General features: G+C 72.7%; 49 protein-coding genes, 3 tRNA genes and 2 pseudogenes (2 of these 54 cut by a window edge). 20 read left to right on the forward strand and 34 right to left on the reverse strand.

Annotated features, from left to right (window positions below; all coding sequences use genetic code 11):
- Positions 1–304, forward strand: partial view of an MFS transporter gene (locus tag O3T09_RS04075; RefSeq protein WP_060973915.1) — the final stretch only. It extends 1007 nt beyond the left edge of the window; the window shows 304 of its 1311 coding nt (coding positions 1008–1311); its start codon lies off the left edge, out of view; its stop codon occupies positions 302–304.
- 121 nt (positions 305–425) lie between these two features.
- Here O3T09_RS04075 and hutH read toward each other — a convergent pair whose 3' ends face one another.
- The 4 genes from hutH to hutU all read right to left on the reverse strand — a co-directional run bounded on the left by hutH (position 426) and on the right by hutU (position 6516).
- On the reverse strand, positions 426–2039 hold the full coding sequence (gene hutH / locus O3T09_RS04080; protein WP_020624959.1) for a histidine ammonia-lyase: 1614 nt from the start codon (positions 2037–2039) through the stop codon (positions 426–428).
- Between the two features lie 29 nt (positions 2040–2068).
- Positions 2069–3274 (reverse strand): imidazolonepropionase, encoded by a 1206-nt coding sequence (gene hutI, locus O3T09_RS04085; RefSeq protein WP_020624960.1) that lies wholly within the window; start codon positions 3272–3274, stop codon positions 2069–2071.
- A gap of 50 nt (positions 3275–3324) precedes the next feature.
- Positions 3325–4701, reverse strand: coding sequence for a YjiH family protein (locus O3T09_RS04090; RefSeq protein ID WP_020624961.1), 1377 nt, complete (start codon positions 4699–4701; stop codon positions 3325–3327).
- Between the two features lie 117 nt (positions 4702–4818).
- Positions 4819–6516, reverse strand: coding sequence for a urocanate hydratase (gene hutU / locus O3T09_RS04095; RefSeq protein ID WP_020624962.1), 1698 nt, complete (start codon positions 6514–6516; stop codon positions 4819–4821).
- Between the two features lie 150 nt (positions 6517–6666).
- On the opposite strand from hutU, the gene O3T09_RS04100 reads away from it, so the two are divergent.
- Positions 6667–7380, forward strand: a complete 714-nt coding sequence (locus O3T09_RS04100; RefSeq protein WP_020624963.1) for an IclR family transcriptional regulator — start codon at positions 6667–6669, stop codon at positions 7378–7380.
- 113 nt (positions 7381–7493) lie between these two features.
- On the opposite strand, the gene O3T09_RS04105 is transcribed toward O3T09_RS04100, so the two are convergent.
- Together O3T09_RS04105 and O3T09_RS04110 are read right to left on the reverse strand one after the other, a co-directional pair.
- A complete protein-coding gene (locus O3T09_RS04105; RefSeq protein ID WP_020624964.1) occupies positions 7494–8033 on the reverse strand; it encodes a hypothetical protein in 540 nt (179 codons plus the stop codon).
- Positions 8034–8169: 136 nt separating this feature from the next.
- Entirely contained in the window at positions 8170–8955 is a 786-nt protein-coding gene (locus O3T09_RS04110) for a carbon-nitrogen hydrolase family protein (protein ID WP_043279483.1), read from the reverse strand.
- A 170-nt stretch (positions 8956–9125) separates the two neighbouring features.
- On the opposite strand from O3T09_RS04110, the gene O3T09_RS04115 reads away from it, so the two are divergent.
- Positions 9126–11345, forward strand: coding sequence for a catalase (locus O3T09_RS04115; RefSeq protein WP_070708845.1), 2220 nt, complete (start codon positions 9126–9128; stop codon positions 11343–11345).
- A 128-nt stretch (positions 11346–11473) separates the two neighbouring features.
- Here O3T09_RS04115 and O3T09_RS04120 read toward each other — a convergent pair whose 3' ends face one another.
- Positions 11474–12763, reverse strand: a complete 1290-nt coding sequence (locus O3T09_RS04120; RefSeq protein WP_069941931.1) for an adenylosuccinate synthase — start codon at positions 12761–12763, stop codon at positions 11474–11476.
- A gap of 136 nt (positions 12764–12899) precedes the next feature.
- Between O3T09_RS04120 and O3T09_RS04125 the strand changes: the two genes are divergently transcribed.
- On the forward strand, positions 12900–13451 hold the full coding sequence (locus tag O3T09_RS04125) for a hypothetical protein (protein ID WP_073116225.1): 552 nt from the start codon (positions 12900–12902) through the stop codon (positions 13449–13451).
- 66 nt (positions 13452–13517) lie between these two features.
- On the opposite strand, the gene bioB is transcribed toward O3T09_RS04125, so the two are convergent.
- The 4 genes and pseudogenes from bioB to O3T09_RS04145 all read right to left on the reverse strand — a co-directional run.
- Positions 13518–14753 (reverse strand): biotin synthase BioB, encoded by a 1236-nt coding sequence (gene bioB, locus O3T09_RS04130; protein ID WP_144818608.1) that lies wholly within the window; start codon positions 14751–14753, stop codon positions 13518–13520.
- A gap of 107 nt (positions 14754–14860) precedes the next feature.
- Positions 14861–15253 (reverse strand): hypothetical protein, encoded by a 393-nt coding sequence (locus O3T09_RS04135; protein ID WP_102708213.1) that lies wholly within the window; start codon positions 15251–15253, stop codon positions 14861–14863.
- Between the two features lie 110 nt (positions 15254–15363).
- Positions 15364–15957 (reverse strand): GNAT family N-acetyltransferase, encoded by a 594-nt coding sequence (locus tag O3T09_RS04140; protein WP_257997764.1) that lies wholly within the window; start codon positions 15955–15957, stop codon positions 15364–15366.
- A 63-nt stretch (positions 15958–16020) separates the two neighbouring features.
- Positions 16021–16226: pseudogene (locus tag O3T09_RS04145) on the reverse strand (transposase); the annotation flags it as partial.
- Between the two features lie 93 nt (positions 16227–16319).
- Here O3T09_RS04145 and O3T09_RS04150 point away from each other — a divergent pair.
- Positions 16320–17552: pseudogene (locus O3T09_RS04150) on the forward strand (short-chain fatty acid transporter); the annotation flags it as partial.
- Between the two features lie 178 nt (positions 17553–17730).
- On the opposite strand, the gene O3T09_RS04155 reads toward O3T09_RS04150, so the two are convergent.
- Together O3T09_RS04155 and O3T09_RS04160 are read right to left on the reverse strand one after the other, a co-directional pair.
- On the reverse strand, positions 17731–18372 hold the full coding sequence (locus O3T09_RS04155) for a thymidine kinase (protein WP_010079593.1): 642 nt from the start codon (positions 18370–18372) through the stop codon (positions 17731–17733).
- Between the two features lie 8 nt (positions 18373–18380).
- On the reverse strand, positions 18381–18824 hold the full coding sequence (locus O3T09_RS04160; protein ID WP_060774573.1) for a DUF3151 domain-containing protein: 444 nt from the start codon (positions 18822–18824) through the stop codon (positions 18381–18383).
- 174 nt (positions 18825–18998) lie between these two features.
- Between O3T09_RS04160 and O3T09_RS04165 the strand changes: the two genes are divergently transcribed.
- Positions 18999–20213: a hypothetical protein gene (locus O3T09_RS04165; RefSeq protein ID WP_036341081.1), complete on the forward strand. Its 1215-nt coding sequence runs from the start codon at positions 18999–19001 to the stop codon at positions 20211–20213.
- A gap of 65 nt (positions 20214–20278) precedes the next feature.
- Here O3T09_RS04165 and aceB read toward each other — a convergent pair whose 3' ends face one another.
- Positions 20279–22042 carry a malate synthase A gene (gene aceB, locus O3T09_RS04170; RefSeq protein ID WP_081339209.1) on the reverse strand — a complete coding sequence of 588 codons (1764 nt, stop codon included), beginning with the start codon at positions 22040–22042 and terminating at the stop codon, positions 20279–20281.
- A 33-nt stretch (positions 22043–22075) separates the two neighbouring features.
- Entirely contained in the window at positions 22076–23383 is a 1308-nt protein-coding gene (aceA, locus tag O3T09_RS04175) for an isocitrate lyase (RefSeq protein ID WP_020626748.1), read from the reverse strand.
- A 269-nt stretch (positions 23384–23652) separates the two neighbouring features.
- Between aceA and O3T09_RS04180 the strand changes: the two genes are divergently transcribed.
- A complete protein-coding gene (locus O3T09_RS04180) occupies positions 23653–25119 on the forward strand; it encodes a helix-turn-helix domain-containing protein (protein WP_144818610.1) in 1467 nt (488 codons plus the stop codon).
- A 58-nt stretch (positions 25120–25177) separates the two neighbouring features.
- Here the strand turns inward: O3T09_RS04180 and fbaA are convergent, their stop codons facing one another.
- Entirely contained in the window at positions 25178–26200 is a 1023-nt protein-coding gene (fbaA, locus tag O3T09_RS04185) for a class II fructose-bisphosphate aldolase (protein ID WP_095695227.1), read from the reverse strand.
- Between the two features lie 197 nt (positions 26201–26397).
- Here fbaA and O3T09_RS04190 point away from each other — a divergent pair, with 197 nt between their 5' ends.
- Together O3T09_RS04190 and O3T09_RS04195 are read left to right on the forward strand one after the other, a co-directional pair.
- Positions 26398–27753, forward strand: a complete 1356-nt coding sequence (locus tag O3T09_RS04190) for a lipase family protein (RefSeq protein WP_119217600.1) — start codon at positions 26398–26400, stop codon at positions 27751–27753.
- Positions 27754–27804: 51 nt separating this feature from the next.
- Positions 27805–28701, forward strand: a complete 897-nt coding sequence (locus tag O3T09_RS04195) for an SMP-30/gluconolactonase/LRE family protein (protein WP_020626752.1) — start codon at positions 27805–27807, stop codon at positions 28699–28701.
- A gap of 134 nt (positions 28702–28835) precedes the next feature.
- Here the strand turns inward: O3T09_RS04195 and O3T09_RS04200 are convergent, their stop codons facing one another.
- Positions 28836–29477: a TrmH family RNA methyltransferase gene (locus O3T09_RS04200; RefSeq protein WP_197458576.1), complete on the reverse strand. Its 642-nt coding sequence runs from the start codon at positions 29475–29477 to the stop codon at positions 28836–28838.
- Positions 29474–29842: a hypothetical protein gene (locus tag O3T09_RS04205; RefSeq protein ID WP_020626754.1), complete on the reverse strand. Its 369-nt coding sequence runs from the start codon at positions 29840–29842 to the stop codon at positions 29474–29476. The genes O3T09_RS04200 and O3T09_RS04205 overlap by 4 nt, the downstream gene beginning before the upstream one ends.
- A 69-nt stretch (positions 29843–29911) precedes the next feature.
- On the opposite strand from O3T09_RS04205, the gene O3T09_RS04210 reads away from it, so the two are divergent.
- On the forward strand, positions 29912–30997 hold the full coding sequence (locus tag O3T09_RS04210) for a magnesium and cobalt transport protein CorA (protein WP_036316798.1): 1086 nt from the start codon (positions 29912–29914) through the stop codon (positions 30995–30997).
- Between the two features lie 26 nt (positions 30998–31023).
- Here O3T09_RS04210 and pyrE read toward each other — a convergent pair whose 3' ends face one another.
- The gene (gene pyrE / locus O3T09_RS04215; RefSeq protein ID WP_123244201.1) at positions 31024–31620 is read right to left on the reverse strand and encodes an orotate phosphoribosyltransferase; all 597 of its coding nucleotides are present in this window, start codon (positions 31618–31620) and stop codon (positions 31024–31026) included.
- Positions 31621–31678: 58 nt separating this feature from the next.
- Between pyrE and O3T09_RS04220 the strand changes: the two genes are divergently transcribed.
- The 6 genes from O3T09_RS04220 to O3T09_RS04245 all read left to right on the forward strand — a co-directional run bounded on the left by O3T09_RS04220 (position 31679) and on the right by O3T09_RS04245 (position 38497).
- The gene (locus O3T09_RS04220) at positions 31679–32125 is read left to right on the forward strand and encodes a MarR family winged helix-turn-helix transcriptional regulator (RefSeq protein ID WP_123244200.1); all 447 of its coding nucleotides are present in this window, start codon (positions 31679–31681) and stop codon (positions 32123–32125) included.
- A 58-nt stretch (positions 32126–32183) separates the two neighbouring features.
- Positions 32184–33092: an ammonia-dependent NAD(+) synthetase gene (gene nadE / locus O3T09_RS04225; RefSeq protein ID WP_144786333.1), complete on the forward strand. Its 909-nt coding sequence runs from the start codon at positions 32184–32186 to the stop codon at positions 33090–33092.
- Between the two features lie 44 nt (positions 33093–33136).
- On the forward strand, positions 33137–33964 hold the full coding sequence (locus O3T09_RS04230; protein WP_036340253.1) for an exodeoxyribonuclease III: 828 nt from the start codon (positions 33137–33139) through the stop codon (positions 33962–33964).
- Positions 33965–33982: 18 nt separating this feature from the next.
- Positions 33983–34885, forward strand: a complete 903-nt coding sequence (locus tag O3T09_RS04235; RefSeq protein WP_060973769.1) for a hypothetical protein — start codon at positions 33983–33985, stop codon at positions 34883–34885.
- A gap of 114 nt (positions 34886–34999) precedes the next feature.
- Positions 35000–36823, forward strand: a complete 1824-nt coding sequence (locus tag O3T09_RS04240) for a glycoside hydrolase family 13 protein (RefSeq protein WP_063189678.1) — start codon at positions 35000–35002, stop codon at positions 36821–36823.
- Between the two features lie 207 nt (positions 36824–37030).
- The gene (locus O3T09_RS04245) at positions 37031–38497 is read left to right on the forward strand and encodes an amino acid permease (protein ID WP_049147815.1); all 1467 of its coding nucleotides are present in this window, start codon (positions 37031–37033) and stop codon (positions 38495–38497) included.
- A gap of 82 nt (positions 38498–38579) precedes the next feature.
- Here the strand turns inward: O3T09_RS04245 and O3T09_RS04250 are convergent, their stop codons facing one another.
- Positions 38580–40439, reverse strand: coding sequence for a BCCT family transporter (locus tag O3T09_RS04250; protein ID WP_069941068.1), 1860 nt, complete (start codon positions 40437–40439; stop codon positions 38580–38582).
- 202 nt (positions 40440–40641) lie between these two features.
- On the opposite strand from O3T09_RS04250, the gene O3T09_RS04255 reads away from it, so the two are divergent.
- On the forward strand, positions 40642–40908 hold the full coding sequence (locus O3T09_RS04255) for a hypothetical protein (protein ID WP_041103606.1): 267 nt from the start codon (positions 40642–40644) through the stop codon (positions 40906–40908).
- 7 nt (positions 40909–40915) lie between these two features.
- Here O3T09_RS04255 and O3T09_RS04260 read toward each other — a convergent pair whose 3' ends face one another.
- The 4 genes from O3T09_RS04260 to O3T09_RS04275 all read right to left on the reverse strand — a co-directional run bounded on the left by O3T09_RS04260 (position 40916) and on the right by O3T09_RS04275 (position 42033).
- Positions 40916–41530, reverse strand: a complete 615-nt coding sequence (locus O3T09_RS04260) for a cysteine hydrolase family protein (RefSeq protein ID WP_069941069.1) — start codon at positions 41528–41530, stop codon at positions 40916–40918.
- A 92-nt stretch (positions 41531–41622) separates the two neighbouring features.
- Positions 41623–41698: transfer RNA gene (locus O3T09_RS04265), tRNA-Phe, on the reverse strand.
- Between the two features lie 72 nt (positions 41699–41770).
- Positions 41771–41844, reverse strand: a tRNA-Asp gene (locus O3T09_RS04270).
- A gap of 116 nt (positions 41845–41960) precedes the next feature.
- Positions 41961–42033, reverse strand: a tRNA-Glu gene (locus tag O3T09_RS04275).
- Positions 42034–42158: 125 nt separating this feature from the next.
- Here O3T09_RS04275 and O3T09_RS04280 point away from each other — a divergent pair.
- Entirely contained in the window at positions 42159–42554 is a 396-nt protein-coding gene (locus tag O3T09_RS04280) for a metallopeptidase family protein (RefSeq protein ID WP_010079615.1), read from the forward strand.
- A 7-nt stretch (positions 42555–42561) separates the two neighbouring features.
- Here the strand turns inward: O3T09_RS04280 and O3T09_RS04285 are convergent, their stop codons facing one another.
- From O3T09_RS04285 to O3T09_RS04305, 5 genes are all read right to left on the reverse strand, one after another.
- Positions 42562–43536 (reverse strand): universal stress protein, encoded by a 975-nt coding sequence (locus O3T09_RS04285; RefSeq protein ID WP_070708964.1) that lies wholly within the window; start codon positions 43534–43536, stop codon positions 42562–42564.
- 60 nt (positions 43537–43596) lie between these two features.
- The gene (locus O3T09_RS04290; RefSeq protein WP_020625367.1) at positions 43597–44565 is read right to left on the reverse strand and encodes a spermidine synthase; all 969 of its coding nucleotides are present in this window, start codon (positions 44563–44565) and stop codon (positions 43597–43599) included.
- Between the two features lie 126 nt (positions 44566–44691).
- The gene (locus O3T09_RS04295; RefSeq protein ID WP_020625366.1) at positions 44692–45186 is read right to left on the reverse strand and encodes a GNAT family N-acetyltransferase; all 495 of its coding nucleotides are present in this window, start codon (positions 45184–45186) and stop codon (positions 44692–44694) included.
- 151 nt (positions 45187–45337) lie between these two features.
- A complete protein-coding gene (locus tag O3T09_RS04300) occupies positions 45338–45697 on the reverse strand; it encodes a thiamine-binding protein (RefSeq protein WP_020625365.1) in 360 nt (119 codons plus the stop codon).
- An 80-nt stretch (positions 45698–45777) separates the two neighbouring features.
- The gene (locus tag O3T09_RS04305; protein WP_041103600.1) at positions 45778–47118 is read right to left on the reverse strand and encodes an Nramp family divalent metal transporter; all 1341 of its coding nucleotides are present in this window, start codon (positions 47116–47118) and stop codon (positions 45778–45780) included.
- A 161-nt stretch (positions 47119–47279) separates the two neighbouring features.
- On the opposite strand from O3T09_RS04305, the gene pta reads away from it, so the two are divergent.
- Entirely contained in the window at positions 47280–49355 is a 2076-nt protein-coding gene (pta, locus tag O3T09_RS04310; protein WP_020625363.1) for a phosphate acetyltransferase, read from the forward strand.
- A gap of 20 nt (positions 49356–49375) precedes the next feature.
- Positions 49376–50524: an acetate/propionate family kinase gene (locus O3T09_RS04315; RefSeq protein WP_020625362.1), complete on the forward strand. Its 1149-nt coding sequence runs from the start codon at positions 49376–49378 to the stop codon at positions 50522–50524.
- Positions 50525–50652: 128 nt separating this feature from the next.
- Here O3T09_RS04315 and O3T09_RS04320 read toward each other — a convergent pair whose 3' ends face one another.
- From O3T09_RS04320 to O3T09_RS04340, 5 genes are all read right to left on the reverse strand, one after another.
- The gene (locus tag O3T09_RS04320; protein ID WP_144868685.1) at positions 50653–52407 is read right to left on the reverse strand and encodes a dipeptide ABC transporter ATP-binding protein; all 1755 of its coding nucleotides are present in this window, start codon (positions 52405–52407) and stop codon (positions 50653–50655) included.
- 2 nt (positions 52408–52409) lie between these two features.
- Positions 52410–53402 carry an ABC transporter permease gene (locus O3T09_RS04325; RefSeq protein WP_069941073.1) on the reverse strand — a complete coding sequence of 331 codons (993 nt, stop codon included), beginning with the start codon at positions 53400–53402 and terminating at the stop codon, positions 52410–52412.
- On the reverse strand, positions 53399–54403 hold the full coding sequence (locus O3T09_RS04330) for an ABC transporter permease (protein WP_069941074.1): 1005 nt from the start codon (positions 54401–54403) through the stop codon (positions 53399–53401). The genes O3T09_RS04325 and O3T09_RS04330 overlap by 4 nt, the downstream gene beginning before the upstream one ends.
- Positions 54404–54539: 136 nt before the next feature.
- Positions 54540–56222: an ABC transporter substrate-binding protein gene (locus O3T09_RS04335; RefSeq protein WP_041103597.1), complete on the reverse strand. Its 1683-nt coding sequence runs from the start codon at positions 56220–56222 to the stop codon at positions 54540–54542.
- Positions 56223–56376: 154 nt separating this feature from the next.
- Positions 56377–56555 carry the 3' end of a glycerophosphodiester phosphodiesterase gene (locus tag O3T09_RS04340; protein WP_269295400.1) on the reverse strand. Its footprint extends 745 nt past the window's final position, so 179 of the gene's 924 nt are visible here — the last part of the coding sequence; the start codon falls outside the window, past its right edge; its stop codon occupies positions 56377–56379.

Here is a 56555-nt window from a genome sequence, read left to right on the forward strand (position 1 = left end):
CGGCACCTTCGCCTCGTTCCTGCTCGTGCAGACCATCGCCCTGCTGGCCGTGGCGCTGCTGTTCGGCGTCAACGGCGCCGTCTGGTCCGAGGTGCTGCCCACGGCGGTGCGCGCCAAGGGCGTGGCCACCATGCTCTCGCTGGCCACCGCGATCTTCGGCGGCACGGCGCCGTACCTGATCACGTGGCTGACGGCGCAGGGGTGGGCCAGCGCGTTCCCGATCTACCTCATGGTGGTCGGCGGCCTCACCGGCCTGACCGGCCTGTTCATGAAGGAGACGAAGGACGTGGACCTGGCGGCCTGAGCCGGGGCGACCGGGCCCGCAGGCCGCCCCCTCCGCACACAGAGTGGTCACGACACGCCGTCTCGTGCAGACGCACGCGGCGTGTCGTGACCACTCTGTGGCCTCTGACCGCTCTGCGGCGTCAGTGCCCCTCGGCCTCGGCGCCCTCGGACTCCTTGGCCAGGTCCTGCGGCTCGGCATCGGCGGACACGCCCGCGAGCGCCTCCGCCACGGCGGCCAGCACGGACCCGTCGCGCAGGGCCTGCTCGGCGGCGGCCAGCTGCGGGGCCATGTACTGGTCCGGGCCGGGGCCGGGGACGCCGGCCTCGCGGATCACGCGGACGGCGGCACCGGTCGCGGCGGAGGGCTGCAGCGGGGCGCGCAGCTCGATCGCGCGGGCGGCGGCCACGAGCTCGACGGCGAGCACGCGGCGGAAGTTCTCCACGGCCGAGCGCAGCTTGCGGGCGGCGTGCCAGCCCATGGAGACGTGGTCCTCCTGCATCGCGGAGGACGGGATCGAGTCCACGGACGCGGGCACGGCCAGACGCTTCATGTCCGAGACGAGCCCGGCCTGCGTGTACTGGGCGATCATCATGCCGGAGTCCACGCCCGGGTCGTCCACGAGGAACGCGGGCAGCCCGTGTGAGCGGGCCGGGTCCAGCATGCGGTCGGTGCGGCGCTCGGACATGCTGGCGACGTCGGCCACCGGGATGGCCAGGAAGTCCAGCACGTACGCCACGGGCGCCCCGTGGAAGTTGCCGTTCGAGCTCACCCGGCCGTCGTCGAGCACCACCGGGTTGTCCACGGTGGCGGCGAGCTCGCGCTCGGCCACGGTGCGCACGTACGCGAGGGTGTCGCGCAGGCCGCCGGCCACCTGCGGGGCGCAGCGCAGCGAGTAGGCGTCCTGCACGCGGGAGTCGCCCTCCTTGTGGCTGGCCACGATCGGCGAGCCCGCCAGGATCTTCAGCATCCGGTCGGCGGAGGTCGCCTGGCCCGGGTGGGGGCGCAGCGGCAGGTGCAGCTCCGGCACGAACACGCGGTCGGTGCCGAGCAGCGCCTCCACGGACATCGCGGCGGTGAGGTCCACGGTGTCGGCGAGCTCCTCGAGGTCGGCCAGCGCCATGATCAGCATGCCGAGCATGCCCTCGGTGCCGTTGACGAGGGCCAGGCCCTCCTTCTCCCGCAGCTCGACCGGCTCGATCCCGGCCTCGGCGAGCGCCTCGCGGGCCGGACGCAGCGCACCGTCCGCCCCGACGACGTCGCCCTCGCCCATCAGCGCCAGGGCCACGTGGGAGAGCGGGGCGAGGTCGCCCGAGCAGCCCAGCGAGCCGAACTCGCGCACGGCGGGGGTGATGCCCGCGTTGAGCATGGCCACGAAGGTCTCGACCACCACGGGGCGCACGCCCGTGCGGCCGGAGGCCAGCGTGGTGGCGCGCAGGAACATCAGCGCGCGGACGACCTCGCGCTCCACCACGGGGCCCATGCCGGCGGCGTGGGAGCGGATCAGGGACTTCTGCAGCTGCGCGCGGGACTCGAGCGGGATGTGCTTGTCCGCGAGCGCGCCGAAGCCGGTGGAGACGCCGTAGGTGGGGGTCTCGGCCTCGGCCAGCGCCTCGACGTGGCGGCGGACCGCGCCGACGGTCTCGAGCACGTCGTCGGCGAGCACCACGCGGGCGTCGTGGCGGGCCACGGCGACGACGTCGTCCAGGGTGGCCCCGGACGTGCCGAGCGTGACGGTGGCGGGAGGGGTGGTCATGGTGATGCGTTCTCCTTGCTGTCGGTCGATCAGACGGCCCGGCGGCCCGCGCGCCAGACCGCATGGGTCAGCGGCATGCCGGGGCGGTAGGCCAGGTGGATGGCGGCGGGGGCGTCGAGCACGTGCAGGTCGGCGCGCTTGCCGACCTCGAGGCTGCCGACGCGGTCCTGCGCCCGCAGGCCGATGGCCCCGCCGAGGGTGGCGGCGCGCACGGCCTCGGCGAGGGTCAGGTGCATCTGCAGCACGGCGGTGCCCACGTTGAAGTTCATGGACGTGGTGTAGCTGGTGCCCGGGTTGCAGTTCGAGGCCAGGGAGACCTCGATGCCGGCGTCGAGCAGGCGACGCGCGGGCGCCAGCGGGGCGCGGGTGGACAGGTCGCACGCCGGCAGGCAGCCGGCCACGGTGCCGGGCGTGCCGGTGGCCGAGGCGCGGTCCCAGCCGGTCCAGGTGCCGGCCAGGGCCTCGACGTCCGCGTCGGAGAGGTGGTTGACGTGGTCCACGGAGGCGGCGCCGAACTCCACGGCCACGCCCACGCCCGGGCCCTGCTCGATCTGGTTGCCGTGCAGGCGCACGCCCAGTCCCGCCGCCACGCCCGCGGCGAGCACGCGGCGGGTCTGCTCGGCGTCGAAGGCGCCGGTGTCGCAGAACACGTCCACCCAACCCGCGTGCTCCCGCACGGCCTCGAGCATCGGCCCGACGACGTCGTCGAGGTAGTCCTCCGCGTCCCGGCCCGGGGGCACGAGGTGGGCGCCGAGGAAGGTCACCTCGTCCACGAGGCCCTCCTCGCGCAGCCCGGCCAGCAGGCGCGCGTGGCGGGCCTCCTCCTCCACGGTGAGCCCGTAGCCGGTCTTGGTCTCGAGGTAGGTGGTGCCGCCGGCCACCGCGTCGGCCACCCGGCCGCGGACCAGCTCGGCCAGGCGGTCGTCCGAGGCGGCACGGGTGGCGGAGGTGGTCACACCGATGCCGCCGGCCGCGTAGGACTCCCCGGCCATGCGGGCCTCGAACTCGGCGGAGCGGTCCCCGTCGAACACGAGATGCGTGTGGGAGTCCACCCAGCCGGGCAGCACGGCGCGGCCCCCCACGGACACCCGGTCGTCCGCGTCCGGGGCGTCCGCGGCGGCGCCGATCCAGGCGATGCGCTCGTCCTCGACGACGACGGCCGCGTCCGTGAGCACCCGCCTTTCGGGGTCGACGGTGGTCAGCTCGGCGATGTCGGTGATGAGCGTGGAGCGCATGGGGGCCTCTCTCTGCGGGACGGACGGGGGGTGGGGCGGTGGGGTGGGCCTCAGGTGAGCGCCGCGACCAGATGGGCGACCGGCGTGGCGAGCAGGATGGTGAGGGCCACACGCTCGGCCCAGATCACCACGAGCTTCCACAGCGGGATGGGGATGTCCGTGGCCAGGATGGCAGGCACCACCGCGGAGAAGAAGATGATCGCGGAGACGCAGACGACGCCGATCACGAAGCGGGCGACGAGGTCCTCGTGACCGGCCGCCATCGTGGCCGGGATGAACATCTCGGCGATCGAGGTGGCGGAGGCCGAGGCCAGCAGGCCGGGATCGGAGTAGCCCAGCGCCCAGAACAGCGGGTAGAAGATCACGCCGATCCACTCGAACACGGGCGTGTAGGTGGCCAGGACCAGGGCGATCAGGCCCACGGACATGATGGAGGGCAGGATCTGGAGCACCATCACGAGGCCGTCCCGGAAGTTGACCCAGATGTTCTTCGGCAGGGACGGGGCCTCGGCGAGGGTCTGTTCGGCGGCGCGACGGGCCACCCGGAAGCGGTCCCGGGTGACGGCCAGCTCGGGCGAGTGCACCGCGCCGGGGTACACCTCGTCCGGGATGCGGCTCAGCGGCGGGATGCGCACGGTGATGGCCGTGACCGCGAACGTCACCAGGAGGGTGCCGAAGAAGTACCAGAGCCAGATGTCCATCAGGCCCAGCGTCTTGGCGACGATCACCATGAAGGTCGCGGACACCGTGGAGAAGCCGGCGGCGATGATCGCCGCCTCGCGGGCCGTATAACGGCCGCTGGTGTACATGCGGTTGGTGAGCAGCAGGCCCAGGGCGTAGGAGCCCACGAAGGAGGCCACGGCGTCGACGGCGGCGCGGCCGGGCACCCGCCAGATCGGCCGCATGGCCGGGCGCAGGTAGACGCCCACGAACTCCATGAGGCCGTAGCCGATCACGAGGGCCAGGAAGACGCCGCCGATGGGCACGATCAGGCCCACGGGCACCACGAGCTTGTCCATCAGGAACGGACCGATGCTCTTGTCCAGGATCCAGCTCGGGCCCACGCCGAACACGACCATCGCCGAGGCGACCAGGCCGAGCACGGCGAGGAACGCGAACACCGCCCGCGTGGTGCTGGTCCGCCAGCGACCCGAGGCGAACGGGTACACGGCGCCGGCGGCGATGATGGCCAGGCCCACCCAGCGGTCGGCCGGGCCGAGCAGCCCGCGCACCCAGGTCACCAGGTGGTCCAGCGGGATGGAGCTCGCCCCGTTGATCGTGACGGGCACGAAGAACATGACGATGCCGATCGCCGAGTAGACGATCATGCGCCAGCGCGCCGGCGGGCGGGGCGCGTCGGCCTCGATCGCGGCCATCGCGGTGGTGTCGGTGTGCAGCTCGTGGTCTGCGGGGCGGGACGAGTCCATCGTGGTGTCCTTTCGATCGCGAGCCGGACGGGCGGACGCCCGTCCGGCTCGCGGCGGTGAAGTCGTCGGACGGCGACGGCGCGGCGGCACCGTCGTCGTCCGACGACGTGACCGGGGTCAGTCCCGGATCGTGGCCTCCATGGGCACACGGACGCCGCGCTCCTTCGCCACCTCGGCGGCGCGGGAGTAGCCGGCGTCGACGTGGCGGATGACGCCCATGCCCGGGTCGTTGGTGAGCAGCGCCTCGAGCTTGGCCGCGGCCAGCTCGGTGCCGTCGGCCACGCCCACCTGGCCGGCGTGGATGGACCGGCCGATGCCGACGCCGCCGCCGTGGTGGATCGACACCCAGGTGGCACCCGAGGAGGTGGCGGTCAGCGCGTTGAGCAGCGGCCAGTCGGCGATCGCGTCGGAGCCGTCCAGCATGGACTCGGTCTCGCGGTACGGGGAGGCCACGGAGCCGGAGTCGAGGTGGTCGCGGCCGATCACGATCGGCGCCTTGACCTTGCCTTCGGCCACGAGCTGGTTGAAGAGCAGGCCGGCCTTGTGGCGCTCGCCGTAGCCCAGCCAGCAGATGCGGGCCGGCAGGCCCTCGAACTCCACGAACTCGGCGGCGCCGTCGAGCCAGCGGTGCAGGTGCTCGTTCTCGGGGAACAGCTCCTTCAGGGCCTCGTCGGTCACGCGGATGTCCTCCGGGTCGCCGGAGAGCGCGGCCCAGCGGAACGGGCCGAGGCCCTCGCAGAACAGCGGGCGGATGTAGGCCGGGACGAAGCCCGGGAACTCGAACGCGCGGGAGTAGCCGGCCTTGCGGGCCTCGTCGCGGATGGAGTTGCCGTAGTCGAACACCTCGGCGCCGATGTCCTGGAAGCCGACCATGGCCTCGACCTGGCGGGCCATGGACTCCTGGGCCTTCTTGGTGAAGGTGTCCGGGTCGGCCTCGGCCTCGGCGTGCCAGTCCTTCTCGTCGATCTCGATCGGCAGGTAGGACAGCGGGTCGTGCGCGGAGGTCTGGTCGGTGACGATGTCGATCTCGACGGTGCCGGCCTTCTGGCGCTCGAGCAGCTCGGGGAACACCTCGGCGGCGTTGCCCACGAGGCCCACGGAGACGGCCTCGCCGTCGCGCTTGGCCTGCATGACGCGCTCGACGGCCTTGTCGATGTCCGTCTCCACCTCGTCCAGGTAGCGCTTGCCCATGCGGCGGCGCAGGCGGTCCTCCGAGACGTCCACGATCAGGCAGACGCCGCCGTTGAGGGTGACGGCCAGGGGCTGGGCGCCGCCCATGCCGCCGCAGCCGCCGGTGAGGGTCAGGGTGCCCTTGAGGGAGCCGTCGTAGCGCTTGCGGCCGATCGCGGCGAAGGTCTCGTAGGTGCCCTGCAGGATGCCCTGGGTGGCGATGTAGATCCACGAGCCGGCGGTCATCTGGCCGTACATCGTCAGGCCCTCGGCCTCGAGCTCGCGGAAGGTCTTCCAGTCGGCCCAGTCGCCCACCAGGTTGGAGTTGGCGATCAGCACGCGCGGGGCCCACTTGTTGGTGCGGAACACGCCCACCGGCTTGCCGGACTGCACCAGGAGGGTCTCGTCCTCCTCGAGGTCCTTGAGGGTGGCGACGATGGCGTCGTAGGCCTCCCAGGAGCGGGCCGCACGGCCGGTGCCGCCGTAGACGACGAGGTCCTCGGGACGCTCGGCGACCTCGGGGTCCAGGTTGTTCATGAGCATCCGCAGCGGGGCCTCGGTCTGCCAGGACTTGGCGGAGAGCTCGGTGCCGCGCGGGGCGCGGATGGTGCGGGACGGGTCGTGCTGGGTGAAGCCCACGGCCATGGCAGTTCCTCTCGACGGGGTGCGTGCGCCGCCGGGACGGGTGGCCCCGGTGATTTCACGGCTCGGCATGCACTTTCCGAACATTGAAACAGTGACTCGGCTCACGCGCAAGCCCGATCCGCGCGTCCCGCACCCGTTACGCTCCCTCTCATGACCACCACCCCCACCGCCTCGACGCGCACCGTGGACCGGGCCCTGGACCTGCTCGCCGCCGTCACCGAGCAGCCCCGGCTGAGCCTGACCGAGGCCGCCCGCGCCACGGAGCTGCCGGCGTCCACGGCGCTGCGCCTGCTGCGCAGCCTCGAGGGATCCGGCTTCGTTGCCCGCGACGACGACGGCGCCTACCGCCCCGGCGTGCGCCTCATCCAGCTCGGGGCGCGGGCCTTCTCCCGGGACTCGCTCGTGCAGCTGGCCCGCGGGCCGATGGACCACGTCGTGGCCGCCACGGGCGAATCCGTCTACCTCTCGGTGACGACCCCTCCGGACTCCGCCGTCTACCTGGCGATCGTGGAGGGCACGCACTCGGTCCGCCACACGAACTGGGTCGGACGCACCGTCCCCCTGGCGGGCACGGCCGTGGGCGACGCCCTGCGCGGCAGCGTGGCCGCGGGGGACTACACGCTGCGCACCCGTTCCGTGGAGAAGGACGTCACCTCGCTGTCCGCCCCCATCAGCGTGGCGGGCACGGTGGTCGGTGCGCTCAGCACACTCGTGCCGGCCTACCGCTGCACGGACGAGCTGGCGGACCGGTGCGGGGCGGCCCTCGTCGCCGCCACCGACGAGCTGGCGCACCTGCTCGGGGCGGCGGACACTCCCAGGGAAAGCCCAGCCGACTCCCCTGGAAAGCCCAAGGCGAGTTCGTAGGCTGAAGCCACCTCATCGAAGGTGCGAGTGATGACGGAGAAGGCCCCGGGCCCGGCGAGAGCCGGAACCGGGGCCTTTCTCTGTGCCCGGCGCCCGAGGCGCCGGGTCCGGGATCAGCGGCGGGAGGAGACGACGCCCGCCCAGAGGCCGCCGAGCAGGCCGGCCACCGGCAGCATCCAGAACAGGTGCACGCCCGACCCGTAGAGGACGGTGTTGGAGAACACCGCGAACAGGCCCACGGCACCGAGGAAGCCGCCGACCACGCCGCCGACCACGTAGCGCACGACGGAGCGGGCGGCCCCGCCCATCAGCAGCACGACCAGGTAGCCGGCCGCGCCCGCCAGGGCGCCGCCCACCAGGCCGAACATGAACGACTGCACCAGCACGACCCAGCCGCGGCCGGTCTCGCCCAGCGCCACGGAGCCGTTCGGATCACCCAGGCCGCCGGTGAGCACGCGCACGACGTCGCCGATGATCACGACGAGCACCGAGAGGAGGATGACGCGGTTGGTGAAGCCCCAGCCGTCCACCGGGCGCAGCGGCTCGAGCACCTCCTCCTCCACCACGGCGTGGCGCACGGGGCGGGCCGGGGCGGTGTGGGCGTTCGCGGTGTGGGGCTGGACGGCGTGGCTGCCGTCGGCGTTGATGGTCATCTCTGATCTCCCGTCCCGCCCCGGGCGGGGCGCGTTCCGGGCGCCAGGGCGCCCGTCTGGTTGCACGTCTGACGTGATTTTAGGCTTTTCCCAGCCCGAGGGGGTAATGGTGACCCGTCCGCCGGGCGGGGGCGGCTCAGAGGACGTCGGTGCGGCGGTTGGCGAGCGAGGGGAGGAACTCCCGGACCTCGTCGATCCGCTCGCGGGTGACCTCCGCGGTCACCACGGCCTCCCGCTCGTCGGCGAGCTCGGCGACGGGCAGCGCCAGCGGGTCCACGATCATCGAGTGGCCCACGGTGCCGTCCGAGCACGTGTCCGCCGCGGCCACCCACACCGTGTTCTCCACCGCACGGGCCTTGAGCAGGGTGCGCCAGTGCTCCACCTTGTGCTCGCCGGAGAACCACGCCGCGGGGATCACGAGCACGTCCGCCCCCTCCACCGCGAGACGCCGGGACAGCTCGGGGAAGCGCAGGTCGTAGCAGGTGAGCAGGCCCAGGCGGAGCCCGCCGAGCTCGATCGCCGCGACGCCGCCGTCGCCGGGGGTGATCCGGTCCGACTCGCGATGCGCGAACGCGTCGTAGAGGTGGAGCTTGCGGTACGCACCCAGCCGGGCGCCGTCCGCGCCCACCGCCAGCAGCGTGTTGTAGGGACGCCGGTCCGGTCCCGGCTCGTAGCCGCCCGCGACGACGGCGATCCCGTGCTCCCGCGCCAGCGCGGCCAGGCCCGCGGCGAACGGCTCCCAGGCCGCGGCGACGGCGTCGGGGAACTCCTCCCCCACCTCGCGGGCCCCGAGCATGGCCTCCTCGGGCAGCACCAGGAGGTCCGCCCCCTCGCCCGCGGCGCGGGCGGCGAGGCGGGCCATCACGGCCAGGTTCTCCTCGACGTCGCCCACGGGCCCGAACTGTCCGACGCTGATCCTCATGCCCCCAGGGTAGCCAGGCCCCTGCCGGTGGCCGTCAGCCCTGGTCAGCGCCGGGGCCAGCCGCCACGCTGGAAGCCGGGCACGACGTCGGCCCGCATCGGCCGCCGTCGTCCTCCGCCCCGGATCCGCGCGGCACCGCGCGGCACGTCGACACCACAGGAGCAGACGCGATGACCACCCAGCAGCCCGACATCCCCGGCACGCCGGGGCCGATCACCCCCGACCTCGAGGAGCACACCGCCCTCACCCACCCGGACCAGCCCGTGGCCGCGCCGGCCCCGGACCAGCGCGGTCCGGCACAGGTCTCCCCCACCGGCCAGGACACCGGCGCCGACCCCGCGACCGCCGCGCAGGGCTGCCCGTACCTGACCACCGCGCACGGCGTCCGCCTGCAGGACTCGGACCACTCGCTCAAGGCCGGCCGCCGCGGCCCCACCCTGCTGCAGGACCACCACCTGCGGGAGAAGCTCAGCCACTTCGACCACGAGCGCATCCCCGAGCGCGTGGTCCACGCCCGCGGCGCCGGCGCCCACGGCGTGTTCCGCGGCTACGGCACCGCCGCGAAGATCAGCCGGGCCGGGCTGTTCGCCAAGGACAAGGAGACGGAGGTGTTCGTCCGCTTCTCCACCGTGGCCGGCTCCCGCGGCTCCATGGACCTGGCCCGCGACACCCGCGGCTTCGCCACCAAGTTCTACACGGACGAGGGCACGTGGGACCTGGTGGGCAACAACATCCCCGTGTTCTTCGTGCAGGACGCCATCAAGTTCCCGGACGTGGTGCACTCGGTGAAGCCGCACCCGGACCGCGAGATCCCGCAGGCGCAGTCCGCGCACGACACGTTCTGGGACTTCGTGTCCCTGCACACCGAGGCCCAGCACCACACCCTGTGGAACATGTCCGACCGCGGCATCCCGCGCTCCTACCGCATGATGGAGGGCTTCGGCGTCCACACCTACCGCCTGATCGCGGCGGACGGCTCCACCGTGCTGGTCAAGTTCCACTGGAAGCCGATGCTCGGCGTGCACTCCGTGACCTGGGAGGAGGCGCTGCTCACCAACGGCATGGACCCGGACTTCCACCGGCGTGACCTCGCCGACGCGATCGAGGCCGGCGCCTTCCCCGAGTGGGAGCTCGGCGTGCAGGTGTTCGAGGACAACGAGGAGCAGATGTTCGAGGGCATCGACCTGCTCGACCCCACGAAGCTGGTCCCGGAGGAGCTCGCCCCCGTGCAACCCCTCGGCCGCATGACGCTGAACGCCAACCCGTCCAACTACTTCGCGGAGACGGAGCAGGTGGCCTTCAACCCGGCCAACCTCGTGCCCGGCATCGACGTCACCAACGACCCGCTCCTGCAGGGCCGCCTCTTCTCCTACCTGGACACGCAGCTCACCCGCCTCGGCGGGCCGAACTGGACCCAGCTGCCCATCAACCGCCCGCACGCCCCGGTCAACGACATGCTGCGTGACGGCTTCCACCAGAGCGCCGTGCATCGCGGCGTGGCGCCGTACCGGCCCAACTCGCTCGACGGCGGCCTGCCGTACGAGACCCCCGCGGACGACCACGCGTTCATCGAGCACCCGGAGCCGCTGCCGGCGTCGGTGAAGGAGCGCGCGCACGCCGCCTCCTTCGACGACCACTTCTCGCAGGCGCGCCTGTTCTTCCTCTCCCTCTCCGAGGTGGAGCGCGAGCACGTGGCGCAGGCGTACACGTTCGAGCTGGGCAAGTGCTACGAGCAGACCATCCGCGAGCGCCAGCTGGCCCACCTCGCCGCGATCGACACGCGACTGGCCCAGCAGGTCGCGGACGGCCTGGGCATCCCCGTTCCCGCGCCGACCGAGACCCCGGCCGACGTGCAGCCCTCCCCCGTGCTGTCCCAGATCGGCGGGGCGTGGCCGCTCGACGGCCGTCAGGTCGGCGTCGTGGTGGGCGAGTCCGTGGACGAGAAGGAGCTGGACGCCCTCGTGCAGGGCATCCACGGTGCGGGCATGGTCCCGCTGGTCATCGCGCCGAAGGGCGGCCCCGTGGCCGGGGAGATCGTGGCCCAGCGGACCTACCTGACCGCCGCGTCCATCGAGCTGGATGCCGTGGTCGTGGCCTCGCCGGCGGCCCCCGCCGCTGACGCCGCCCCCAGCCTGGACCAGAAGGCCGGCGCCGCCGACTCCGAGGCGGTGGACCCGCGCGTCGTCAAGGTGCTGCAGGAGATGTGGCGCCACTCCAAGGCGATCCTCGCCCTCGAGCCGGCGGAGGCCGTCCTCGCGGCCGCCCAGGTGTCCGGCAAGGGCGTCGAGTCCGCGGCGGACGGCGCCTCCGCCGTCAGCCGGCTGACGGAGCTGCTGCCCGCGCACCGCGTGTGGGACCGCTTCCCGACGACGGGCCGCCTGGCCGACTGACCCGGCGGACCCCCGGGCGCTTTCGAACGTGAGATAGGGCCTATCTCACGTTCGAGAGCGCCCATTCGCCCTCTTTCACGTTCGAAAACGCGGGCCGGGGTGGGCCGGGGGCGGGGCGGCGGGCCGGGTCAGTCCTCGATGAGGTCGCGGACCTGGACCACCTGGTCGCGGCCCGGGCCCACGCCGATCGCGGAGATCCGGCACCCGGAGAGCTTCTCGAGGGCCTCCACGTAGCGCTGGGCGTTCAGCGGCAGATCCGTGAACGCGCGGGCGCCCGAGATGTCCTCGGTCCACCCGTCGAAGTGCTCGTAGACCGGCTTCGCGTGGTGGAACTCGGTCTGGGTCATGGGCATGCGGTCGTGGCGCACGCCGTCCACCTCGTAGGCCACGCACACCGGGATCTTCTCGATGCCGGTGAGCACGTCCAGCTTGGTGAGGAAGTAGTCCGTGAAGCCGTTGATCCGCGCGGCGTAGTGGGCCATGACGGCGTCGTACCAGCCGGTGCGCCGCGGGCGGCCGGTGTTCACGCCGAACTCGCCGCCGGTGGTGCGCAGCTGCTCGCCCATCTCGTCGAAGAGCTCCGTGGGGAACGGGCCGGCGCCGACGCGCGTGGTGTAGGCCTTCACGATGCCGATGGTCCGGGAGAAGCGGGTGGGGCCGATGCCCGCGCCCACGGCCGCGCCGCCGGCGGTCGGGTTGGACGAGGTCACGAACGGGTAGGTGCCGTGGTCCACGTCCAGGTAGGTGGCCTGGCCGCCCTCCATGAGCACCACCTTGCCCTCGTCCAGGGCGTCGTTGAGCAGGTTCACGGAGTCCACGACCATGGGGCGCAGGCGGTCCGCGTAGCCCAGGAAGTACTCGGCGATCTCGTCCACGGTGACGGCGCGGCGGTTGTAGAGCTTCACCAGCAGCTCGTTCTTCTGCCGCAGGGCGCCCTCGATCTTCTGGCGCAGGATCGACTCGTCGAAGATGTCCTGCACGCGGATGCCCAGGCGGGCCACCTTGTCCATGTAGGTGGGGCCGATGCCGCGGCCGGTGGTGCCGATCGCGCGCTTGCCCAGGAACCGCTCGGTCACCTTGTCCATGGTCTGGTGGTACGGCGCCACGAGGTGGGCGTTGGCGGAGATCTTCAGGTGCTCGCACGAGTGGCCGCGGGACTCGAGCCCGTCGATCTCCTCGAACAGCGCCTCCAGGTTCACCACCACGCCGTTGCCGATCACCGGCACCGCGTTGGGCGAGAGGATGCCGGCGGGCAGCAGCTTGAGCTCGAACTTCTCCCCGTTGACGACGACGGTGTGCCCGGCGTTGTTGCCGCCGTTCGGCTTGACGACGTAGTCCACTCGCCCGCCCAGCAGGTCGGTGGCCTTGCCCTTGCCCTCGTCGCCCCACTGGGCTCCGACGATCGCGATCGCTGGCATCTGCATCTCTCCTCAGGGCCGTGGGTCGTCCCGGACCGGCCCGTACATGGAAAACGCCCCCTTGCGGTGCGCACGGAGGCCGTACCCCCGAATCCTACCAGCGTGACGGATGCCACCCTCTGGCTACGCTGGCGCCATGAGCACCGCAGCGCCCGGCACCCAGCACTCGGAGTTCGCCTCCCCGACCCCCACCCGCAAGGGCCCGAGCGTGGGCACGTGGCGCCCCTGGGCCGTGCTGCCGTGGGCGCTGGCCCTCCTCGCCCTGCCCCTGATCGCGCTCGCCCTGCGCTCCAACTTCGGCGCGAACGGCTGGATGACGGTCATCTACATGGTCTTCGGCGCCCTGCCCCACGAACTCGTCCTCGTGCTCATGGTGGGGAGCCTGTTCCTCCTGCCCCGCGTGAACCCGCAGGATGAGCAGCGGGGCGGCATCCGGCTGGGGCGCCTGCTGCACACGCTGCTGGGCATCTCCTGGGGGTCCTTCGCGCTGGCCGCGATCATCTTCCCCGACGGCGGCGACCACCCGGGCTCCGGCGCCACGACCCCGGTGCTCATGGACTTGCTCGGCACGAGCACCGCGATGGACGTCGGCCTCGTGGGCGGCCTCGCCCTCGTGGCCGTCAGCGCGCTCACCGGTCTCGCGGTGATCGTGGTGTGCGTGGTGCGGCGGATCCGCGCCGTTCGCTGAGCACGCTCCCGACGACGGCGGTCAGCGCGCCGACATGACGCGCTGACCGTCACGGTCACGGCGTGTTCAGGCGTTGGCGGGCTCGGCCGTGCCCGCACCCCGACGGCGCAGCTCGGGCTTCACGGTGCCCTCGGCGCCCGTGTCGGGTCGGGCGTCCTCCGCGGCCCCGGCCTCCGAGGCGACGGCCGCACCGGAGCCGCACGGGCCGGCGTCGTCCGTGCCGCCGCAGCAGCCGCCGGCCGAGGCGCCGTCGTCGGCCGCGGCCTGCTGCGCACGCTCCTCGGCGCCGAGCACGGTGAAGCCGGCGTCGGCGATCATCTGCAGGTCCGCCTCGGCGTCCTGGCCCTCGGAGGTGAGGTAGTCGCCGAGGAAGATCGAGTTGGCCACCTGCAGGCCGACCGGCTGCAGGGAACGCAGGTGCATCTCGCGGCCGCCGGCGATGCGCAGCTCCTTGTCCGGGCAGGCCAGGCGGACCATGGCGAGGATCCGGAGGCACTCGAGCGGGGTGAGCTGCTGGTGGCCCTGCAGCGGGGTGCCGTCGAAGGGCATGAGGAAGTTGACGGGGATGGAGTCGGAGTCCAGGTCGCGGAGCGCGAGGACGGCCTCGACGAGCTGCTCGTGCGTCTCCCCCATGCCCGCGATCAGGCCGCTGCAGGAGGACAGGCCGGCGGCGCCGGCGCGCTGCACGGTGTCCACGCGCTGCTCGTAGGTGTGGGAGGTGCAGATGGACTCGTAGTGGGACTCGGCCGTGTTGAGGTTGTGGTTGTAGGCGTCGACGCCGGCGTCCTTGAGCTTCTCGGCCTGGCCGTCCTTGAGGAAGCCGAGGCACGCGCACACCTCGACGTCCGGGTGCTGGGCCTTGAGGTCGCCGACCATGCCGGCCACGCGGTCGACGTCGCGATCCGTGGGGCCGGTGCCGGAGGCGACCATGCACACGCGCGAGGCGCCGCCGGCGATGCCCAGGCCCGCCTGGCGGACGGCCTCCTCCGGCTTGAGCCACGTGTAGCGCAGGATCTCGGCCTCGGTGCCGAGCCGCTGGGAGCAGTAGGTGCAGTTCTCCGGGCAGAGGCCGGTCTTGAGGCTGACCAGGTAGTTGACCTTGACCGTGCGGCCGAAGTGCTTCTCGCGCAGGCGCGAGGCCGCCGCGACGATGCGGAACGTGTCCGCGTCCGGGGCGTCCAGCACAGCGACGGCCTCCTCAGCGGTGAGGCGGTGGCCCGCCTCGATGCGGTCCACGAGGGCCTCGGGGTCGAGGGCGGCGGGGCGGGGGTCGACGGCGGGGGCGTCCTGGGTGGCGGTCATGATGGCCTCTCCGGTGGGCGGGGCTCGGCCCCGGGCGGGTCTGACCCGAGGGACTCTAACAGTGTTCATTGAACAGTGTTCAGGAGCGGGGGGCCATGACCCCGACGTCAGCGCCTGCGCCGGTCCAGAGGGACCGGCTCGGGCCGGGGCTGCTCCTCGAGCGTCGTCGTCGCCGCGAGGATGCCGTGGGCGGCGGCAGTGAGCACCGCGCCGAGCAGACCGGCCCCGACCGCCCGGACGCCGGCGTCGTCGATCGCGTTCAGCACCAGCCCCGGAACGGGCGCGGCCCCCATCAGCAGCATCACCCACGCGGTGGAGCCGGCCCCGGCGTAGAACACGTTGCGGCGAGCCTGCTCCGCCTCGACCCGGTGATGCACCCCTCGCAGGGTGAGCATCGCTCCGAGGGCCGTGAAGGCCACCAGCGTCAGACCCCAGCCCAGTCCCAGGTCCTGCCGCAGTCCCGCGAACACACCGGCCGAGCCCACCAGGGCAGACGCCACACCGATGCGCCACCGCCACTCACACTCATTCCCCACCCTGCTCACAGCCCCATGCTGACACACGGCCCCCGGAGGCGGAGCGGCAGATCATGCGGTCCCGGCCGGCGGGATCACTCCTGCGTAAGGGGCGAATGGAACTCCGAGGCGAGCATCGCGTAGGTGGCGCCATCCACCCAGCCGCGCGTGAGATGCAGAGACTCCTCCTTGAACGTGCCCTCGTGACGCATCCCCACCTTCTCCATGATGCGCAGGCTCGGGGCGTTGTCCGCGAAGGCATGAGCCTCCACGCGTCGCACACCCAGATCGTCGAACGCGAAGCCCAGCAGGGCTCGAGCAAGCTCCGTGCCATAGCCCTGCCCCGCCTGGCGCGGATCGATCGTCCAGCCGAGCTCGGCCTGGGCGTCCCGGGCTTCCTCCCGCGGGCCGCCCTGACTCCACGCGTCCTGCACCGCGACCTTCCCGACACCGACAATGACGTCTCCGGCCCGCACGGTGAGGCGGTCCCCCGCCGCGAGATAGGACTCTCGCAGCGCGTCCTCACTCTCCGGGCGGCCGGAGGTCCACGTCCACACCTGCTCGAGACGGCAGAAGCCCCATACGGCGGGCGCATCGAGACCCCGGAACGGGGTGAGGGTCAGCCGGCGGGCCCGCAGCGGGAAGCAGACGCCTCGACTCGCGGCGAGCTCCAGGAGAGGGGTGGCCATGACAGACAGGGTACGAACAAGAGTCCTCGAGTCAGCCTCCGGACAGACCAGTGCCCACACCCTGCGTCGATGCCGACTCCACGCGGTCTGCCAGGGCCCGTTGACCTCAGGCAGATCCCGCCACGGAGTCCCGCACCTGCACCGGCAGATGATCGCTTCGACCATCGTGTGGACATTCGAGAAGGGTCGACCCTGCCGGCCCGTGCGGTCTGGAGCAGCGGGGCGATCAGCTCCGATCGGGCGTCGGAGGCGACGTGCAACCGGGACATGGCTCCCCGGATCTCAGCGGGTCCCTGGAGCCATTCTCAGACACGCCCTAGGCCATCTCCAGCGCCGAGGCCCGCCTCACAACAGAGGAAGTCCTGTTGCTCACTCCGGCCGGGCCGGCCGACGTCGTCGTGGGCTGGGGTGACGGCCTGTCCGGGCTGCTGGCGTTCATCACGCAGATGGCGCTCGTTCTCATGCTCGGCCACATCCTGGCGAACACCGGCCCGGTGCGCCGCCTGCTCGCCCGGCTCGCCAGCATTCCCCGCACGCCCCTGGCCGCCTACATCTTCGTGTTCGTGGTGGCGGCAGCGGCCTCCCTCATCACGTGGGGCCTGGGCCTGGTGGTCGGTGCGCTGCTGGCCAAGGAGGTCGCGGCGCAGGCCCGTGAGCGCGGGCTGGTCCTGCACTTCCCGATGCTGGTGGCCGCCGGGTTCTCCGGGTTCGTGGTGTGGCACATGGGGTACTCGGGCTCCGGCCCGCTGACGGCCGCCACCCCCGGTTCGTTCCTCACGGAGAGCCTGGACGGCCGGACGGTTCCGGTCTCGGAGACCACCTTCTCCTGGTGGAACATCACCGCCGTCGTGGTGACCGTGCTCGTCGTGGCCCTGGCCCTGTTCCTCGTCGCCCCGCGCACCGGGGACCGGATCGTGGAGCTGGAGATCGACGCGAGGGACCAGGACGCCGTGTCCGCACCGGAGATCGAGACGCCGGCGGACCGCCTCGACGCCTCCCGTGTCCCCACGCTCCTCGTGGGCGCCATGCTCGTGGTCTATCTGGTGATGCACTTCGTCGGCGGCGGCACCCTCACCCTGGACATCGTCAACTGGTCCTTCCTCGCGCTGATCCTGCTGCTGGTGCGCAGCCCGCACGAGCTGATCGGCCTCACCCAGTCGGCCGCGTCCAACGTGGGCGAGATCCTGCTGCAGTTCCCCCTCTACGCGGGCATCCTCGGCATGATGACGTCCACCGGCCTGGTGGCGGTGCTCTCGGACGCCTTCGTGGCGATCTCGAACCCGGTGACGTTCGGCCTGCTGGCGTTCCTGGCCGCGGGCCTCGTGAACTTCTTCGTCCCCTCCGGCGGCGGACAGTTCGCCGTGCAGGGCCCGATCATGCTCCAGGCCGGCGACGCGCTCGGCGTGGACCCGGCCATCACCATCATGGCCGTCTCCTACGGCGACCAGTGGACCAACATGATCCAGCCGTTCTGGGCGATCCCCCTTCTGGCGATCGCCGGCCTGAAGATGCGCGACATCCTGGGGTACACCACGGTCGTGCTGCTCGCGTCGGGGCTCGTCTTCGGCGGCACGCTCCTGCTCGTCTCGCTCTGACCCGATCGGCCGACGCCGGCCGGGGCAGGACAGACGAAGGGCCCCGGGATCACCGGGGCCCTTCGCCTGTCATCACTCGCACCTTCATCACTCGCACCTCGATGAAGCGGTTCCACCGTACGAACCGAGCATGGGCGCAGCCGTCATGCAGCCTGGCAGTTGCCTGGCAATGGCCGCCTCAGCCCAGGGCACCGCCGGACTCCGCCAGGTAGCACGTGCCGCACAGGGACTCGTAGGTCACCTGGACGCCGTCGATCGCCACCTGGTCCCCCTCGAACACGAAGTGCTCGGCGCCCGTGGCCGGGTCCACGACCTTGCGCGTGTTGAACACCGCCTTCCGGCCGCACCGGCAGATGGTCTTCAGCTCCTCGAGGGAGTGCGCCAGCTCCAGCAGCCGCGCGGAGCCCGGGAAGGAGCGGGTGCGGAAGTCGGTGCGCAGCCCGTAGGCGATCACGGGGACGCCGTCGAGCACGGCGATGCGCAGCAGGTCGTCCACCTGCGCCGGCTCGAGGAACTGCGCCTCGTCCACGAGCAGGCACGCCACGGGCGGGGCCTCCACGTGCCCCACGAGGGCGTCCGGGTCGTCACCGGTGGCGTGCCGGCGGAACAGCTCCCGCACGTCCGCTCCCGCCGGGACGAGGAAGTCCACGGCGCGGGTCACGCCGAGGCGGGAGACGACGTCGCCCTCCCCCTTCACGTCCACCTCCGGCTTGGCCAGCAGCACCCGCTGGCCGCGCTCCTCGTAGTTGAAGGCGGCCTGCAGCAGGCCCGTGGACTTGCCGGAGTTCATGGCCCCGTAGCGGAAGTAGAGCTTGGCCACGGCTCCGCTCAGCCCCGGGCGCGGCCCTGGTCGGCCTCGATCTGCTCCGCGGCCGTGGGGTCCGAATCCCGCAGGAAGGTGCGGATGCGCTCGACCTCCTCGGACTCCCCGATCCCGGCGGCCGCGCGGCCCAGCGCGTACAGGGCGCGCAGGAAGCCGCGGTTGGGCTCGTGGGCGTACGGCACCGGGCCGGCGCCGCGCCACCCCGCCCGGCGCAGCGCGTCCAGGCCCCGGTGGTAGCCGACGCGGGCGTACGCATAGGAGTCCACGGTCCGGCCCTCGGCCCACGCGTCCTCCGCCATGAGCGCCCACACCAGGGAGGACTCGGGCGCCACCGGCACGATGTCCTCGGGCAGGTCACCTGCCTCGAGCCGGGCCAGCACCTCCGGCTCCTCCGGCAGGCGCGTGGCCGGCGGCTCCATCAGGTTCTTGCCGATCAGGGACTCGGACATGGGATGCCTCTTCTCCTCGCGGACGATGCGGTCGCGGCCGAGTCTATCGACGGCGCCGGACGCCGGACGGATCGCCGTCCCCGCGTCCAGGACGGTCCGGTACCGTAGGCGCAGCGTCCGTCCGCAGCCCCACGCTCCCGGGGCCGGGCCGCCGATGCCGTCGAAGGAGCCTCCATGACCCACCCCGCGCCCGCCCGCCGCCGTGCCCCGCTGGCCGTCGGCGTCGCCGCCCTCGCCCTCGCCCTGGCCGGCTGCGGCTCGGCCGGCCAGTCCGGTGAGCCCGCCTCGTCGACCGCCGCGGCGCCCAGCGGATCGGCGGCCTCGGCCGCGGCCGGCTCGGCCACGGAGAGCCCCACCGACCCCGCGTCCGCCGCGGCGTCCCGCGTCCGTGAGGCCCTCGCGTCGGAGTCCGCCGAGGGCACCCCGCGCGCCGAGCCGCGTCAGGCGTTCGAGACCGTCGGCCCGGGCATCAAGGACGGCGCCGCCACCGAGGCCTGGAAGAACACGGCCGCGGTCCGCAACGACACCGTCTCCGTGATGGACTGCACGCGCGACGTCCTGGACCAGCGCACCCTGGACGCCGTCGCCACGCACATCCCGGACAGCTCGAACATCGAGATCGTGCAGCTGTTCGCCTCGCAGGACGAGACCCACGAGTTCCTCACCTGCGTCTACAACGGCTACTTCGAGTACAGCCCCGGCATGCCCCTGGCGCAGGTCCACTACCAGCACAACCTCGACGGCTCCCGCCTGGAGTGGTGCCAGGAGGAGCCCGCCGCCGTGGCGGACGAGTACACGTTCGACCCGAAGACCGGCAAGGGGCTGCTCGCCCTGCTGCGCCCCGGCATGGTCGGCGGCCAGGACGGCGCCCCCCTGCTGCCCCAGCGCACCGCGTGGGCCTGCTCCGAGGACGGCAGCGAGATGGTCTCCGTGACCATGGGCTCCATGGAGGGCTTCGGCGACGCCAACGGCGGCCTCACCCAGGTGAAGAACTCGCCGGTCGCGCAGAGCACCACCCTCGTCACCGAGACCCGCGACCACCTCGCGGACACCGTGCTGAAGGACGCCGGGGACTTCCAGGAGGTCATCAAGCTCAGCTCGCCGTTCTTCCTGAACGCGCAGATGGACGAGGAGACCCTGGCCCAGGCCCGGGAGATCCCCACCGGCCGCGTGCCCGACGAGCTGCTGAACAACCAGTCCACGATCGACCGCCCCGAGGGCGCCCCCGGCCCCGTGGCCCCCGGCCAGCCGCCGCGGCCGTTCCAGGGCGCCGCGCGGGAGGCCGCCGAATCCCAGCGGGCCGCGGAGGCGTCCGCCTCGGCGTCGGCCAGCCCGTCACCGACGAAGTCGGCTTCGGCCTCCCCGTCCCCCTCCACGTCCGGGGACTGACACCCGGCACGACGACGGCCGGTCACCTCGTGAGGTGGCCGGCCGTCGTCGTGGGGCCCGGCGGATCAGGCCTTCGCCGCGGCGTCGTCCTGACCGGCGAAGTGCCGGCGGTACGCGCCCAGGGTGAGGAACGCCGGGTACTCCGGCGGCAGGGCCGACTCGCAGAACACGCGCACCGCGTCCTCGAACCGGTGGCCCTCGGGCAGCGGGCCGGCGAGGATCCGAGCGTGCTCCTCGCGGATCAGCTGCTCCATCCAGCCGCGGTTGGCGGTCCGCACGCCGCCCTCGGTCAGCTGCACACCGGTGCCGTTGTGGGCCCACTGCCAGATCTGGGACCGGGAGATCTCCGCCGTGGCGGCGTCCTCCATGAGTCCGTGGATCGCGGCGGCGCCGTTCCCCCGCAGCCAGGACTCGATGTAGCGGATCCCGACCTCGATGTTCATCCGCACGCCGGCCTCGGTCACCGAGCCCGTGGTCGCGGCGACGTCGAGCAGGGCGGCCTCGTCCGGCTCCACGTCCTCGCGACGGCGGGTGCGGATCTGGTTCGGGGCCTCGCCGAGCACGGCGTCGAACTCCTCCCGGGCGACCGGCACGAGGTCCGGGTGCGCCACCCACGAGCCGTCGAAGCCGTCGCCGGCCTCGCGGGCCTTGTCCGCGCGCACCTTCTCCAGCGCGGCGGCGTTGGCCTCCTCGTTCCGGCGGTCCGGGATCACGGCGGACATGCCGCCGATCGCCGAGGCGCCGCGCCGGTGGCAGGCCCGGACCAGCTGCTCCGTGTAGGCCCGCATCATCGGCTGGGTCATGGTCACCTCCGAGCGGTCCGGGAGGACGAACTCGGCCCCGCGGTCCCGGAAGTTCTTGATGATGGAGAAGATGTAGTCCCAGCGGCCGGCGTTGAGGCCCGCGGCGTGGTTGCGTAGCTGGTACAGGATCTCCTCCATCTGGAACGCCGCGGTGATCGTCTCGATCAGCACGGTGGCCCGGATGGTGCCCTGGGGGATGCCCAGCTCGTCCTGCGCCGCCACGAACACGCAGTTCCACAGCCGCGCCTCGAGATGGGACTCGAGCTTGGGCAGGTAGAAGTACGGGCCGTGGCCGCGGCGGATCAGCTCGTGGGCGTTGTGGAAGAAGTACAGGCCGAAGTCCACGAGGGCGCCGGCCATCGGCTCGCCGTCCACACGGATGTGGTCCTCGAGGAGGTGCCAGCCGCGCGGGCGGACGATGATGGTCGGCCGGTCCGTGAGCTCGCGCTCGCGCAGCCGGTACTCCTTGCCCTCGGGGGAGGTGAAGTCGATCTGGTCGCGGATCGCGTCGAACAGGTTGACCTGCCCGTCCAGCATCCGGTCCCAGGACGGCGTCGAGGAGTCCTCGAAGTCGGCGAGCCAGCCCGAGGCGCCCGAGTTGAGGGCGTTGATCGTCATCTTCCGATCCACGGGGCCGGTGATCTCCACGCGGCGGTCCTGCAGGCCGGGGGCCAGCGGCGCCACACGCCAGGAGTCGTCCTCGCGGACCCGGCGGGTGGACCGCAGGTAGTGCGGGTTCCATCCGTCGGTGATGCGGCGCTGGGTGTACTCCCGCTCCTCGAGCAGCCGCCGGCGGCGGTCCTCGGCCAGCCGGTGCAGGCGGCCGAGGAACGCCAGCGCCTCGTCCGTGAGGATCTCGGCCTGCCGCCCGTCGACCGGCCCGTGGACGGTCACCACGGGGGCGGCGCCCTCGGGGATGACGACGGGGATGGCCTGGGTGCTCACGTCATGCGGCAGGGGCGTGTGCTCCCGAGCGTCGTCGGCATGGATCTCGTGCAGGGTGGGGGTCGTGGTCTGCGGGCTCATGGGACTGCCTCCTCGCGGTCTCGGCTGAGCGGATCAGTGGAACTGGCCGGACTCCGTGGAGCCCGCCAGGGCCACCGTGGAGCTGTCCGGGTTGATGGCGGTGGACACGGCGTCGAAGTAGCCGGTGCCGACCTCGCGCTGGTGCTTGGTCGCGGTGTAGCCGCGGGCCTCGTCGGCGAACTCGCGCTCCTGCAGCTCGACGTACGCGGACATCTGGCGCTCGTTGTATCCCTTGGCCAGGTCGAACATCGAGTGGTTCAGGGCGTGGAAGCCGGCCAGCGTGATGAACTGGAAGGTGTAGCCCATGGCGCCCAGCTCGCGCTGGAACTTGGCGATGGTGTCGTCGTCGAGGTTCTTCTTCCAGTTGAAGGACGGCGAGCAGTTGTAGGCCAGCATCTGGTCCGGGAACTCGGCCTTGACGGCCTCGGCGAACTTCCGGGCCAGCTCGAGGTCCGGCGTGCCGGTCTCCATCCAGATCAGGTCCGCGTGGGGGGCGTAGGCCTTGGCGCGGGCGATGCAGGGCTCGACGCCGTTGCGGACCTTGTAGAAGCCCTCCGCGGTGCGCTCACCGGTGATGAACTCGGCGTCGCGCTCGTCCACGTCCGAGGTGATCAGGGTGGCCGCCTCGGCATCGGTGCGGGCGATGATCACGCTGGGCACGTCGGCGACGTCGGCGGCCAGGCGGGCGGCGTTGAGCGTGCGGATGTGCTGGCCGGTGGGGATGAGCACCTTGCCGCCGAGGTGGCCGCACTTCTTCTCGGAGGCCAGCTGGTCCTCCCAGTGCACACCGGAGGCGCCGGCGGTGATCATCGACTTCATGAGCTCGTAGGCGTTGAGCGGGCCGCCGAAGCCGGCCTCGGCGTCGGCCACGATCGGCACGAGCCAGTCCTCGACGGTGCTGACGCCCTCGGCGTGCTCGATCTGGTCCGCGCGCAGCAGGGCGTTGTTGATGCGGCGCACCACCTGCGGCACGGAGTTGGCCGGGTACAGGGACTGGTCCGGGTACGTGTGGCCGGAGAGGTTGGCGTCCGCGGCGACCTGCCAGCCGGAGAGGTAGATGGCGCGCAGCCCGGCCTTGACCTGCTGGACGGCCTGGTTGCCGGTGAGGGCGCCGAGGGCGTTGGTGAACTCACCGCGGGCGTTCTCGTCCTTCAGCTGGGTCCACAGCTTCTCGGCGCCGCGGCGGGCCAGCGTGTGCTCCTCCTGGACGCGGCCGCGGAGACGGACGACGTCCTCGGCGGTGAAGCTGCGCTCGACGCCGGCCCAGCGGGGGTTGTTGTCCCAGTCGTGCTGGAGCTGTTCGGCGGAGGCGGGAGTGGAGTGGTGGGGCTGGGTGGTCATGACGTCCTCCTGAGGATCGGTCCGGTTCGGTGAAGGGTTCGGTGCGACGTGTCCGTCGCTGCCGTTGACATCCACCTTGGCCCCAGGCAAGGCCCTCTGGAGCACAAAATCGGTGGAAACTCCGGCCGTTCCTGCCACTGGGTCAGAACGTGACAGTCCTTGCGCCCCCATGTGGCCTGGATCACGGCAACGGCCCCCCGCTTGTCAAGAATGTGACTTTCTTTCCGAAGCACGTGATCTCCTCCCCGGTTCCGTCTACAGTTCCGCGCATGATGACCCGCCCGCTTCCCGAGGACAGCGCGACCGTGGACGCCGTCGCGCTGGGCCGCCGCGTTCGGCACCTGCGCAAGCAGGCCGGCCTCACCCTGGACCAGCTCGCGGAGCGCACGGGAGTGAGCGGCTCGCACCTGTCCCTCGTGGAGAACGCCCGCCGCGAGCCGCGGCTCTCGCTGGTCCAGCGGATCGCCGAGGTCCTGGGCGTGCCGGTCGAGGACCTGCTCACCGGCCGGGCCCCCACCCGGCGGGCCGAACTGGAGATCGAGGTCGAACGGTTCGCGCGCTCGGAGCACTACGCCTCCCTCGGCCTGCCGCCGCTGCGCATCGGGCCCCGCACCCCCACCGAGGTCCTCGAGGTGATCGCGGGGCTGGAGGCCGAGCTGCGCCGTCGCCTGGAGGAGCAGGCCGCCACCCCCGAGGAGGCGCGCCGCGCCAACGCCCAGCTGCGCGCCCGGATGCGCGCGGTGGACAACCACTACCCCGACCTCGAGGCCGAGGCGCATCGGCTGCTCGACGCGATCGGCCACACGGGCGGGCCGCTGGGCCTGCACGCGGTCTCGGAGCTGGCCGAGCACCTCGGCTTCACCCTGCGCTTCGTCCCGGACCTGCCGCACTCCACGCGCTCCGTCACGGACCTCAAGCACGGGCGCATCCACATCAGCGGCTCCCGCTCCTCAGACCATGACCGCCGCACCGTGGTGCTCCAGGCCCTCGCCGCCGCCGTCCTGGGCCACGGCGAGCCGCGGGACTACGAGGACTTCCTCGCCCAGCGTGTGGCGGTGAACTACCTGGCGGGCGCGCTGCTCATGCCGCAGCGGGCGGCGTCGTCGCTGCTGCGGGCCGCCCAGAAGCGCCGGGACCTGTCCGTGGACGACCTGAAGGACGCGTTCGGCGTCTCCTACGAGGCCGCCGCGCACCGGTTCACCAACCTGGCCACCGTGGACCTGGGCATCCGCTGCCACTTCCAGAAGGTCCACGAGACCGGGGTGATCCACAAGGCCTACGAGAACGACGGGATCGTGTTCCCCGCCGACCACACCGGTGCGATCGAGGGCCAGCAGGCGTGCCGGAAGTGGGGCGCACGGCAGGCCTTCTCCCGCAACGACCGGTTCCGCGCCCACGCCCAGTACACGGACTCGCCCAACGGGACGTTCTGGTGCACCTCGATGATCGAGAACGGCCCCGACGGGCTGTTCGCCCTCTCCGTGGGCACCCCGTTCGAGCATGCCCGGCACTTCCGCGGCGCGGACACCCGCCACCGGGTCACCTCCACGTGCCCCGATCCGCGCTGCTGCCGCCGCCCCGACCCCGAGCTCGAGGCCGCGTGGGGCGGGCACGTGTGGCCCGCGGCCCGCATGCACGCGCATCTGCTGGCGGCCATGCCCACGCAGACCTTCCCCGGTGTGGACGAGCGTGAGGTCTTCGAGTTCCTCCAGGCCCAGGAGGAGCGGGAGGGCTGAAACGACGCCGGCCCGCACCCTCACGCGAGGGTGCGGGCCGGCGCGGCGGACGGGGGGGTCAGCCGATGCTCTTGCCGGCCGAGTTCAGCTCGGTGCAGGCCTGGACCACGCGGGCGGCCATGGCCTCCTCGGCCTTGGCGCCCCACACGCGGGGGTCGTACTGCTTCTTGTCGCCGACCTCGCCGTCGACCTTCAGGACGCCGTCGTAGTTCTCGAACATGTGCCCGGCCACCGGGCGGGTGAACGCGTACTGGGTGTCCGTGTCCACGTTCATCTTCACGACGCCGTACTCCACCGAGTCGGCGATCTCCTGGGCGGCGGAGCCGGAGCCGCCGTGGAACACGAGGTCGAACGGGCGCTCCCTGCCGAACTTCTCGCCCACGGCCTGCTGGATCTCCTGCAGGATCTCCGGGCGCAGCTTCACGTTGCCCGGCTTGTAGACGCCGTGCACGTTGCCGAAGGTCAGCGCGGTGAGGTAGCGGCCGTGCTCGCCGAGCCCGAGGGCCTCCACGGTGGCGATGCCGTCCTGGACGGTGGTGTAGAGCTTCTCGTTGATCTCGTGGGCCACGCCGTCCTCCTCGCCGCCCACGACGCCGATCTCCACCTCGAGGATCTGCTTGTTGGCGTGGGTGCGCGCGAGCAGCTCGCGGCCGATCCGCAGGTTCTCCTCGAGGGTCTCGGCGGAGCCGTCCCACATGTGGGAGTTGAAGATCGGGTCGCGCCCGGCCTTCACCTCCGCCTCGGAGGCGTCCAGCAGGGGCAGGACGAAGCCCTCGAGCTTGTCCTGGGGGCAGTGGTCCGTGTGCAGGGCGATGTTCACGGAGTACTTCTTGGCGACCTCGCGCGCGAACGCGGCGAAGGCCAGCGAGCCGGCGACCATGTCCTTCACGGAGGAGCCGGAGAAGTAGGCGGCGCCGCCGGTGGAGACCTGGATGATGCCGTCCGAGCCGGCCTCGGCGAAGCCGCGGATGGCGGCGTTCAGGGTCTGGGAGCTGGTGACGTTGATCGCCGGGTAGGCGAAGGCGCCGTTCTTGGCGGCGTCGATCATCTCGGCGTACTTCTCCGGGGATGCGATGGGCATGCTGCAGCTCCTAGGCGTCGTCGACTCGGGCAGGCGGGGGGAGCGCGGCGAGCGCGACACCCTCGGGCTCATCCTATCCGCGCGGCCGGACCCGCCCCAGGGTCCCGGACCCGACGGCGACGCCGGCCTGGGCACGACCCCGCCGTTGGCCTAGGGTGAGCGGCGTCACATTCGCATCCGAGAGACCGGAGACCGCCATGGCCCCCGCACGCCGCCCCTCCCGCCCCCTCGCCCTGGCCGCCGCCCTGGCTGTCGTCGCCGGGTTCGGCGCGCCGCACGCTGCCCTGGCCCAGGAGTCCGCCCCTGCCCCGGACGCGCCGGAGGTGAGCTCCGCCGTCGAGGACCTCTCGCAGCCGGCCACGGCGGCCGAGGACGCCCGCTGGAACGCGGCCCGGGACGCCCTGGCGGCCGCCTCGGCCGACGACCCCTTCTACCTGCCGCCCACCGTCGTGCCCGCGACCCCCGGCGCCCTGATCCGCACCGAGCCCACCGCCTTCTACCTGGACCCGGTGCGGCTGGTGCAGGTGCCGGCGCACGCCACGCGCATCATGTACGCCTCGCAGGACGCCCAGGGCCGACCCATCGCCGTGACCGGCACCGTGCTGACCCCCACCGCCCCGTGGACGGGCGGCGGCGAGCGCCCCGTGATCAGCTACGCAGTGGGGACCCAGGGGGCGGCGGACCGCTGCGCCCCGTCCCGCACCCTCTCCACCGGCGTGCAGTACGAGGGCGTCGGGATCACGTCCCTGCTGAGCCGCGGCCACGCCGTGGTGGTCACCGACTACGAGGGCCTGGGCACCCCGGGCGCGCACACCTACATGGTCCGGGAGGCCCAGGCGCACGCCGTCCTCGACGCGGTGCGCGCGGCCGCCCAGGTGTCGGGGTCGGGCGTCACCGCGACCGCGCCGGTCGCGCTCGCGGGCTACTCACAGGGCGGCGGGGCGGCCGCGGCCGCCGCCGAGCTCGCGCCCGACTACGCCCCGGAGCTGGACCTCAAGGGCGCCTACGCGGGCGCCCCGCCGGCCGACCTCGTGCAGGTCGCGGGCCGGATCGACGGCGGTCTCTACGCGGCCTTCCTGCTCTACGCGATGGCCGGGCAGCTCGCCGCGTACGACGTGGACCCGGCCACGCATCTCAACGAGACCGGCCTGACGGCCCTCGCCGGCGCGGCCGAGACCTGCATGGTGGGCAGCCTCGCCTACGCGCACCTCGACTCCGCCACACTGACCCACACGGGGCAGGACTTCCCTGAGCTCGTCCGCTCCGATGCCGAGCTGGCCGGGATCCTCGCCGAGCAGCGGATCGGCGCACCGGGCCGCCGTCCGGACGTGCCGGTGATGATCGCGCACTCCGTCACGGACGACGTCATCCCGTACCGCACCGGCCGCGACCTGGGCCGCCGCTGGTGCGCGGAGGGCGCGCGGGTGCGTTTCGACCCGCTCCTCACCCCGACCCACGTGGGCGGCCACGTGGCCTCGCTGCCGCGGATGGGGGCGTTCCTGGACGCGACCCTCGCCGACCGCTGGACCGCCGACTCGTGCGGGTGGTTCTGAGCCTCGGCTAGCGTCGGGGCCAGGACCGTCCCGCCCACCGAAGGAGCAGTCATGCGCGCCGAGCAGGTCACCGATCCCATCGCCTACCACGGCGAGGGCCCCGTCTGGGCCGCCTCGTGGGGCAGCGCCGCCGAGGGCGTGACCGCCGGCGGCGGCCTGCGCTGGGTGGACATGCTCGCCGGGGACGTCCTGTCCCTGCGCACCGACGGGACGGTGGACCGCACGCACGTCGGCGACGTGGCCGCCGCGCTGCGCCCGCGTGCGGGGGGTGGCGCCGTCGTCGCGGTGGAGCGGGGCTTCGCCCTGATCTCGCCCGAGGGCGAGCTGACGACGCTGCCCGAGCTGTGGGGCGCGGACGCCGGGATCCGGATGAACGAGGGCGGCTGTGACCCGGACGGCCGGTTCCACTGCGGCACCATGGCGTACGCCAAGACCCCCGGCGCCGCGAACCTCTACCGGCTCGCCCCCGGCCCCGACGGCGGCGCCGGCGAGGTGGACGTCGTGCTGACCGGCGCGACGACGTCCAACGGCCTCGAGTGGAGCCCGGACGGCACGCGGGCCTACTACAACGACACCCCCACACGGCAGGTGGCCGTGTTCGACTACTCCCGCGAGGAGGGCCTGACGAACCGCCGCGTGCTCGTGGACGTGCTCGACGGCGAGGGCAAGCCGGACGGGCTCACCGTGGACGCCGAGGGCGGGATCTGGGTGGCCGTGATCAGCCACGGGCAGATCCACCGGTACACGCCCGAGGGGACGCTCGACGAGGTGGTGGAGGTGCCCGTGCAGAAGACCACGGCGTGCACCTTCGGCGGCGACGACCTCGGCACCCTGTACATCACCACCTCCTGGGAGAACCTGGAGCGCGGCGAGGACCCGCTGGCCGGGGCCCTGTTCGCCGTCCGCCCGGGGGTGACGGGCCTGCCGGCCCGCCCCTTCGCGGGCTGAGGCCGTCACGCCGCACATCGTCGGCGCGGTCCTGCGCCACCCTGCGCCGTCCTGCGCCGTCCTGCGCCGCGAGCCAGACGAATCTGCGGTCCAGAGGCTCCTTTCAGCGCGGAATCGTCTGGCTCGCGCCGGACTCAGGGGACGGCCGCGTGCTGCCGGATCCACGCGTGCATCGCGATGCCGGCGGCCACGCCCGCGTTGATCGAGCGGGTGGAGCCGTACTGCGCGATGGACAGCACCGCGCTCGACGCCGCTCGCACCTCCGCCGAGAGCCCCGGCCCCTCCTGCCCGAAGACGAGCACGCAGGCACGCGGGAAGTCGAAGGTCTCCACCGGCACCGACTCGGGGAACAGGTCCACGCCGAGCACGGGCAGCCCCTCCCCCGCCGCCCACTCCGTGAACGCCGCCACCGTCTCGTGGTGGCGCACGTGCAGGTAGCGGTCGGTGACCATGGCGCCGCGCCGGTTCCAGCGGCGCCGCCCGATGATGTGCACCCCGGCGGCGTTGAACGCGTTGGCGGTGCGCACGACGGTGCCGATGTTCAGGTCGTGCTGCCAGTTCTCGATGGCGACGTGGAACGGGTGCCGCCGCGCGTCGAGGTCCGCGACGATCGCCTCGAGGCGCCAATAGCGGTAGCGGTCGAGGACGTTGCGGCGGTCGCCGTGCGCGAGCAGCTCCGGGTCGTAGCGGGGGTCCTCCGGCCACGGGCCGGTCCACGGGCCGACGCCGACCTCGCGGGGCGCGGCGCCGTCCTCGGCCGGCGCGGGCTCGCTCAGCGGCCGGCCTCGGACCGGTCGACGGCCGCCCAGGCGGCCCCGGCGGACACCGCGGCCACGGAGAGCACCGCCGGCCACGCACCGATCTTCTTGGCCAGCGGGTGGGAGGCGCCGAAGCCGCCGAGGTACAGGGCGGCCAGGCCACCGGCGACGGCGGGCCCACGCTTGGCCAGCCACGTGCGCCCGGCGTACAGGCCGGCGGCGGCCAGCACGACGCCGCCGAGCGGGCGGATGCCGGTCTCACGGGCGGTCAGGTAGCCGCCGATCAGACCGAACGCGGTGACCGGGGCCGTGGAGACGGCGTGGGCGGGGAGGAGGGTCTTGCCGTCGCGGACGACGGGCGGGGCATGGCGCGGAGTCTTCATGGCGCCACCGTAGCGCGCGCATCCTGGAATACGCCGGGGGCCACCGTCGGGGAGAATGTCCTGGTGAGCATGATCGACAACGCCGTGTACGTGGACGGGCGGCGCGTCCACGCCCCCTCCACCCTCGAGGACACCTGGGAGGAGTGCGAGCGCACCGGCGGCATGGCCTGGCTGGGCCTGTACCGCCCGGACGTGGCCGAGCTCCAAGCGGTCGCGGAGGAGCTGCGCCTGCACCCGCTCGCCGTCGAGGACGCCCTCGCCGGAGGCGAGCGCGCCAAGCTGGACCGCTACGGCGAGGACTCGTTCATGGTCCTGCACCCGGCCCGCTACGTCGACCGCACCGAGACCGTGGAGTTCGGCGAGCTGAGCGTCTTCACCGGTGAGCACTACGTGGTGACGGTGCGTCACGCGGAGGAGCCGGACCTGGCCGCCGTGCGACGGTCCCTGGAGACGGAGGGCCGCGAGCGCCTCGCGATGGGGCCGTGGCAGGTCACCCTGGAGATCCTGGACCGTGTCGTGGACGACTACTTCCCGGTGGCCGACGGCCTCGAACAGGACATCGCGGAGATCGAGGACCAGGTCTTCGCCGGCGACGGGCACGTCTCCCGGCGCATCTACGAGCTCTCCCGCGAGGTGCTGAACTTCCAGCACGCCATCCGCGCGCTGCCGTCCATCGTGGAGCAGCTCCAGGAGGAGGTGCGCACCCGCCTGCATGAGGACACCCGCCGCCTCGACGCCGACGGCCTGCCCCGGCGCGACGACGCCCACGCCTGGGAGGACGAGGAACTCAGCGATCAGGCGCGCCTCGAGGTGGAGAACCTGCGCCGCCTGCGCGACGTCCACGACCACGCCGTCCAGATCAACGAGCGCGTGATGACCATGCGCCAGATGCTCAACAACGCCCTCGAGCTGGACTCGACGCTGGCGTCGAAGCGGCTGGCCGAGCAGTCGATCGCCCAGAACGAACAGGTCAAGCAGATCTCGTCCTGGGCGGCGATCATCTTCGCGCCGCAGCTGGTGGGCTCGGTCTACGGCATGAACTTCGACGGCATGCCCGAGCTGCACTGGGCGTTCGGCTACCCGTTCGCCCTGGGACTCATGCTGGCGGTGGCCCTCACGCTGTTCGTGCTGTTCAAGCGCGCGGACTGGCTGTAGGCCGGGTGCGCGGGGCCGGCCGAGGCTCAGTCGAGGCCGAGCTCGTCCTTGCCGAACGCGTACAGGTACGGCACCCCCGCCTCCTCGGCCACGCGCTCGGCGGCGCCGGTCGCGCGGTCCACGATCACGGCCACGGCCTGGACGTCGCCGCCCGCGTTGCGCACGCCCTCGACGGCGGTCAGCGCGGAGCCGCCCGTCGTCGAGGTGTCCTCCAGCACGACGACGCGGCGCCCGTCCACGCCCGGGCCCTCCACCTGCCGGCCCATGCCGTACGACTTCTGCGCCTTGCGCACCACGAACGCGTCGAGCGCGCGGCCCGCGGTGCCGGCCTGATGCATCATCGCGGTGGCCACGGGGTCGGCGCCCATGGTCAGGCCGCCCACCGCGTCGAACTCGATCCCGTTCTCCTCGAGCAGGCGCAGCATCACGCGGCCGATCAGTGGGGCGGCCTCGTGGTGCAGGGTGACACGACGCAGGTCCACGTAGTAGTCCGCCTCCTTGCCGGAGGACAGGGTCACCCGGCCGTGCACCACGGCCAGCTCCTGGATGAGCTGCTTGAGCCGCTCGCGGTCCTGCTCGGGCGTGGGGACGGTGGGGGTCTGCGCGTCGGTCATGCCGCCCATGCTAGTGCGAGCCCGGCCACCCCTGCCGATTCCGTCCCGGCCTGGCTAGGCTCGGGTTATGAGCGAGATCCCGCACGACGACGCCCCCGTCCAGCATCCCTCCGGCCTGCCCCTGGCGCACTGGCTCACCCTCACCGAGGGCCTGATCGCGGCGCGCGTGGCCGAGAGCCTCGAGGAGCACGGCCTGACCCGCGTCCAGTGGCAGCTGCTGAACACCCTCACGGTGGCCCCGCAGTCCCGCGCCGAGCTCGAGGCCGGCTTCGAGGAGGAGCAGCGCGGCGCGGTGTCCGGTCAGATCGAGGAGCTGGTCGAGTCCCACTGGGTGACGATCGAGGGCGACCTCTACACCCTCACCGCCACGGGCCGCACCGCGGGCGCCCGCGTGGGTGAGGCGGTCGAGGCCCTGCGTGCCGAGGCGACGGCGGACGTCCCGCGGGACCAGATCGACGACGCCGTCCGCGTCCTGCGCCGCATCGCCCGCAACCTGGGGCACCCGGACGCGTGAGCCGTCGTCGCCGACCGCCCCTGTCCCCGTGCGCGGGGCCGGTCCTACGCTGACCGGCATGCGTGAACTCCAGCAGCGGATCATCGCCCAGCAGGGCGTCCTCCCCGAGATCGACCCGGCGGCCGAAGTCGAACGGCGCGTGGCCTTCCTCGCCGACTACCTCGCGGCCACGGGCGCGTCCGGCTTCGTCCTGGGCATCTCCGGCGGCGTGGACTCCACGGTGGGCGGCCGGCTGGCCCAGCTCGCCGTCGAGCGTCGCCGCGCCCAGCTCGGCGTCACGGACGCCGTCGCCCTGGGCGGCCCCGGCACCACCCCGCCGGGTGAGGCGGGGGTGGGCGCCGACGTCGTGCCCTCCCGCGAGAACCCCCGGTTCACCGCCGTGCGCCTGCCCTACAAGGTGCAGCACGACGAGGCGGATGCGCGGGCGGCCCTGGACTTCGTGGGTGCGGATCAGGACGTCACCCTGAACATCGCGGAGGCCGTGCAGGGTCTGGCCGCCGCCTTCGCTGAGGCCGTGGGGGAGCCGATCTCGGACTACAACCAGGGCAACGTGAAGGCCCGCATCCGCATGACGGCCCAGTACGCGGTGGCCGGCGCCCACGGGCAGCTGGTGATCGGCACGGACCAGGCAGCGGAGGCCATCACCGGGTTCTACACGAAGTTCGGCGACGGCGGCGCGGACGTCCTGCCGCTGGCCGGCCTGAACAAGCGGCAGGTGCGGGCGCTGGGCCGCGAACTCGGAGCCCCCGAGCCCCTGTGGAACAAGGTGCCTACCGCGGACCTGCTGGACGGCACGCCGGGCCAGACGGACGAGGCCGAACTCGGGATGACGTACGAGGACATCGACGACTACCTCGAGGGCAAGGACGTCCCGACCGAGGTCGCGGAGAAGCTCGAGGGCATCTGGCTCCGCAGCCGCCACAAGCGCACCACGCCGGTGACGATCCACGACGACTGGTGGCGCTGAGGCGCCGATCCCACGGTGTCCGCGCCCTTCGATAGCCTGGCCGGGTGAAGATCGCCACCTGGAACGTCAACTCCCTCCGTGCCCGCGCCGACCGCGTCGAGGCCTTCCTCGAGCGCCATGACATCGACGTCCTGGCCATCCAGGAGACCAAGTGCCGGGACGAGAACTTCCCGTGGGAGCTCTTCGAGCGCGCCGGCTACGAGGTGGTGCACAACGGCACCTCGCAGTGGAACGGCGTGGCCATCGCCTCCCGCGTCGGCCTGAGCGACGTGCAGCGCGGCTTCCCCGGCCAGCCGCACTTCGGCAAGGGCGGCGTGGACCCGCAGGAGGAGTCCCGCGCCATCGGGGCGACCGTGGGCGCCGAGGCGGCCGACGGCGTCGCCCCGGTGCGTCTGTGGAGCCTGTACGTGCCCAACGGGCGCGGCCTGGAGAACGAGCACATGGGCTACAAGCTCGAGTGGCTGCGCGTGCTCCAGGAGCACGCGGCCGCTCGCCTCGCCGAGGACCCGGACACCCGGCTCGCCCTGGCCGGCGACTGGAACATCGCTCCGCAGGACGAGGACGTGTGGGACATCGAGCTGTTCCAGCGCGAGGGCTACACGCACGTCTCCCCGGCCGAGCGCGCGGCGTTCCACGCGTTCGAGGACGCCGGGCTGGTGGACGTGGTGCGCCCGCGCCACCCCGGCCCCGGCGTGTACACGTACTGGGACTACACGGGCCTGGCCTTCCCCAAGAAGAAGGGCATGCGCATCGACTTCCAGCTGTGCTCCCCCGCCCTCGCACGGACGGTCACGGACGCCTGGATCGACCGCGAGGAGCGCAAGGGCAAGGGCGCCTCGGACCACGCGCCCGTGGTCGTCGAGCTGGGCTGAACCACGGACGAGCCCGCGATGACCCACGACGACGGCGGCCCGCCCCCGGGTGTCGCGCGCGGCACCGCGCACCTGCGCGTCTTCCAGCCGCTGGCCGCGTTCCCGGACGCGGTCCAGGCGCGGCTGATCGCCGGCGGCCACCGCACCCGTGCCGAGGTCGAGGCCGAGGCGGCCGAACGGGCCCGGCGTCGCCTGGCCCGGCCCGTGGCCGACCCGTTCCCGGAACCCGGTGAGGACGACCTGGTGCGGGTCCTCCAGGACGAGCACCGCTCCGCCTTCTACTGCCCGGACGAGCGGGGCCTGCGCGCCGAGATGGCCGCGGCCATGCTCGAGGAGACGATGCTGCCGCGGCTGCACGAGGCCGCCATCCCGCCGGCGGCGCGCGCCATGAACCGCGGCCGCGCGCTCGTGGCGCTCGAGGACGAGTGGGGCCTCTCCCCCGACCCGGACGCGGCGGGCCAGGACCCGCAGGACGAGGGCGGCGCGCCGGAGCACCACCGCGTGCAGACGCGCACGGCCACGTGGGGTGTGCCGCACGGCTGGCTCACGGTGTTCGACCCCGAGGAGCCGGTGAAGCGCCTCGTGGACGGCGAGCGCACGGCGTACCGGCGCGCCCCGATCGTGGCCGCCCGGGAGCGGGCCGGGCACGCGGCGGCGGTGCTCGCGCGGCACGCCCCGGATGCGGAGCTGATCGGCGAGCTCACGGTGATGGTGGAGTGGCTCGGCGCGTTCCACCCCGACTCGTGGATCGAGCTGGACTACGGCGGCCTCACGCGGCACGTGTGGCCGGACGACTCCGTCTTCGACCTGTGGACGCTCATCGACGCGCTCGAGGAGGGCGACGAGGCGACCGCCGGCGTCGCACAGGAACGACTGAACCGGCGCTGGGCCGCCGTCGGGATGCTGGCCAGGCTGACCTGAGCCGGCCGCCGGCGCACCGGGGTGGGGCCGACCCGGGTGCTCGAGACGCACACCACGCCGCCGACGCCGCTCACGCGGGGCGCGCGCTCCCGCGTCGGGCCTAGGGTGGATCCCATGACCACGCAGCGCCTGAGCACCCCGCCCTCGGAAGCCCGGAACCGGCCCGTCACCCCGTGGTGGGTGGACGCCGTGATCTACCAGGTGTACCCGCGCTCCTTCGCGGACGCGGACGGGGACGGCATGGGCGACCTGCGCGGCGTCACCTCGCGCCTCGACTACCTGGCCCAGCTCGGCGTGGACGCGATCTGGCTCTCGCCCTTCTACCTCTCCCCGCAGCACGACGCCGGCTACGACGTCGCGGACTACCGCGCCGTGGACCCGCGGTTCGGCACGCTCGCGGACGCGGACGAGATGATCGCCGCCGCGCACGAGGCCGGCATCCGCGTGGTCGTGGACCTCGTGCCGAACCACACCTCGTCCGAGCACGCGTGGTTCCAGGCCGCCCTGGCCGCCGCCCCCGGCTCCCCCGAGCGCGCCCGCTACCACTTCGCCGAGGGCCGCGGCGAGCACGGCGAGCTGCCCCCCAACAACTGGGAGTCCACGTTCGGCGGCGGGGCCTGGACCCGTGTGACCGAGGCGGACGGCACCCCGGGCCAGTGGTACCTGCACCTGTTCGACACCACGCAGCCGGACCTGAACTGGGAGAACGAGGAGGTGCGCGAGGAGTTCCGCTCCATCCTGCGGTTCTGGCTGGACCGCGGCGTGGACGGCTTCCGGGTGGACGTGGCCCACGGGCTCATCAAGCAGCCCGGCTACCCGGACGCCGAGCACTCCCGCATGGGCATGGTCACGGACGCGGGCGAGGACGCCGACCCCACGTTCGACCCGGACACCTTCGAGCCGCTCACCCCGTTCATGGACCAGGACCGCGTCCACGAGGTCTACCGGGACTGGCGGCGGGTCCTGGACTCCTACGACCACGAGCCGATGATGGTGGCCGAGGCGTGGGTGGCCCCGCTCTCGCGGATGTTCCGGTACGTCCGCCCCGGCGAGATGCACCAGACCTTCAACTTCACCTACCTCATGGCCGGCTGGGACGCCGCCTCGCTGACCCACGCGATCGACCGGTCCTTCGAGCAGGCCGGCCGGGTCGGCGCCCCGAACACCTGGGTGCTCTCGAACCACGACACGGTGCGCCACGCCTCCCGCTACGGCCTCGCCGACCCGAGCTCCTACCCCGCCGGCATCACGGCCGAGGACGAGCAGCCAGACGAGGCGGTCGGTCGCCGTCGGGCCCGCGCCGCCGCGATGGTGGAGCTGGGCCTGCCCGGCTCCGCGTACATCTACCAGGGCGACGAGCTGGGCCTGCCCGAGCACACCACCCTCGCCGCCGAGCATCGCCAGGACCCGTACTTCTTCCGCACGGACGGCAAGGAGCCCGGCCGCGACGGCTGCCGCATCCCTCTGCCGTGGGCCGCGGACGAGCCGTCCTACGGCTTCTCGACCCCCGCGGACGACGACGGCCCCGCGTCCGCCGCCGAGGGCGTCGCCGCGCCGTGGCTGCCCCAGCCCGCGTCCTTCCGGGCGCTGGCGGCGGACCGGCAGGTCGGCGTCGAGGGCTCCGTGTTCGAGCTGTACCGGCGTCTGCTGCAGATCCGCGGCGAGCTCGACCTGGGCACGGGCACGTTCGCGTGGTCCGAGCACCACGACCCCGCACGCGGGGTGCTGGCGTTCACGGTCACCTCGGGCGGTGGCCGGCACCTGGGCTCGGGCGAGCCGATCCCGGCGCGCACCGTGCTCGTGATGGCGAACCTGTCGACCGATCCCGTCGACCTGCCCGCGGGCCATTCCCGGGCCCTGTTCTCCCTCGAGGAGGCGGAGGCCGTGCAGGACGGGCGGCTCGCGCACGACGCCGCCGCGTGGCTGCTCATGGACTGAGCCCGGCGCGCCCCGGGACCCGCCGGGGCACCCCGGACCTTCCGCGGGGAATCCGCGGTGGGCGAGGTCACATCATCCGGCCCGGCCGGACGAACGCGACGTAACGTCCACGATGACTCGCATCACACCGGACAAAGTGGCATGAACGCTGTGTCACGAGTCACCATGGCGTGTCCTGATCCACCCCCCTTCGAGCGGAGACTTCACGTGAGCACCTCCCCCTTCGGCTCCCGCGTCGCCGAGACCGGCGCGGCCACCGCGGACCGCGGGCAGCTGCACCGCGGCCTGAGCCAGCGGCACATCATGTTCATCGCCCTGGGCACGGCGGTGGGCACCGGCCTCTTCTACGGCTCGGCCGGCGGCATCCAGGCCGCCGGGCCGGGCGTGATCCTGTCCTTCCTCGTCGCGGGCGCCGCCGTGTTCCTCGTGATGCGCGCCCTCGGCGAGATGACGCTCCGGGAGCCCGTCTCCGGGTCCTTCGCCGCCTACGCCTCCCGTTATCTCGGCCCCTTCGCCGGCTACGTGACCGGCTGGACCTTCGTCTTCGAGCTGGCCGTCGTGATCGTCGCGGACACCGCCGCCATCACCACGTACATGGCGTTCTGGTTCCCGGGGGTCCCGGCCTGGGCCTGGGTCGCGGCCACGATCCTCGTGGTCGGCCTGATCAACTTCACGCACGTCGGCAACTTCGGTGAGGCCGAGTTCTGGCTGACGCTCGTGAAGGTCGGGGCCATCGTGGCGATGATCTTCGGCGGTGTGATCCTGCTCTTCACCGGCGCCTCCACCGCGGACGGCACCCAGGCCAGCCTGGCGAACCTCGTGGACCACGGCGGATTCCTGCCGCACGGCATCCTGGGCGTGCTGACCGCGCTCACCATCGTGACGTTCTCCTTCGGCGGCATCGAGACCCTCGGCGTGGCCGCGGGCGAGGCCAAGAACCCGGAGAAGGTGCTGCCCAAGGCCATCAACACGGTGCCGATCCGCATCCTGTTGTTCTACGTGCTGACGATGGCGGTCATCATGGCCCTCGTCCCCTGGAACCAGGTGGACGGCAAGGCCAGCCCGTTCGTGCAGATCTTCGAGGGCCTCGGCGTCCCCTTCGCCCCGCACCTGCTGAACTTCGTGGTGCTCACCGCCGCCGTCTCCGCGATCAACGCCTGCATCTACGCGTCCGGTCGCCTGCTCTACGCGATGGCCCACGACGGCCAGGCACCCCGGGCCTTCACCCACACCAACCGCGGCGGCGTGCCGTGGCTGTCCGTGGCCGTGATGCTGGGCGTGATGGTGCTCGGCGCGGTGCTGATCACCGTGGACCCGAACGCCTTCAGCCTGGTGGCCGGCGTCGCCTCGTTCGCCGTGGTGCTGACCTGGGCCATGATCTTCCTGTCCCACCGCGCCATGCGCAGGCGCGTCGCGGAGCAGGGCGCGGAGCCGTCCCCCTTCCCCATGCCGCTGGGCGGCGTCGGCACCTACCTGGGCCTGGCGTTCGTGGCCACCGTGGTGATCACCATGGCCACCATCCCGGATTCGCGCCAGGCGCTCATCATCGGTCTCGTGTGGGTCGCGGTCCTGACCCTCGCCTGGTTCGTCACGGGCACCCGCACGTCGGCCGCGGCCCACGACCGCACCGGCACCCTGCCGGTGGTCCGCACCCGCCAGTCCCACGAGGACTGACCCCCACGACGACGACGGCCCCTGTCCCGCGCGGGACAGGGGCCGTTCTCGTCGGGGCCGGGAGGGCGCCCGGGGGCGGACGTCAGTGCCCGTGGCGGCGCAGCCGGGTGCGGCGCGGCCCCTCCGAGGCCGGGACGCCGGCGGCCGCATCGGCGATCCGCTGCTGGTGGTCCCGGCTGAGCGAGGCCCACCACTGCGAGGCCGCCACGGGGCCGGCGTCGACCACCTCGTCGTCGTCGGACTCGAGGCCCAGGCGGTCCTTGATGGAGGCCAGCATGGCCTGACGGCGCACCGCCTCCACCCGCGCCACGGAGTAGCCGAGCGAGCGGAACGTGGCCAGGCAGATCAGCAGCATCAGCACGGAGAACGGCAGGCCGATGGTGATGGCCAGGACCTGGATGGCGGACAGGCCGCCGGCGGCCAGCAGGGCCGCGGCCATGAGCGAGGTGGCGATGGCGAAGAAGATCTTCACCGTGGCCTTCGGGTTCACGTCGCCGCCGGTGGCGAGCATGCCCATCACCAGCGAGCCCGAGTCGGCGGAGGTGATGAAGAAGATGCCCGAGAGGATGATGGCGCCGACCACGAGCATCATGCCCGCGGGCAGCTGCTCGAGCACCTGGAAGAGCGCGGTGTTCGAGTCGATGGCGCCGTCCGCGCCCACCACGGAGGTGTACCCGGCCGGGCGGGTGGTCTCGAGGAAGATCGCGGTGCCGCCCAGGATGCCGAACCAGACCACGCAGACCAGGGTGGGCACCAGCAGCACGCCGGCGATGAACTCGCGCACGGTGCGACCGCGCGAGATGCGGGCGATGAAGATGCCGACGAACGGCGTCCAGGACATCCACCAGCCCCAGTAGTACGCGCTCCAGCCGGCCTGCCACGCGTCGCCCTCGGCGCCGTAGAACGCGGAGACGTTGAGCGAGTTCGCGAAGAAGTACTGCATGTAGGAGCCGAGGGACTGCACCATCTCCTTGAGCAGGAACGCGGTGGGCCCCACGATCGCGATGAACAGCAGCAGTCCGGCGGCCAGGATCAGGTTGGTGTTGGACAGCCACTTCATGCCGCGCTCGACACCGGAGACCACGGTGTAGAGCACCACGCAGGTGACCGCGCCGATCATGGCGTACTCGAGCCAGGGGCTGTCCTCGGGCACGATGCCCAGCGCGCGCAGGCCCGCGGACATCTGGGTGACGCCGAGGCCCAGCGAGGTGGCCACGCCGAAGACGGTGCCGATGAGGGCGATGTTGTCGATCAGGTGGCCCCAGCCGCCGCGCACGCGGCGCTCGCCGATCAGCGGCTCGAAGGCCCAGCGCAGCGCGAGGGGACGGCCACGCCGGTGGATGGCCAGCGCGACCGCCACGCCCACCACCGCGTAGATCGCCCAGGGCTGCAGGCCCCAGTGCAGGAACGTGGTGGCCAGCGCCGACTGGGCGGCCTCCGCCTGGGTGGGGTTGGCGGCCGCCACGTCGGGCCGCGGCGAGGTGAAGTGCATGAGCGGCTCGGTCATGCCGAAGAACACGAGGCCGATGCCCATGCCCGCCGCGAAGAGCAGGGAGAACCAGGACAGCGTGGAGAACTCGGGCTTCTCATCGGGCTTGCCCAGGGTGATGTCGCCCTTGCGGGAGAACGCGAGGTAGCCGCAGAACAGCACGAAGAACAGGGCGACGAGGGCGTACCACCACGAGAAGTTCGTGATGATGGCCTGCTGGACCAGGCCGATGCCCACGGTCATCTGCTCGGGGGCGAGCAGCGTGGCCCCCACGAAGGAGAGCACGATGACCGCGGAGGGCCAGAACACCCACGGCAGCAGGACGCGGTCGCGGGCGGCCGCGGCGGAGGTGGCAGGGGCGACGGCGCCGTCGGCCGTGGGGGCGGAGGAGGGGCGGGTGTCGGCCCGCTCAGGATCCAGTGGATTCTTCAAGGGCGGTGTCGGATCGCTCATCCTCCCGACCCTACGTGGTCCCGCGCGCCGGCCCCCCGCCTGAGACGCGGCCGAGTGGACGGTCTCACCCGGCCGGGTGACCGCGCCCACGGCCCCGGCGCGGGCGCCCCCTGGTGAGGCGTGGGCGGCCTCACTAGGGTGTGGGGCACCACGACGACGGCGGCGCCGGACGGGCCCGCCCGTGAGAGGAAGGACCCGCACCATGACCGACGTCCCCTTCGAGGACCGCGAGGACGAACGAGAGCTCGAGACGGACCTGCTCGCCGATCCCAACGCCGCCGGCGACCCCGAGCCGGAGGACGGCCGCGACGGCCAGCCCGTGCGCGGCGGCTCGGACGACCCGCAGCACCGGGCCGGGGAGGGACGTGCCCCGGACTCCCTGCGCAATGCGGAGTCCGCCGCCATGCACATCGAGGAGGACGCCCAGGACCGCACGCGTGCGGACGAGGGCGACGTCGAGATCCTGTGAACGCCCCTCAGCCCCGGTCGGGGACGAGGCCGGTGCGCAGGAGGGTGAGTGCCTCGTCCTGCCCGAGGAGCGGCTGACGCATCTCGTCGCGGAGGAAGTCGAGCATCGCCGCGGCCAGCGCCGGCTCCTCGGAGGCGATCGCGTCCGTCGCGATCGCGGCGTGGAAGTCGAGGGCGAACGCGGCCGTGGCGGTCTCGGCGATGCAGCTGTGGGTGGAGACGCCGCACAGCAGGAGCCGATCCACCCCGCGGCCCCGCAGCTCGGCCGCCAGTCCTGTGCCGTGGAAGGCGGAGTCCCGGGTCTTCACGACCTCGACGGCGTCCGGGGCGGCCGCCGCGACCCCGTCGAGCAGAGCGGCCTGCCGGGTGCCCGGGAAGGCGAAGCCCTCGTCGTCGGCCAGCATGTTCAACGTCCACGTGGAGCGGTCCCGCGCGTGCTCGGTCCGCACCAGGAAGACGGGACGGCCGGCCTCGTGCGCGGCCCGGAGCAGTTCCACGACCGCCGCCGTCAGCTCGGACTGATGGGCGGCCAGCGCGGGATGCTCGAAGTAGCTGTGCTGGACGTCGATCACCACGAGCGCGGTCTCGCCGCCGGTCGCGCGGGCGGAGGGGGAATCGGGCATCGACCCAGTGTGCCCACCGCGTCGCCGCCTGTCAGCGGCCCGTCGCCCCGGACGACGAAGGCCCCCCGCGTCTGCGGGGGGCCTTCTCGAAGTGGTGGCTCCGACCGGCGTCGATCCGGTGACCTTACGATTTTCAGTCGTACGCTCTACCAACTGAGCTACAGAGCCCGGCGACCTTCGTCACCAGGACCATGCGTCACCGGACTCCGTTTCCGAATGCCGGTGATCGGACGATCCGAGCGACCCTGACGGGACTTGAACCCGCGACCTCCGCCGTGACAGGGCGGCGCGCTAACCAACTGCGCTACAGGGCCATGTTCTGTTGTTCTCGCCGCTTTCGCAACGAGTGGAAACTCTAGCAGAGCCTCCGAGCGTCGTGCAAATCCACGCTCCACGTGCCGTTCCGGCCGCCGAGGGCGGCCGTTCTGCGTACCCCCAACGGGATTCGAACCCGTGTCGCCGCCGTGAAAGGGCGGTGTCCTAGGCCTCTAGACGATAGGGGCAGGTCCGATGTCGAGATTCCCGAGGTGGACCCTGGGAGTCTATGGTGGCCGCACACCCTCCGGCAAGTCCGGCCGCCGGCCGGCCGCCCTCCGCACCGCGGAGCCCCGCACCCCCAGGAGCCGCCGTGGACCACCGCCCGTCGCCCGACCAGCCCGCCGCCACGTGGATGAGCGAGCAGGAGTTCGACGACGCCGTCTCCGCGGCCCTCGCCCGTATCCCCGACGAGCTGGCACGGCTGCTGACGAACGTCGTCGTGGTGGTGGAGGACGAGTACGAGCCGCAGCGCTGGGAGGACCCGGCCACCGAGCTGTTCGGCCTCTACGAGGGCGTGCCGCTGACCGAGCGCGCCGAGTTCGCGTGGCAGATGCCGGACCGGATCGTGGTGTTCCGCGGCCCGCTCACCCGCCACTGCACCTCCCGCGCCGAGCTCGAGGACGAGATCACCGTCACCGTCATGCACGAGGTGGGGCATTTCTTCGGCATCTCCGAGGAGCGCCTCCACGAGCTCGGCTGGGGCTGAGCGCCGGTCAGGACCCCGACTGGTCCTGGACCGGGCCGAACGAGGCGCGGCGGCCGAGGCGGACGTCCTCGCGGAACGGGACGACGAGCACCGGACCCTTCGCGTGGTCCGCGACGCCGCGGCTGGTGGAGCCGACGATCGCACCGGCGAAGCCGCCCAGACCGCGCGTGCCCACCACGGTGAGGCGGGCGGTGGCGGTCTGGTCCACCAACACGTCCACGGGGGTGCCGTCCACGAGCTCGGTGAGGACCTCGAGACCGGGGAACTCGGAGCTGATCCACGCGGCGCCGGCCTCGAGACGCTCCCGCAGCTCCCGCTCGCGGGCCTCCTCGTCCAGGCTGACCGCCAGCCACGCGGCATTCGCGCCCAGGGGCGGGACGGCGCACACGAGCTTCAGCGGGGCCTGGCGGAGGCGGGCCTCCTCAGCGGCCTCGAGAGCGGCGGCACGGCCCTGCTCGGAACCGTCGACGCCCACCACGACGGCGGTCCTGTCCCCCGCGCGGCTGGCCTCGACCCCGGCGGGGATGATGGCGACCGGGCAGTGCGCGTGGCCGGGCAGCGCGGCGGCCACCGAGCCGAGCAGGCGGCCCATGAAGCCGCCGCGGCCGCGCGCGCCCGAGACGAGCAGGGAGGCCTCGGCGGAGAGCTCCACGAGGACGCCGGCCGCGTCCCCGATCTCCACACGCAGCTCCGGACGCACCCCGTCGGCGTCGAGCTTGCCGGCGACCTCCTCCAGGAGGGCCTGCACGCCCTCGCGGAGACGGGAGTCGTCCAGGACGGCGCCGCTGGCGTCCGCGCCGTAACCCCAGTACGCGGGGATCGAGTAGGCGGTGACGAGGGTCAGCGGCTCGCCGCGCAGGCCGGCCTCGCGCTGGGCCCAGCGGGCGGCGGAGACGGACTGGTCGGAGCCGTCCACACCCACCAGGACGCCGAGCGGTGCGTCCTCACGGCGGGTGGCGGCGGGCTGGGTCTGGGCGGACATGGCGACCTCCTCGAGTCGGACTCGACGGGCCCCGGGCGGACCCGGCCGAGTGCCTCCAGTCTACGCCTCGGGGCCCGGGACGAGTCCCGTGATCCCGGGCGCGACGCCCGCGGGGAAGCCGCGTGGATCCTCCGCGAGCCGGGCCGGGAAGGCGTCCATGCGCAGGGCACGGGCCAGGCGGTCGCGGGGGTCGGAGCCGGGCGGGGCGTCCGCGGCGGGGCGGGCCACGGGGGCGTCCGAGGCCGCCACGATGACGTTGCCGCGGCGCCGCCCCTTGAGCATGGGCGGATCCGCGATCACCTCGACGTGCTCGAACGCGGCGACGACGGCGGCCACGTCCGCCCGCACCGACGTCAGGTCCGGCCCGCCGCCCACGTTGAGCACGTACAGCCCGCCGGGGGCGAGGACCCGCGCGGCGGCGCGGGCCGCGTCCAGGCCGGTGAGGCCCGGCGGGGTGATGTGGCGGGCGCCCGTCAGGTCCGTGGGGTCCGGGGCGAAGACGTCGCGGATGATCAGGTCGCGGCTGGCCGGGTGGGCCGTGGCCAGGACCTCGGCGGCGTCGGCCACGCGGATGCGCAGGGCCGGGGCGCGGGGCAGGCCGAAGCGCTCACGCGCGAGGGCGGCCAGGCCGGCGTCGATCTCCACCGCGGTCTGATGGGAGCCGGGGTGCGCGTGGTCCACCCAGCGGGCGAGGGCGCAGCCCGCGCCGCCCAGGTGCAGGGCCCGCAGCGGCGTGGGCTCCGGCCAGTGCGCGCGGACGGCCGCGACGGCCCAGCGCATGTACTCGAAGCCCATCCGCTCGGGGTGGTCGGGGTCCAGCGGGGAGGACTCGACCCCGTTGACGTACAGCACGAACGCGCCGGGCTCGTACGGGTCCTCGCGGATCTCCGCGGTGCCGTGGCTGATCTCGTGGACGCCGGGGACGATCCCCTCCGGCTCCGCGGCCCGGCCGCGCCGGGCGGCCGACCCCCGCGACGACGAGGACGCCGCCGACGACCGACCCGACGACCGACCCGACCGCCGGCTCACGCCCCCACGCCTTCGTTCGGGAAACGGGAGCCTCCAGAGGCGCCTTCGTTCGGGGAACGGGAGGTCCCCCGACCGCTTCCGTTCGAGGAACGGGAGCCCGACGCCCGCCCGGAGCGAGTCCGCCGCTCAGCCACGACGCACCATCAACTGCTCGTGCAAGCCCGCCCACGGCCCGGTCATGGGCTCGGGCCCACCCTCGGGCGCGAAGCCGTGCTTCGCGTAGAAGGCCACCGCGCGCGGATTCTCGGCGAGCACGCGCAGGACCGCCGGACGCTTCCCGACGACGGCGTCCAGCAGGAGCGCACCCAGGCCCGTGCCGTACGCCTCAGCCAGGACGTAGAGCGCCATGAGCTCGAGGTCGGGCAGGCCCCCGCCCTGGCTGCGCCGCGGGCCCGCGAGCGCCATGCCGAGCAGCCGGCCGCCGTCGTCGGCGACCCACAGCTCCCGGTCCGAGCCGACCAGCGCGGCCCACCCCGGGACCTGCTCCGGCACGCCCGCGTCCACGGCGTCCAGGTGCGCGGCGGGCAGCAGCCCGCCGTAGGCCTCGCGCCAGGCCTGTGCCTTGACGCGCAGCAGGGGCTCGACGTCGTCGGACGTGGCCGGTCGCACGGTGACGGCCATGGCGGACCTCCTGGGCATGTGGGGCTCCCGTTCCTCGAACGAAAGCGGTCGGGGGACCTCCCGTTCCTCGAACGAAGGTGCCTCCCGAGGCTCCCGTTTCTCGAACGGAAGTGGGGGTGGGCGGGGGTGGGGGGCTGGGGGTCAGCCGGGATCAGCGGGCGTCCGCCGCGTCCCCGTTCCCGTCCTCGGCGAGCGCCGCCTCGAGGCGCTCGAGCTTGCCGTCCAGCTCGCCCGAGTGGCCGGGGCGGATGTCCGCCTTGAGCACGAGCGAGACCCGGGAGCCGTACGAGGAGACCGCGTCCACGGCGCCGCGCACGACCTCCATCACCTCGTCCCAGTCGCCCTCGATCTCCGTGAACATCGAGGAGGTGCGGTGGGGCAGGCCGGAGGCGCGGACCACGGCGACGGCGGCGGCCACCGCCCGGTGCACGGAGGCGGTGTCCGCGTCCCCGGGCAGGTGGGCGGAGTCGGCGGGCTGGCCGGAGGGAGCGACGGAGAAGGCGACGATCATGGCACCAGTGTGCCCGCTGCGCCGCCCGTGGTCACCGGCCAGGGCCGGCCGAGTCGGAGCCCACCCGGCCGGCCACCCGGTCAGCCCCCGATCAGCGGCTGCAGGGCCTTCCACAGCTCGTTCACGCCGATCGCCACGAACACGGCGGCCGTCAGGCCCAGCAGCGTGTTGCGGATCCAGCCGTTGCGGAACTGGGCCGGCACCTCCTTCTTGTTGTTCAGGAACAGCAGCGTCACGGCCAGGAACGGCATGAACAAGGCGCCGAGCGTGCCGTAGAGCAGGATCAGGAAGATCGGGCGATCCAGGAACAGCAGGGTCATCGGCGGGAAGGTCAGCCACAGCAGGAAGAAGCGGCCCGGCTTCGAGGCCAGCGAGGGGGCGTCGTCCTGGTCGAGCTCGTCCGCGGGGCGGCGGAAGTTCGTCCAGAAGTCCGCGAACATCAGGGAGACGCCGTGCCACACGCCCAGAAGCGAGGAGAAGGACGCGGCGAAGAAGCCCACCAGGAACACCACGGAGTACGCCTGGCCGTAGCGCTCGGCGAGCACGTTGCCGACGTCGAGCAGGCCGCGGTCACCGGAGGAGATCGCCAGGCCGGCCGAGTGGAGCAGCTCGACGCCCATGATCATGGTGGCGATCACGAAGATGCCGGTGAGGATGTACGACGTCGCGTTGTCGAACTTCATCACCCGCATGTACTTCGGGACGTTCCAGCCCTTCTCCCGCAGCCAGTAGGCGTACGCGCCGAGGGTGATGGTGCCGCCCACGCCGCCGGCCAGGCCGAGCACGTAGAACATGACGTCCGGGTCGCCGGACGGGATGCGCGGGACCAGGCCGGCGAGGATGTCGCCCACGTTGGGGGCGGTGAGCGCCGCGGAGAGCAGGACGGTCAGGAACATGACGCCGATCAGCACCGCCATGAGCTTCTCGATCAGCCCGTACCGGTTCAGCCACACCAGGCCCAGGCCCACGAGGCCCAGGCCGATCGCGTAGACCTTCATGTCCACGCCCGGGAACAGCGCGGCCAGGGGCAGCGCGGCCGAGCTCATGGCGGTGGCGCCGTACACGAAGCCCCAGATCAGGATGTAGGGGCCGAAGTACCAGGAGGTCCAGGAGCCCAGCGAGCGCCAGCCCTGGAAGATCGTCTTGCCGGTGGACAGGTACCAGCGGCCCACGCCCTCCACGAGCACGATCTTGAAGATCACGCCCAGGATCACGGCCCACAGGAGCATGTAGCCGTAGCGGGAGCCGGCGGTGAGGGTGGCCACGAGGTCCGCGGCGCCCACGCCCGTGGCGGCCGCCACGATGCCGGGTCCCAGCGAGTTCCACTTCGGCCGGATGGGGGTCTCGTTGAGCTCGGCGTCCGTGAACCCGATGATGTCGGGGTTGTGCACGGGGCGGCCGCGGTCGGCTCTCGTTGCCATGGGAGGGTCCTTAATGCTTGACGGGGCGAGTGCAGTCATGTGTATTACGCGCGTGAGAGACACGCCTCACTCACGTCGATCCGCGTCGGCCGGGACGGGCCCCGACGCCGCGGCCTCGGTACCGTGAACGACGAGCCCCGTCCTCCACCGGAAGGTCCGCCATGCCCCAGGGAATCTTCGTCTCCACCACGTCCACCGGCGCCGGCAAGTCCCTCGTCAGCCTGGGCCTGGCCGACTCGCTGTACCGGCGCTCCGGCACGGTGGGCTACTTCCGCCCCGTGGTGCCCGGCGACGACGTGGAGACCGACCCCATGGTGCTGCTGATGCGCGAGCAGTACGGCCTCTCCCCGGAGCAGGCCCGCGGCGGCCTCACCGCGGCCGAGGCCCGCACCCTCATGGCCGAGGGCCGCGGCGACGAGGTCCAGCAGCGCTGCGTGGAGCAGTACGACGCCATGCGGGCGGCGGGCGGCGTCGTGGTGGTGGAGGGCACCGACCTGATCAGCCCGGACCCGGCCGCCGACCTCGACCTCAACGCCCAGCTCGCCCGCAACCTCGGCACCCCCGTGGTCGCCGTGGTCTCCGGCGCGGACCTGACACCCGAGCAGGCGGCCGACGTCGTGGACCTGGCCCGGCGCACCCTCGACGACGCCGGCGTCGAGCTGCTGGCCGTCATGGTCAACCGCGCGGACCCCCGTGACCTCGACGCCGTCGGCGCGGCCGTGCGCCCCGGCCGCCACGCCTGGCCCGTGTACGTGCTGCCCGAGCTGACCGAGCTCGCGCACCCCTCGGTGGCCGAGGTGGCGGACGCGCTCGGGCTCGAGCAGATGGCCGGGCAGGAGACGCTGGACCGCGACGTCGCCGAGGTCAAGGCCGTCTCCATGGAGGGCGGCAACTTCCTCGAGGTCCTGCGCGAGGGCGCGCTCGTGATCGTCTCCGGCGACCGCTCCGACGCGATCCTGGCCACCGTGGCCTCCTCGCTGACCCCGGACTTCCCCACCCCCTCCGGCATGATCCTCACCAACGGCATCCTCCCGAACCGCCAGCTCCAGCGGCTCTACCTGGGCGCGGCCTTCCCCGTGTTCGTCACCCACGACGACACGTTCACCACCGCCGCGAAGGTCTCCCGGGTGCGCTCCGAGCTCTCCAGCGCCCAGCCCCGCAAGACCGCCGCCGCCCTGGGCACCTGGCACCAGCGCGTGGACGGGGACGAGCTGCTGGCCCGCTTCGACCTGCCACGCACCGACGTCGTCACCCCTCTGCGCTTCCTGCACGAGCTGATCTCCCGCGCCCGCGCGGACCGCCGCCGGATCGTGCTGCCCGAGGGCGAGGATGCCCGCGTGCTGCGCGCCGCCGAGATCCTCCAGCGCCGCGACGTCTGCGACCTCGTGGTGCTCGGCCCGGCCGCCGCCGTGCGGGAGCTGGCCTCCCGCGAGGGCGTGGACCTGAGCGGGATCGAGCTCGTGGACCCCGCCGACTCCCCGGACCTGGAGCGCTACGCGCAGGAGTACGCCCGGCTGCGCGCCCACAAGGGCGTGGACGCCGAGCGCGCCCGCGAGGTCATGCAGGAGGGCGCCTACTTCGGCACGATGATGGTCCACCTGGGCGACGTGGACGGCATGGTCTCCGGCGCCGCCCACACCACCGCCAACACCATCCGCCCCGCGCTGGAGTTCGTGAAGACGAAGCCGGGCGTCTCGATCGTCTCATCGGTGTTCTTCATGCTGCTGCCGGACCGCGCCCTCGTGTACGGCGACTGCGCCGTGAACCCGGACCCGGACGCGCAGCAGCTCGCGGACATCGCCGTGGCGTCCGCGGCCACCGCCGCCCAGTTCGGGGTGGACCCGCGCGTCGCCATGCTCTCCTACTCCACGGGCGCCTCCGGCTCCGGGCAGTCCGTGGACAAGGTCCGCGCCGCCACGGAGCTCGTGAGGGAGCGTGCCCCCGAGCTGAAGGTGGAGGGCCCGCTGCAGTACGACGCCGCCGTCAACGCCTCCGTCGCGGCCTCGAAGATGCCCGGCTCCGAGGTGGCCGGCCAGGCCACCGTGTTCGTGTTCCCGGACCTGAACACCGGCAACAACACCTACAAGGCCGTCCAGCAGTCCTCCGGGGCGGTCGCCGTCGGGCCCGTGCTGCAAGGCCTGAACAAGCCCGTCAACGACCTCTCCCGCGGCACCACCGTGGAGGACATCGTCAACACCGTCGCCATCACCGCCATCCAGGCCCAGGCCCAGGGCTGACGCCCCGGAAGGAGTCCCCCGTGCTCGTCCTTGTCATCAACTCCGGCTCGTCGTCCCTGAAGTACCAGCTCCGTGAGCTGGCCGACGACGGCACGGACGCCCCGGTGCCCGTCCTCGCCCAGGGCCTGGTGGAGCGCATCGGCGTCCCCGGCTCCGGCGTGCCGGACCACGCCGCCGCCCTCGAGCAGGTGGAGGCCGAGCTGGCCGAGGCGACCGGCGGGCGCACCATCGACGCCGCCGGCCACCGCGTGGTCCACGGCGGCGAGCGGTTCACCGCCCCGGCCCGGGTGACCAACGAGGTGATCCGCGCGATCGAGCGCCTCGCCCCGCTGGCCCCGCTGCACAACCCCGCCGCCGCCCAGGGGCTGCGCGCCATGGCCGAACGCTGGCCGGACATGCCCCAGGTGGTCGTGTTCGACACCTCGTTCCACCAGACCATGCCCCGCGAGGCCTGGCAGTACGCCCTGCCGGACGAGGTCTACACGGAGCACGGCATCCGCCGCTACGGCTTCCACGGCACGAGCCACGACCTCGTCACCGGCCTCGCCGCGGAGCATCTGGGCATCCCGCGGGGGGAGTTCCGGGCCGTGGTGCTGCACCTGGGCAACGGCGCCTCCGCCACCGCCATCCGCGACGGCGTCTCCGTGGACACCTCCATGGGCTACACCCCGCTGGCCGGCCTGGTGATGGGCACCCGCTCCGGCGACCTGGACCCCTCCGTGGTCACCCACCTCATGCGGAACCACGGCTACGACGCCGAGGAGCTGGACACCCTCATGAACAGGCGCTCGGGCTTGCTGGGCCTGGCCGGGGAGGCGGACATGCGCCAGGTGCTGGAGAACGCCGCCTCCGGGGACGGCCGCGCCCGCAACGCCCTGGACGTGGCCTCCTACCGGCTGGCCAAGTACGTGGGCGGCTACCACGTGGCCGTGGGCGGGGCGCAGGCGATCGTGTTCACCGCCGGGATCGGCGAGAACTCGGCTCCGTTCCGGGCGCGCGTGCTCGACCGGCTCGAGGCGCTCGGGGTGGCCTACGACGCCGAGGCCAACCGCGCCCGCGTGGCCGGGCCCCACACGATCTCCGCGCCGGAGTCGGCGATCCCGGTCCTCGTGGTCCCCACGGACGAGGAGCAGGCGATCGCCCGCTTGACGTGGGAGCTCGCCCGCTGAGCACCGCGCCCGACCGTCCGACCGACGCCCAGCGACATCGCCGCCGGTCCTCCCGGCAGTGATGTCGCTGCGGCTCGGTCGACACGAACGGGGCGCTTCTGCACCCGACCGTCCGGCCCGGTCAGCGCTCACACGTGCGTCCCGTCCGCCTCCACCGCGATGCCCAGCTCGTTGCCCGGGATCGAGGCGAGCAGGCGGCGGGTGTACGGGTGCCGGGGGTTGGTGAAGACCTCCTCCGAGCTGGCCGCCTCCACCACCTCGCCGTCCTTCATGACGCACACGTAGTCGGAGATGAGCCGCACCACCGCCAGGTCGTGCGAGATGAACAGGTAGCTCAGCCCCAGCTCGTCCTGCAGGCGGCGCAGCAGCGTGAGGATCTGGTCCTGCACGAGCACGTCCAGCGCGGAGACCGGCTCGTCGCACACGATCAGCTCGGGGTTCAGCGCGAGCGCCCGGGCGATCGCCACGCGCTGGCGCTGTCCGCCCGAGAGCTCGGCGGGGTACCGGCGGTGGAAGTGGGAGGGCAGGGCCACCTGGTCCATGAGCTCGAGCACGCGCGCCCGCCGCTGCGTGGCGTTGCCCCGCCGGTACGTCTGCAGCGGCTCCTCGATGATCCGGCCCACCGTGAACGAGGGGTTGAGCGAGGAGAAGGGGTCCTGGAACACGGCCTGCACGCGCTGCCGGAAGTCCTTGAGCCCCTCCCCCTTCAGCGCCAGCACATCCCTGCCCTCGAAGGTGATCTCGCCCGAGGTCGGCTCGATCAGCTTGAGCAGCATGCGCGCCGTCGTCGTCTTGCCGGAGCCGGACTCGCCGACGATCGAGACGGTCTTGCCGCGCGGGATCTTCAGGGAGACATCCTTCACGGCGGTGAAGTCCTCGTGCCCGCGCACGGGGTAGACCTTGGTGAGGTCGCGGATCTCCACCAGCGGGGTGAGGTCCTGCTTCGCCAGGGCCACCGTGGTCAGGGCCGCGGTGTCGTCCTCGGCCAGTGCGGCGGGCGCGGGATCGAAGGCCTGGGGCAGCAGGCGGGCCGCCGCCACCGACGGCGCGGCCGCCACGAGCGAGCGGGTGTAGGCGTGCTGCGGGTCCTCGAGGATGGCCCGCGCGTCGCCGGACTCCACCACGCGTCCGCGGTGCATCACCACGAGCTGCTGCGCCCGCTCGGCGGCGAGGCCGAGGTCATGGGTGATCAGCAGCACGGAGCTGCCGAGCTCGCGGGTCATCTCGTCGATCTGGTCCAGGATCACCTGCTGCACCGTCACGTCCAGGGCGGAGGTCGGCTCGTCCGCGATCAGCAGCTGCGGCCGGCACGCCAGGCCGATGGCGATCAGCACGCGCTGGCGCAGGCCGCCCGAGAGCTCGTGCGGGTACTGCTTGGCCCGTCGCGCGGGCTCGGGGATGCCGGCGCGCTCCATCACCTCGACGACGGCGGCCCCCACGTCCTTCTTCGTCGCCATGCCGTGGGTCAGCAGGGTCTCCCCGATCTGCTGACCCACCCGGGTCACGGGGTTGAGGTTGGACATCGGGTCCTGTGGCACCAGCCCGATCCGGCGGCCGCGGATGCCGCGCATCCGCGACTCGGGCAGGCCCACGAGCTCCTCGCCCGCGAAGCGGACGGAGCCTGCCGCGACCCGGCCGTTTCCGGGCAGCAGGCCGATCGCGGCCATCGCGGTGGTGGACTTGCCCGAGCCGGACTCGCCCACGATCGCCAGCGTGCCGCCGGCCGGGAGCGTGAGGGACGCGCCCTCCACGGCCTGCACGGTGCCCTGCTGGGTGGTGAACTCCACATCCAGGTCGCGGATCTCCAGCAGCGGGGCGCCGGCCGCGGGGACCGCGGGTGTCGTGCCGGGGCCGGGCGCGCCGTCGTCGTGCTTGGGGTCCATGGTCAGCGCCTCCGGGAGGTCGGGTCGAGGGCCTCGCGCAGGGACTCGCCCAGCAGGGTGAAGCCGAGCGCGGTGATGGCGATGCACAGGCCGGGCAGGAACGCGAGCCACGGGTTGATGCCCAGCTCGGCCTGCGCGTAGGTGAGCATGCGGCCCCACTCGGCGGTCTCGGGGCGGCCGCCGCCGAGGCCGAGGAAGGACAGGGCGGCCGCGTCGATCACGGCCGTGGCCAGGGTGAGCGTGGCCTGCACGATCACGGGGCCCAGCGAGTTCGGCAGCACGTGGGACATCGTGATCCGTCCGCGCGAGAGGCCGAGGGTCTGCGCCGCGAGCACGTAGTCCGACCCCTTCTGCGTGAGCATCGAGGACCGCAGCAGTCGCGCGAACACGGGCACCTGCGCCACCCCGATCGCGATCATCACCGCGAACGGGGTCTGCCCGAGGATCGCCGCGATGGACACCGCCAGCAGCAGGTTCGGCACCGAGAGCAGGATGTCCACGACGCGCATCACCACGGAGTCCACCCAGCCGCCGAACGTGCCGGCCAGCAGGCCGAGCAGCATGCCGCCGGCCAGGCCGAACGCCGTCGAGATGACGCCGATGAGCAGCGAGGCCTGCGCGCCCCAGATCAGCTTGGAGAGCACGTCCCCGCCGAAGCGGTCCAGGCCCAGCGGGTAGCCGGCCACCTCGCCGGGGCCGGGCACGTGGGTGGGGCGGATCTCGCGCATGCCGGGTGTGGCCGTGCCCGCGTACGGGGCCAGCACCGGGGCGAGGACGGCCACGAGCACGAAGAGCAGCACGATCACGGCGCCGGCGATCGCCGCCGGGTTGCGGCGCAGCCGCTGGAACGCGGCGCCCCACACGGAGGTGCCGCGGGTGTCCGCGGCGGCCTCGGTGGTCGCCTGGGTGGCCCCGGCCTCGACGGGCGCCAGCGCGTGCTCGACGGCGTGCTCGGTGGGTCCGCCGCCGGGGCTGGGGGGCAGGTTCACGCTCATGAGACACGCACCCTCGGGTCGATGAGGCCGTAGGAGACGTCCACGACCAGGTTGATCAGCGAGTAGAGCAGGGCGATGAAGATGATGAAGCCCTGCAGCACCGGGAAGTCGAGCTGGAAGATCGCCTGCGCGAGGAACCGGCCGATCCCGTTGAACGCGAACACCGTCTCGGTGAGCACCGCCCCGGAGATCAGCAGGCCCAGCTGCAGGCCGAGCGTGGTGCTCACCGGCAGCAGGGCGTTGCGCATGATGAACCGGTTTCGGATCAGGCGCGGGGCCAGGCCCTTGGCGCGGGCCGTGCGCACGAAGTCCGCGTCCTGCACGTCCAGCACGGAGGCACGGGTGATGCGCGCGATGATCGCCAGCGGGATGGTGCCCAGCGCGATGCCGGGCAGCACCAGGTGGGTCAGCGCGTTCAGGGCCGCGTCCCACTCCGCGGTGATGATGCCGTCCCACACGTAGAAGTTCGTGTAGTGGGTGGCGTCGATCCGCGGGTCCTGCCGGCCGTCCGTGGGCAGCCAGCCCAGCTTCACCGCGAACACCCACTTGAGGATGAACGCCAGGAAGAACACGGGCACCACCACGCCGACCAGGGACAGCACGACGGCGACGTCGTCCTGCCACCGGCCCACATGGCGGGCCGCCCAGTAGCCGAGCGGGATGCCGATGGCCACCGCGAACACGATCGCGAAGACCGAGAGCTCCAGCGTGGCCGGGAAGCGGTCCGCGAACTCCTCGACCACGGACCGGTTCGTCATGGTCGAGGTGCCGAAGTCGCCGCGCAGCAGCCGCCCCATGTAGGTGAGGTACTGCTCGAGCAGGGGCTTGTCGAAGCCGTACGCCGCGTTCACGCGGGCCACGGCCTCGGGGGTGGCGCGGTCGCCGAGCAGGGCGGTGGCGGGGCCTCCGGGCAGGCTGCGGACCCACACGAACAGCAGGACGGACAGTCCGAACAGGGTGGGGATCAGCAGCAGCAGGCGCTTGCCGATGAGTCTGAGCACGAGGGGCCTCCATGCCGGCGCGGGGGCCGGGCCGGTCGGTGCGAGGGACGGGCGGTGGCGGGCGGGCCGGCGACGACGGCGCGGGGGCGCGGCGCCGTCGTCGCCGGTGGGGCGGGTCGTCCCCGGCCCGCCGGGCTCACTCGGTCAGGTCGATCTCGTTGAAGACCTCGTCGTTGACCGGGCTCGCCGGGTAGGAGGCCACGCGCTTGTCGAAGGCCAGCGACGGGGCCGGGTGGGCGAGCGGGACCGCCGGGACGATCTCGGAGATCTGCTCGTTGATCTCCTGGTACTTCGGCGTCTGCTCCTCGAGCGTCGGGATCTGACGGGCCTCCTCGAGGGCGGAGAACAGCTCCTCGTCGGTGAAGCCGAACTCGGGCTTCTCCTGGCCGAAGAACACGCCCACGAAGTTGTCCGTGTCGTTGTAGTCACCGGTCCAGCCGAGCAGGTGGATGCCGTGGTCCGAGGTGCCCTGCACCTGGTCGAGGTAGTCCGGGCTCCACTTGGCCGGCTTCGCGTTCACCGTGATGCCCACCTCGGCCAGCTGGCTCGAGAGGTTGGAGAACGCCTGCTCGGGGGTCGGCATGTACGGGCGCGAGACGCCGGTGGGGTAGTTGAAGTCGATCGTGAAGCCGTCCGGGTAGCCGGCCTCGGCGAGCAGCGCCTTGGCCTTGGCGGGGTCGTGCTCGTACGTGGTGACGTCCTCGCTGTACCCGTTCACGGACTTCGGGATGAACTGGGTGGCGGGCTCCGTGCCCTCGGGGAGGGTCTGCGCGATGAGGGCGTCCTTGTCGATCGCGTGGGCGATCGCCTGGCGCACCCTGACGTCCTGGAGCTCCTCCTTCTCCTGGTTCAGGCCCAGGTAGAGGATGGTGAACGGGTCGCGGGCCACCACGTTGAAGCCGGCCTCGGACAGGGCCGCGGTGTCCGCGGGGGCCACGAGGTCGTAGCCGTCGATGTCCCCGGCCTCGAGCGCCTGACGGCGGGCCACCGGGTCGTCGATCACGCGGAAGGTGATGTCCGTGACCTCGCCGCCCTCGCCCCAGTAGTCCTCGTTGGCGGTGAGCTTGACGTCCTCGCCCACGCTCCAGGACTCGAACTTGTAGGGGCCGGTGCCGGTGGGGTGTGCCCGGGCGTACTCGGACATCTGGGGCGACTCGGCGGTGCCGCCGACCTCGTCCGCCTTGTACTCCTCGAGCGCCTTCGGCGACTGCATGGCGAAGGCCGGCAGGGACAGGGAGGAGATGAAGCCCGCGAACGGCTGCGCCAGCGTGATCTTCACCTCGTGCTCGCCGGTGGCCTCGCACTCCTTGTAGACGGCGTCCTCGGGCTTGTCCGCGAAGCCGCGGAACAGCTTGCCGTAGTAGTACGAGAGGGTCTCCGACTGCTGGATGCCCGTGAAGTTGTACCAGCGGTCGAAGTTGGCGCACACGGCCTCCCCGTTGAACGGCTCGCCGTCGTGGAAGGTCACGCCCTCCTTCAGCTGGAACGTGTGGGTCAGGCCGTCCTCCGAGGACTCCCAGGACTCGGCCAGCAGCGGCGCGGGGTCCGCGGTGCCCGGCTTCGTGCCCACGAGGCCCTCGAAGATCTGACGGGAGACCCGGAAGGTCTCGCCGTCGGAGGCGAAGGCCGGGTCCAGGGTCTTCGGGTCGGAGGAGGCGGCGAAGATGAACGAGCCGTCCACTTGGGCGGCGTCGCCCCCGCCCGAGCCGCCGGAGCCGCCGCCGTCGCGCTGGCTCTGGGCGCAGCCGGTGACGAGCAGGGCGCCGGCCGCGGTGAGCGCGGCGGCGGACAGGAGTCGGTGACGCAGACGGGTGGCCATGGGGGCTCCTCCGGGAGAGGTCTCAGCCGAGACGCGGGTGCGAGGGGACCGCGCCGTCGGGTGTGACCTCGGGCACGCTCCTGGACGTGACTATAGCCACAAGCGCGGGCAGGAACGCAACGCAGGCCGCGTCTGCGCGTGCGGCACGGCGCCCTCAGGCCCCGGTGGGCACCCGCTCCCGACGCGCGGCGGCCCGCTCGCGGACCCAGCGCAGCACGTCCTCCGGACGGTTGGTGGTGAGCTCCTGCACCCCCTGGGCGAGGAGGAACTCGGCGTCCTCGCGCTCGTCGACGGTCCACACCCGCAGGCGTCGCCCCGCCGCCAGCCACGCCT

It is taken from the genome of Micrococcus sp. H39-S4, from assembly GCF_027158145.1.
Classification (GTDB): Bacteria; Actinomycetota; Actinomycetes; order Actinomycetales; family Micrococcaceae; genus Micrococcus; species Micrococcus luteus.

What these genes read in the sequence shown, in the direction of transcription:
- hutH (WP_020624959.1), bottom strand. Translation starts at nt 2,039, where the DNA reads ATGACCACCCCTCCCGCCACCGTCACGCTCGGCACGTCCGGGGCCACC.
- hutI (WP_020624960.1), bottom strand. Translation starts at nt 3,274, where the DNA reads ATGCGCTCCACGCTCATCACCGACATCGCCGAGCTGACCACCGTCGAC.
- O3T09_RS04090 (WP_020624961.1), bottom strand. Translation starts at nt 4,701, where the DNA reads ATGGACTCGTCCCGCCCCGCAGACCACGAGCTGCACACCGACACCACC.
- hutU (WP_020624962.1), bottom strand. Translation starts at nt 6,516, where the DNA reads ATGGCCGTGGGCTTCACCCAGCACGACCCGTCCCGCACCATCCGCGCC.
- O3T09_RS04100 (WP_020624963.1), top strand. Translation starts at nt 6,667, where the DNA reads ATGACCACCACCCCCACCGCCTCGACGCGCACCGTGGACCGGGCCCTG.
- O3T09_RS04105 (WP_020624964.1), bottom strand. Translation starts at nt 8,033, where the DNA reads ATGACCATCAACGCCGACGGCAGCCACGCCGTCCAGCCCCACACCGCG.
- O3T09_RS04110 (WP_043279483.1), bottom strand. Translation starts at nt 8,955, where the DNA reads ATGAGGATCAGCGTCGGACAGTTCGGGCCCGTGGGCGACGTCGAGGAG.
- O3T09_RS04115 (WP_070708845.1), top strand. Translation starts at nt 9,126, where the DNA reads ATGACCACCCAGCAGCCCGACATCCCCGGCACGCCGGGGCCGATCACC.
- O3T09_RS04120 (WP_069941931.1), bottom strand. Translation starts at nt 12,763, where the DNA reads ATGCCAGCGATCGCGATCGTCGGAGCCCAGTGGGGCGACGAGGGCAAG.
- O3T09_RS04125 (WP_073116225.1), top strand. Translation starts at nt 12,900, where the DNA reads ATGAGCACCGCAGCGCCCGGCACCCAGCACTCGGAGTTCGCCTCCCCG.
- bioB (WP_144818608.1), bottom strand. Translation starts at nt 14,753, where the DNA reads ATGACCGCCACCCAGGACGCCCCCGCCGTCGACCCCCGCCCCGCCGCC.
- O3T09_RS04140 (WP_257997764.1), bottom strand. Translation starts at nt 15,957, where the DNA reads ATGGCCACCCCTCTCCTGGAGCTCGCCGCGAGTCGAGGCGTCTGCTTC.
- O3T09_RS04160 (WP_060774573.1), bottom strand. Translation starts at nt 18,824, where the DNA reads ATGTCCGAGTCCCTGATCGGCAAGAACCTGATGGAGCCGCCGGCCACG.
- O3T09_RS04165 (WP_036341081.1), top strand. Translation starts at nt 18,999, where the DNA reads ATGACCCACCCCGCGCCCGCCCGCCGCCGTGCCCCGCTGGCCGTCGGC.
- aceB (WP_081339209.1), bottom strand. Translation starts at nt 22,042, where the DNA reads ATGAGCCCGCAGACCACGACCCCCACCCTGCACGAGATCCATGCCGAC.
- aceA (WP_020626748.1), bottom strand. Translation starts at nt 23,383, where the DNA reads ATGACCACCCAGCCCCACCACTCCACTCCCGCCTCCGCCGAACAGCTC.
- O3T09_RS04180 (WP_144818610.1), top strand. Translation starts at nt 23,653, where the DNA reads ATGATGACCCGCCCGCTTCCCGAGGACAGCGCGACCGTGGACGCCGTC.
- fbaA (WP_095695227.1), bottom strand. Translation starts at nt 26,200, where the DNA reads ATGCCCATCGCATCCCCGGAGAAGTACGCCGAGATGATCGACGCCGCC.
- O3T09_RS04190 (WP_119217600.1), top strand. Translation starts at nt 26,398, where the DNA reads ATGGCCCCCGCACGCCGCCCCTCCCGCCCCCTCGCCCTGGCCGCCGCC.
- O3T09_RS04195 (WP_020626752.1), top strand. Translation starts at nt 27,805, where the DNA reads ATGCGCGCCGAGCAGGTCACCGATCCCATCGCCTACCACGGCGAGGGC.
- O3T09_RS04205 (WP_020626754.1), bottom strand. Translation starts at nt 29,842, where the DNA reads ATGAAGACTCCGCGCCATGCCCCGCCCGTCGTCCGCGACGGCAAGACC.
- O3T09_RS04210 (WP_036316798.1), top strand. Translation starts at nt 29,912, where the DNA reads ATGATCGACAACGCCGTGTACGTGGACGGGCGGCGCGTCCACGCCCCC.
- pyrE (WP_123244201.1), bottom strand. Translation starts at nt 31,620, where the DNA reads ATGGGCGGCATGACCGACGCGCAGACCCCCACCGTCCCCACGCCCGAG.
- O3T09_RS04220 (WP_123244200.1), top strand. Translation starts at nt 31,679, where the DNA reads ATGAGCGAGATCCCGCACGACGACGCCCCCGTCCAGCATCCCTCCGGC.
- nadE (WP_144786333.1), top strand. Translation starts at nt 32,184, where the DNA reads ATGCGTGAACTCCAGCAGCGGATCATCGCCCAGCAGGGCGTCCTCCCC.
- O3T09_RS04235 (WP_060973769.1), top strand. Translation starts at nt 33,983, where the DNA reads ATGACCCACGACGACGGCGGCCCGCCCCCGGGTGTCGCGCGCGGCACC.
- O3T09_RS04240 (WP_063189678.1), top strand. Translation starts at nt 35,000, where the DNA reads ATGACCACGCAGCGCCTGAGCACCCCGCCCTCGGAAGCCCGGAACCGG.
- O3T09_RS04250 (WP_069941068.1), bottom strand. Translation starts at nt 40,439, where the DNA reads ATGAGCGATCCGACACCGCCCTTGAAGAATCCACTGGATCCTGAGCGG.
- O3T09_RS04255 (WP_041103606.1), top strand. Translation starts at nt 40,642, where the DNA reads ATGACCGACGTCCCCTTCGAGGACCGCGAGGACGAACGAGAGCTCGAG.
- O3T09_RS04260 (WP_069941069.1), bottom strand. Translation starts at nt 41,530, where the DNA reads ATGCCCGATTCCCCCTCCGCCCGCGCGACCGGCGGCGAGACCGCGCTC.
- O3T09_RS04285 (WP_070708964.1), bottom strand. Translation starts at nt 43,536, where the DNA reads ATGTCCGCCCAGACCCAGCCCGCCGCCACCCGCCGTGAGGACGCACCG.
- O3T09_RS04295 (WP_020625366.1), bottom strand. Translation starts at nt 45,186, where the DNA reads ATGGCCGTCACCGTGCGACCGGCCACGTCCGACGACGTCGAGCCCCTG.
- O3T09_RS04300 (WP_020625365.1), bottom strand. Translation starts at nt 45,697, where the DNA reads ATGATCGTCGCCTTCTCCGTCGCTCCCTCCGGCCAGCCCGCCGACTCC.
- O3T09_RS04305 (WP_041103600.1), bottom strand. Translation starts at nt 47,118, where the DNA reads ATGGCAACGAGAGCCGACCGCGGCCGCCCCGTGCACAACCCCGACATC.
- pta (WP_020625363.1), top strand. Translation starts at nt 47,280, where the DNA reads ATGCCCCAGGGAATCTTCGTCTCCACCACGTCCACCGGCGCCGGCAAG.
- O3T09_RS04320 (WP_144868685.1), bottom strand. Translation starts at nt 52,407, where the DNA reads ATGGACCCCAAGCACGACGACGGCGCGCCCGGCCCCGGCACGACACCC.
- O3T09_RS04325 (WP_069941073.1), bottom strand. Translation starts at nt 53,402, where the DNA reads ATGAGCGTGAACCTGCCCCCCAGCCCCGGCGGCGGACCCACCGAGCAC.
- O3T09_RS04335 (WP_041103597.1), bottom strand. Translation starts at nt 56,222, where the DNA reads ATGGCCACCCGTCTGCGTCACCGACTCCTGTCCGCCGCCGCGCTCACC.